Here is a 57,671-nt window from a genome sequence, read left to right as displayed (position 1 = left end):
CCACTGTGGAATCGTCCACTCGAGGCTGACCGGCCCCTTGAGCGCGGTCTTGGGCAGCTCGATCTGCACGCTCGTGCCGGTCGCCTTGATGTAGCCGATGTCGACGAGCCCGGCGAGCGCCGTCGTCCACAGCCGGGCGAGCGGTCCGCCGCCGGTGTCGAGGGCGAGATTGTCGGTGCCGTCGAACCAGCGCGGCGACATGACCCAGCTGTACTTATCGCCGAGGTCGCGGCGTTGCGGCTGCGGGTTGGTGTGCTGGTTCCACGGATGCCGGCGGTCGACCGGGTTGCCGAGCGGATCCTTGGTGACGAACATTTCCTGCCCGGTCCAGTCCTGATAGTACGAGGAGCCGAGCATGATGCGGATGCCGAGGTTGATGCGCACCAGGTCGGTGGTCACGAGCTTGCCGTCGACGACGACGCCGGGGGTGACGTACATCTTGCGTCCCCACTCGGTCATGTCCTTGTAGGCGAAGTTGCAGTACTCGGGATCCTGGAAGGCGCCCCAGCAGCCGAGCAGCGTGCGCCGCAGCCCGACCTGTTCGTAGCCGGGCAACGCCTCGTAGAAGAAGTCGAACAGGTCGTCGTGCATGGGCACGACCTTTTTCATGAACTCGACGTAGCGCATGAGGCGGGTGATGTAGTCCGTCATCAGTTGGATCGTCGCGACGGTCCCGACCCCGCCGGGATACAGCGTCGACGGATGCACGTGGCGGCCCTCCATGAGGCAGAACATTTCGCGCGTGGAACGGCTCACCTGCAGCGCCTCGCGGTAGAACTCGCCCGTGAAGGGGTTGAGGCTGCGCATGATGTCGGCGATGGTGCGGTATCCGTGCTCACCCTCGTGCGGGGCGCGGGTGTTCTCGGCGAGCGCGAGCACCCCGGGGTTGGTCTCCTTCACCATCCTCTCGCAGTAGTCCACGCCGACCAGGTTCTCTTGAAAAATGTTGTGGTCGAACATGTACTCGGCCGCTTCGCCGAGGTTCACGATCCACTCGCCGAGGTTCGGCGGCTTGACCCCGTAGGCCATGTTCTGGGCGTAACACGAGCAGGTGGCGTGGTTGTCCCCGCAGATACCGCAGATGCGGCTCGTGATGAAGTGCGCGTCGCGCGGGTCCTTGCCCTTCATGAAGATCGAATAGCCGCGAAAGATCGACGAGGTGCTGTGGCACTCCACAACCTCTCGGTTCGCGAAGTCGATCTTCGTGTAGATGCCCAGGCTCCCCACGATGCGGGTGATGGGGTCCCAGTTCATCTCGACGAGGGAATCGTTCCCCCGCTCGGAGGGGGTTGCGGGAGTGGGCAATGTCGAGGTCATATCTGGCGCCTTTCGCGTGGCCAGGCCGGTATCGGTGTGGGGTGGGGACTACCAGGTGCGAACGGCGCCGGTGAGCAGTTTGCTGCCGGGCCGGCGCCAGCGGGGTTCTGTGTCGAGGGTGTTGCCGGTGATCTTTCGCAGCGCCCGAATCGTGGTGCCGTAGGGCATGATCGCCGTCGTCGACAGCTTGCCGCCGGGCGGTTCGTCCATGAAGGGCATGAACTTGTCGGGAAAGCCCGGCATGGTGCAGCCGATGCAGATGCCGCCCACGTTCGGGCAGCCCCCGATGCCGTTCATCCAGCCGCGCTTGGGCACGTTGCACTTGACGACGGGCCCCCAGCAGCCGAGCTTCACGATGCACTTGGGCGAACCGTATTCGGTCGCGAAGTCGCCCTGCTCGTAGTAGCCGGCCCGGTCACATCCTTCGTGTACGGTGTGGCCGAACAGCCAGGTCGGCCGCAGGTTGTCATCGAGCGGAATCATCGGCGCCTGCCCGGTGGCCTGGTACAGCAGATAGGTGATGGTCTCCGAGAGGTTATCCGGCTGGATCGGGCAGCCCGGCACGCACACCACCGGGATTCCCGCCTTGCTGGTCCAGCCGTAGCCGAGGTAGTCGGGCACTCCCATCGCGCCGGTCGGGTTACCGGCCATGGCGTGAATGCCGCCGTAGGTCGCGCAGGTTCCGGCGGCGATGATGGCGGTGGCCTTCGGGGCGAGGCGGTCGAGCCACTCGCTCGTGGTGATTGGCTGCCCGGTCTCGGGGTTGTTGCCGAAGCCGCTCCAGTAGCCGCCCTCGGCGTGCAGCTTTTCGTTCGGGATCGACCCCTCGACGATCAGCACGAAGGGTTCGAGCTCGCCGCGGTCGGCCTTGCGGAACCACTCCAGAAAGTCGTCGGCGCCGTGCTCGGGGCCGCACTCGAAGTCGATGAGGGGCCAGTGCATACTGATGTGCGGCAGGCCGGGAAGGGCGCCGAGGGCGATCTCTTCGATGCTCGGCTGGGTCGCCGCGGTGAGGGCGACCGAGTCGCCGTCGCAACTCAGTCCGGCGTTGATCCACAAGACGTGGATCAGGGCCTCTTCCGCGGGGGTCGGGTCAGTACGTTTGGTAGCTGTGTGGCTGGGCATCGGTGTCTCCTGGGGTTACGTCGCCTGAGTTCGTGCCGGGCGGGCGCGTCAGCCAGTCGTACCAACCGTCGAGGCCTGCGCCCGTGGTGGCGGATACGACCAGCACGTCAACATTCGGATTCAGCTGTCGAGCCTGGTTTGCGCAGCGCTCGACATCGAATTCAACGTAGGGAAGCAGGTCGCTCTTGTTGATCACCACAAGGTCGGCCGCCGAGAACATGTGCGGGTATTTGCGAGGTTTGTCGTCGCCCTCGGTGACCGACACGATGACGACCCTGGCGGCTTCGCCGAGGTCGAACAGGGCCGGGCAGACGAGATTGCCGACGTTTTCGATGAGCACCGTGCATCCCGGGTCGGGATCGAGGGCGCGCAGGGCGTGTTGGAGCATGTCGGCGTCAAGGTGGCAGCCGGCCCCGGTGTTGATCTGCACGACGGGCACACCGGTGGCCCGAATGCGGTCGGCGTCGATCGAGGTCTCCTGGTCGCCCTCGACGACGGCGAACGGCATCCGCTGTCCCCAATCGGCGAGGGTGCGCACGAGCAGGGTCGTCTTGCCCGATCCGGGTGAACTCATGACGTTGACGGCACGGATGTCGCGGCCATCGAGCCAGCCGCGGTTGCGGGCGGCGAGCAGATCGTTTCGGGCAAGCAGACTCTGCTCCAGCACGACCGTTTCGCTCGAGGTCGCGGTCGCGGCGTCGATCGCAGCCTCTGGAGTGTGGCTGTGCGGGTGGGAGTGTGAGCGGCCCTGGTCGTGCGGGTGGTCGTGCGGGTGCTCGTGGTTCGGGTTCGCAATGAGTTGCAGGCCGGGCAAAGGCACCCCGGCGACGCGTACTCCGGCCTCGTCGCTACAGCCACACGTTGAACACACCTGCTGTCGTCCCTTCTCTAGCCGACCGGCTGTCGGCTCTCTGCAGAAGCGGATGCAGAAGCGGATGCAGAAGCGGATGCAGAAGCGGATGCGACATCCACCGATACCAGATCGAGCTCGCGCCCGGCGGTCACCTGCACGTCGGCGCTGCCGCACGGGCAGAGCAGAAATTGGTCGGCCAACTCGGAATCAAGCCCGCAGCTGCGACAGCGGATGCGACCGACCGGCTGCTGCAATACGAGCCGGGCTCCTTCGAGCGGGGTTCCCGCCGCCGCGATGTCGAAGCTGAAGCGCAGGGCATCCGCCAGCACTCCCGAGAGCTGCCCGATTCGCAGGTGAACGCACGTGACCGATCGCTCGCCGGTACGGTCACGGATCGTGTCGACGAGGCTGGATGCAATCGACAACTCATGCACAATAGGCCACCTCGAAGAAACAATGTAGACCCAGGGTGCGGTCATCGCAATGCCTGATCTTCGGCGGCGGCGCCGTGGGTGCGGCAAGCCGTTGACAGCACCGGAGTTCGGGCGGATGCTGTGCGGAACCCGCGTTTTGTGCAACCACCGCGCCCAGCAGGAGGTCCGTGATGAGCAGTCCGGAACGCCCGCCGCCACCAGGTTCGGCAACGCTCAGCCGGCGTACGGTCCTGACCGGGTTCTTTCTCCTCGGCGGCACCATCGTGCTCGCGTCGTGCACGGATTCCTCGGCGACCTCGTCGATACCGAGCGGCCAGGCACGCCCGACTCCGATCGAGGTGACCGACAACCGCGGCACGGCCCTGACCTTCAGTCAGGCCGTGACCCGGGTCGTCACGATTCCGATGCCATCGGCCTCGCTCATCGTGGCCGTCGACCGGTCAGCGCAGCATCTGGTCGGCATGCACACTGCCTCCTGGGCCGCGATGAAAGACGGCATCCTGGGCCAGTTCTTTCCCGAACTGCTCACGGTTCCGCACGAGATCGCGACGAGTGATTTCACGCCCAACGTCGAGAGCATCCTCGAGCTGGAGCCCGATGTGGTGGTGCAGTGGAGCGACTCTCCCCTGATCGAACCGCTCGAGAACGCCGGCCTCACGGTCATCGGCCTCACCAACAACGGCACCCAGGACGACGTCGACTCCTGGACCCGCATCTTCGCGACCATGCTCGGTAAACCCGAACGTGCCACCGACATGAAGGCCCGCAGCGACGCCGCCCTCGCGCAGGCTCGGGTCGATGCCGCGGCCCGCACGGCGACGGGGCCGAGCATCCTCTATTTCAACCGCTTCGCCGAGGGCCTCAAGGTCGCCGGCGCGAACACCTACAACGATTTTTACATCAAGCTCGTCGGGGGCACCAACCCGGCAACGGGCGACACCCCCGCCCCCGGTACCGGCATGGTCGGCGTCGACGTTGAGCAGGTGTTGGCTTGGAATCCCGAGGTGATCCTGCTCGGCAACTTCGACGCTGCGATGCCCGACGACATCTACTCGAACCCGGTCTGGTCCGGAGTGCGCGCGGTCGCCAACCGGCGGGTGTACCGGGTTCCGCTCGGCGGCTACCGGTGGGACCCACCCGGTCAGGAGTCGCCGCTCATGTGGACCTGGCTGGCCGACATCGCCTTTCCATCCCTCGGCACGAGCGCCCTGCGCGCCCAGATCGCGGCCGACTACCCGTTTCTCTATGGCCACACACCCACCGAGGCCCAGGTCGACACGATGCTGTGGCTGGACGTGAACGACCGGTCGTCGAACTACCAGCAGTTCCATGCCGGGTGACAGCTGCCGGGTGACGGATGCCGAATAATTCAGTCCGGGTGACTCGTGCTGCCTGAGGCGCACCCCCGACAGGTTCACCGCCGTCGTGCACCACGCCGGACCCACGGCCCTGCCGGCAGCGCCGCGCCGACCCGCATCCGTACCCGGCTCCCGATACTGATCTCGTTCGGCGCCCTGCTGACCGTGTCGCTGCTCGCGCTCGCGCTTGGCCGGTTCGACGTGCCCGTCGGTCACGTCGCGCAGATCCTGGTCGGCGGCGACCTCGGTGCCGACACGATTGCTCCGACCGAGCGCAACGTCGTGCTTCTGGTGCGGATGCCCCGGGTACTGTTGGCCGCGCTGGTCGGCGGCGGTCTCGCCCTGGGCGGGGCCGCCCTGCAGGCCATCTTTCGCAACCCGCTCGTGAGCCCCGAGATTATCGGGGTCTCGGCCGGGGCATCCTTCGGCGGGGCCCTCGCGCTGCTGCTCGGGCTGGGCCCGGTTCTGCTCGTCGGCGGGTCGTTCGCCTGCGGTCTGCTCGCCCTCGCGCTGGTTTTTCTGATCACCTCGGGGCGGGGCGGTACACCGCTGCTGATGCTCGTGCTCGGCGGGGTCGTCACCGGGTCGTTCTTCTCCGCGCTCGTGGCCCTCGTCACCTACCTCGCCGACCCGTTCACGACCCTGCCGGCGATTGTCTTCTGGTTGCTCGGCAGCATCGCGGGGGCAACCCCCGGCCAGGTGCTCGTCGCGCTGGGTCCCATCCTGCTCGGAACGTTCGTCGTGCTCGCCCTGCGCTGGCGCATCAACGTGCTCTCGCTCGGCGACGACGATGCCGCCGCCCTCGGTCTGCGCCCCCGCCTGCTGCGCTGGGTCGTGCTGACGTCGGTCGCCCTGATCGTGGCCGGGGCGGTCGCCGTGAGCGGCGTGATCAGCTGGGTGGGACTCGTCATTCCGCACCTCGCCCGCATGTGGGTCGGCCCGGACAACCGAGTGCTGCTGCCGGTGTCCGTGTTGCTCGGCGGCGCCTTTCTCATCGTCGTCGACACCGTCGCCCGCTCGCTCACGGCCGGGGAGATTCCGCTCGGCGTGCTGACGGCGCTGATCGGGGCGCCGGTGTTCTTCGTGCTGCTGCGGCGGCACCGAGACCGGATCTGGGACAGTGCCTGACAGCGGGGGGCCTGACAGCGGGGGGCCTGACGGCGGCGTTACTGACGGCGGCGTTACTGACAGCGGCGTTTCTGACAGCGGCGGGCCGCTGCTCCAGCTGCGGCAGGTGGGGTTCGGCTACCCCGGCCGCCCCCTCGTGTTTCGGGACGTGAGCCTGCACCTGCCGGACGGATCGATCACGGCGGTGCTCGGCCCGAACGGCAGCGGCAAGACCACCCTGGTGCGCTGCGCCGCCGGGCTGCTGCCCGTGCATCGGGGCAGCGTGCATCGCCGAACGGCCGTCGGCTACGTGCCGCAGGCCCGCGGCTCCTCGTTTGCGTACCGGGCGTTCGACATGGTGCTGATGGGTCGGGCACGGCACGTGCAGGTGTTCCGAACGCCGGGGGCCGGGGATCGAGCGGCCGCACTGCTCGCGATGGAGCGGGTCGGCATCGCGGCCCTGCGCGATCGGTCGTTTTCGACGCTGAGCGGCGGCGAACAACAGCTCGTGCTGATCGCCCGCGCGGTGGCGGCCGAGACCAGCCTGCTCATTCTCGATGAGCCCTCGACCGGACTCGACCTGAAGAATCAGGTGCGGGTGTTGCGGCTGCTGCGTGAACTCGCGGCCGACGGCATGGGCCTGCTCCTGAGCACTCACGAACCCGATCACGCCCTGTACCTCGCCGATACGGTTGTGCTGCTGCACCCGGGCCAGGCGCAGGTGGGGCCGGCCGCGGAGCTGCTGACCGAGGTCAGCCTCTCCCGGCTGTACGGGGTGCGGGTGAGCGTCGTCGCCTACGTCGACTCACGGATCGGTTCGACCGACGGTTCCACTCATTCCTCGGCCAACGACTCGGCCCCGCGCAGCACCATCGTGACCCACTACGACGATTCCGCAACCGTACGACACGGCGAGGGAACAGCATGACCGGGGCCGAACGGTGGAGCCGGGTGCGGCGCGCCCTCACGCGTGGGGAATGGACGGCGCTCGCCGGCATGGCCGGCTTTGTGCTGCTGCTGCACGTACTCGGCTGGGGAGTTCTGTTCGCCCTCGTCGTGCCGCAGCGGTTCGACGTGGGTTCGGCCGGGCTCTTCGGGGTCGGAATCGGACTGACGGCCTACGCCCTGGGGTTGCGGCACGCCTTCGATGCCGACCATATCGCCGCGATCGACAACACCACGCGCAAGCTCATGAACGACGGCCGTCGCCCGCTGTCGGTGGGCTTCTGGTTCTCGCTCGGTCACTCGACGATCGTCTTTGTGCTGTGCGGCCTGCTGGCGGCGGGCATCCGTGGCCTGGCCGGGCAGGTGCAATCGGACTCGTCGGCGCTGCAATCGATTCTCGGTCTGGTCGGAACGACCGTCTCCGGGGCCTTTCTGTACCTCATCGGTATCATCAACCTCGTCATTCTGCTGAGCATCGTGCGGGTCTTTCGTCGCATGCGGCGCGGGGACTTTGACGAAGCCGCACTCGACGAGCAGCTCGCGAACCGCGGTTTCATTAACCGCTTCTTCGCTCGTGCGACGCGGGTCGTGACACGACCCTGGCAGATGTATCCGATCGGGCTGCTGTTCGGTCTGGGCTTTGATACCGCGACCGAGGTCAGCCTGCTGATCCTGGCCGGCGGGGCGGCCGCCTTCGCGCTGCCCTGGTACGCCATTCTGACCCTGCCGATTCTGTTCGCGGCGGGCATGAGCCTGCTGGACTCCCTCGACGGCATCTTCATGAACTATGCCTACGGCTGGGCCTTCACCACGCCCGTGCGCAAGGTCTACTACAACCTCGTGATTACCGCCCTGTCGGTCGCGGTGGCCCTCGTGATCGGATCGATCGAGCTCCTGTCCGTGCTCGTCGACCGGGCGGGCATCGTGTCTGGCCCGCTCTATCTGATCGGCGGCCTCGATCTCGAGAACGTGGGCTACGTCATCGTCGCCATCGCACTGCTCGCCTGGGTCATCGCCTTCGCCGGCTGGCGATTCGGCCACGTCGAAGAGCGCTGGTCGGCCGCGGTCCGGCCCACGGCGCCGACTGACACCGACTGATACCGAGTGACACTGACCGACGTCAGGGCCACGTTGTCGGGTCAGCGCGCGAGATCCGCGAGCAGTCCGGGCAGCATGAGTTCTTCATCAACGGCCAGTGCGACGGATGCCATGGCCTCAGCCAGGTCGGCGTCCCACGGTGTCTCCACGCTCGCGGCGCTGACGCCCGGCAGCACGAGCAACGGCGGCAGCCCGCTCAGCTCGGCACAGGCCGCTGAATAGTCCGCGGCGGCGAAGCGCCACGGCGTCCAGGCCACGCGCTCGCCGAGTGCCCGGGCCACACCGATGCCGCTCCAGTCGAAGTCACCGTGAAAGCGCAGGGTTGCTCCGCCGGCGACGAGGGCCTCGAGCAGCAGGATCGCCGCGGCACCGGGCTGACCGTTCAGGCAGACCAGCGGTGCCGAATCCGGCCCCAGTGCGTCGGCCGCGGCCGCGACCACGGCCGGGTTCTCGCAGACGAAGACGACGGACGGCACGATCCCGATCCCGTCGGCGAGCAGCTGTCGCAGGGTGAGAACGACCGGCTGTCCGGCGTCACCGAGTGCCGCGAGGGCGCGAGCGGTCGGTGACTCGACGCCACCCGGCAGCCCCAGCACGAGCACGCTCGACGAGAGCTCGTCGAGCACAACCCCCACCGATTGCCAGGCTTCCCGGCGCCAGCGCGCGGACTCGGCCGAGGCATCCGTCGGCGCTGAGTTCGACGGCGCAGCGCTCGACGGCGCAGCGTTCGACGGCGCAGCGTTCGACGGCGCAGCGCTCGACGGCGCAGTACTCGACGGCGCAGCGTTCGACGGCGCAGTGGGCGACGATGCGGCCGAGCTGGCGCCCGCGAGAGCCGCGCCCAGCGCGCTCGCGAGGCCGACCGCGAGAGCACCCAGCTGGGTGTGCGCGTCGAGGGCGTGAGCGTCATGCACGGTGCGGGCCGCGAAACCGCCGAGCGACTCCCCACTCGTCGGCAGGGCCGCGGCCACCGTCGCGAGCTGAGCGGCGAGCGCCTGTGCCGCGGCCGCGGTCGGAGCCGCGCGGCGCAGGGCGCCGGTGCGAATCACGCGATCGGCCCAGCCGGAGAGTTCGGGCCGGCCGAGACGCCGCAGGGTGTTCGCTGCGGCCTGCCAGGCGTCACGTTCCCCGGCCCGCTCCACCGGGTCGACGACCGTGCCGGTGAGGGCGACGACGGCAGCGGCGAGTCCGGCCGGCCAGGTGCCCGACCGGCGCAGCACGTCATCGAGGGTGTCGAGCGAGACGGATGCCGAGGTGCCGGCCCGCACGGGCCGGTTGAGCAGACGTGCGACCGCGGCCCGCTCCCCGGCCGAGGACTGGGGTTTGGTGACCGTGCCGGTCAGTTGGCCGGTGCTTTCGAGCCGCGTGCGCATGCGGGCCAGCAGCCACGCGAGGTCGGGCGTGCCGAGCGTGCGGCGCAGAATATCGAGGTCGGCAGCGTTGATCGGGGTCACCCCTCCTGTTTATCAGGTTCGGCGGGAACGGGCAGGGGGCGCGCGAGCACGGGACCTACTTCGTGGGCGCCTGTGCCGCGGTCTTGGCGGCATTCCTGGCCGCGTTCCTGGCCGCGTTTTTCGGCGGCAGCAGGGTGTTGGCCTCTTCGAGGGACATGCCGTTGGTCTCGGGCACCTTGGTCATCACGAACCAGAACGACAGGGCCGCGAAGAGCGCGTACATCGCATAGGTGAGCGGCAGCGACGCATCCGACATGGGCGGGAACGTCACCGTGATCAGAAAGTTGGCGATCCACTGGGCTGCGGCCGCGAGTCCGAGTGCCTTGGCACGAATCGTGTTCGGGAACATCTCGCCCAGCAGCACCCAGACGACCGGGCCCCACGAGGCGCCGAAGGAGATCACGAACACGTTGGCGGCGACGAGGGCGATCGGGCCCCAGGCGCCGGGCAGGCTGAGTTCTCCGGCGACCGTGATCGACTGGCTGAAGGCGATGGCCATCGTGGCCAGCGACGCCGTCATGCCGACGGAACCGAAGAGCAGAATGGGGCGGCGACCGACGCGGTCGACGAGGGCAATCGCGATGAGGGTGACGAGAATATTGGTGACCGAGGTCGCGACCGAGATGGCGTGGGAGTCGCGTTCCTGGAACCCGACGGCCTCCCAGAGAGTCGTCGAGTAATAGAAGATCACGTTGATGCCCACGAACTGCTGGAACACCGAGAGGGTGATGCCGACCCAGACGATGGGCTTGAGGCCGAAGCTCGAGCCGCGCAGCGACCCGGTGGTCTTGGCGCGGCGATCGCCCTCGATCGAGGCGCGCATGTCGCGAATCTCCCGGTCGACGTCGCCGCCGGGCCAGACCTTGTTGAACACGGCGCGGGCATCCGCTTCCCGATCCTTGAGTACGAGGAACCGCGGGGATTCGGGCAGCAGAAAGGCGATGACGCCGTAGATGACGGCCGGCACGGCGCCGATCAGAAACATCCAGCGCCAGGCCTCGAGGCCGAACCAGAATTCGGCATCCGCTCCGCCGGCGTTGTCGGACAGCGTCGCATTGCTGAGCAACGCGGTGAAGATACCGATCGTGATCGCGAGCTGCTGCAGCGACCCGAGTCGCCCGCGCATGTTGCGCGGGGATATCTCGGCGATGTAGGCCGGGGCGACGACGGATGCGAGACCGATCCCGATTCCGCCCAGCACCCGCCACACGATCAGGTCGACGACACCGAAGGCGAAGCCCGAGCCGAGCGACGACAGCAGAAAGACCGCGGCGCCGATGATCATCACGGGGATGCGGCCGTAGCGGTCGGCGATGCGCCCGCCGAAGAAGGCACCCAGGGCGGCGCCGAGGAGCGCGCAGGCCACGGCGAACCCGGTCAGGGCGGCGTTGAGGCCGAACTCCTGCTGAATGGCGTTCACGGCGCCGTTGACCACGCTCGAGTCGAAGCCGAAGAGAAAACCACCGAAGGCACCGGCGATCGCGAGCGCGATGACCTTGCGGTTCGTTGAGGGTGTGAGCGTTTTCTGCGCCGAAGCGGCCGTCTTCGTGGGCGGTGTGGTCGAGTCGTGTGTCATTGCGATACCTCGGTTCGTGAAAAATGCAACCTGCCGAGCCTACGCCCGAAGGGGGGTATGCAGAGAATTGCCCCCCGCGCAACCCCTACACCGGGGTGAACGACGCCCGCTAGGCTGCGGTGTTCGCGAACCCCGCTGGTGTTGGTTGCAAGGAGCGTCATGAAGCTGATCCCGTCAAAATTGTTGGGCCGCAGACGTCTGGATTCTTCGCTGCTGCCACCGGGACAGTCCGTGTCCGACACACTGCCGGTGGTGTCTGCGGGGCCGATCCCGAGCATCCGTCGTCAGGACTGGGAATTTCTCATTCGCACCGAGCGTCATCGGGACCATCGCTGGGATTGGGCGCAGTTGCAGGCCCTGCCGCAGGAAGACGTGAGCGTTGACGTTCACTGCGTGAGCGGATGGTCGCAGCTCGGAACGCGCTGGCGCGGCGTCTCGCTCGACACGCTGCTCGACACCGTGACCACCCGCACCGAGTTTGCCATGGTGCACTCGTACGGCGGCTACACGACCAACCTGTCGCTGGCCGATCTGCGCGGCGGCAAGGCCTGGATCGCGCACCGGCTCGACGACGACGAGCTGACCCCGGAGCATGGCGGCCCGGCCCGGCTGATCGTGCCGCACCTGTACTTCTGGAAGAGCGCCAAGTGGGTACACGGACTCGAGCTGATGCGCCGCGACGAGCCCGGTTTCTGGGAGCTCAATGGCTACCACATGCGCGGCGACCCCTGGCAGGAGGAGCGCTACTGGTGACAGCGGCGTGTGATTGCACCGATGGGGCGCGTTCTCGGGCCGGTCGGGGCCGCGGGTGAGTCAGGCGGTGAGCCAGCGGCCACCGACACGCTTGGTGAGCGTTGAGGTACGCGGCTCGGCGAGGCTTGCGGTCACCGCGAGCACGTGGTCGGCGACCTGCTCGGCGACCTCACGGTCTTCTGCGGTGAAACGCACGATGAGGCGGGCCGAGCCGGCGACCACGCTCAGGTCGCTGGCCTCAACCGTGGTGAGGGTGCCCGCGGCCGCAGCTGCCGCGGGCAGCACCACAGCGGGCGCGACTCCCGGGTGCAGCGCTCCGACGGCGATGGTCACGCGAAACGAAGGCATCTGCCCAGCGTAGGCGGGCCGGCTCACAGCTCGGCCCATCTTCCGGCGCTGCGCATCTCACACTTCGGCCATTTGCCATAGCCATCACCGGGCGGGCGGCGTACCGTCGAGGGAGCATCCGCTGATGAGAGGAGCTACGTTGTGAACAGCGCAGATCGAGTGTTTTCGGACCGTGTCGGTAAGCCGCAACCCGAGGCAGAATTCGACCCGTTTCCCGAGCCAGCGGCCCCGCCGGCAGTGCCGCTCAGCGTTGACATCGAAGACGCGAAAAGACATCTGGCCCTGCTCGTGAAACGGTCGGAGAGCGGCGAGGAGATCATTCTGACGCGGCGCGGGCATCCGGTCGCCCAGATCGTGGCAATCAATCTCTGACGGCCGGGGATCGGGCCGGGGCTCAGGCCGGGGCAAATCCCAGCCGGGCCGCGTTACTCTCCTGTCATGAGCAGGTTTGCAGACAGCTGGCGTTCCCACCTGCTGACGACGCTGTCGGGCAAGCACGACGGCCGACCGGCGTGGGTCGGCAAGATCGAACTCGGCGACGACCTCGGCTTTTTTGGCCCGGATTCGGCCTCCTGGGCGGTGCATGGCGGCATGGCGACGATGGTCGCCGGCATCCGGGCGCTGCTCATGCAGACGCTGCACCCGGGTGCAATGGCCGGCGTGCACGACTGGTCCCGGTACCACGAAGACCCGTTGGGCCGGCTGTCGGGCACGATCCAGTGGCTCGTCACCGTGACGTTCGCCGATACCGCCCTTGCCGAGCTGGAATCGTCGCGGGTCGCGCGGTTCCACGACCGGGTCGCGGGCACCTACCTCGACGCGCAGGGCGTGGAAAAGCCCTACCGGGCCGGCGACCCTGAGCTGCTGTCGTGGGTGCACGTGGTCTTCACCGATGCCTTTCTAGCGTGCGAAACAGTGTGGGGATCGCCGATTCCTGGCGGTGCCGACCAGTATGTGCGCGAGTGGACGAAGGCCGGTGAACTCGTGGGCGTGCCCAACCCGCCGCGCTCCGAACGCGAGTTGCGGGCGCAGTTGGAGGACTTCCGAGCGGCCGGCGTACTGAAGAGCGATGAACGCGTCGCCGAGGCCGTGCGTTTCATTCGCAATCCCCCGCTGCGCCGCTCAATGATTCCGTTCTATCGCATCATGTTCGCCGGAGCCGTCGCGTCACTCCCGGCCGAATACCGACGGATGCTCGGGCTGCGCAAGCCCAGCTGGCCCGCCATCTGGGCGACGGGCGTGGTGCTGAATCTGGTGCGCGGCCTGCTCGGCAGTTCCTCGTCGTCGGAGGACGCCGCCCGGACGCGCATTGCGCGCCTCGACGCTGCTGCTGCTGCTGCTGCTGCTGCTGCTGCTGCTGCAAACTAGGTCGGATTGGCGAAGTGTCACAGATGGCCCCTTCGACACCCTCGAGAGGCTTCGCGGGGCGTTCTGTGACATCTCGCCCGCCCCGTGTTGTTGTCGGCTCTCTCGCTGTCTACCCGTCGGAGACGTTCAGCGCTCGGGCGTGAAGAAGACGGCCACGGCCGCGGACAGCGCCGCCGGGTCGTTGACGTGGCAGAGCTCACGGGCCGAGTGCATCGACAGCAGCGGCACTCCCACGTCGACGGTGCGAATTCCGAGGCGGGTTGCGGTGAGCGGGCCGATCGTCGAGCCGCACGGCACCGTGTTGTTCGAGACGAACTCCTGATAGGTCACCCCGGCCCGCGCGCAGGTGCGGGCGAAGAGGGCCGCGCCCGTGGCATCCGTCGCGTAGCGCTGATTCGCGTTGATCTTCAGCAGCGGGCCACCGCCGAGAACGGGCAGGTTTGCCGGGTCGTGGCGCTCGGGATAGTTGGGGTGCACGGCGTGACCGGCGTCGGCGCTCAGGCACCAGGACTCGGCGTAGGCCCGCAGGCGGTCGGTCACCGTCGCGCCGAGGCCCGCACCGATGCGGGTGAGAACGTCATCGAGCAGGGGTCCGGCCGCGCCCGACCGGGAGGCGGAGCCGATCTCCTCATGGTCGAAGGCGGCGAGCACGCTGATGGCGGGGGCAGCGGATGCCTCTCCCCCGACACCGTCACCGTCACCGTCACCGTCACCCTCACCCGGGAACGCCGCGTCGCCGGCCAGAATGAGGGCGAGCAGCCCGGCGTGCACCGAGGTGAGGTTGTCCATGCGTCCGGCCGCGAACAGCTCCCCGCCGAGGCCGAAGGTCGCCGGGGGTGCGGTGTCGGCCGTGAGCAGGTCGTACCCCGCAATATCGCTGCCGTCCAGGCCGGCGAGTCCGGCGAGGTGCCCGATGAGGTCGGCCTGGGTCACATCGCCCACTCCGAAGACGGGGGTGAGGTGGCGCTGGCGGTCGAGGGTCAGGCCGTTGTTGACCTCGCGGTCGAGGTGAACGGCCAGCTGCGGAATGCGCAGGAACGGCCCGGTGCGCACGAGGTGCTCGGTGCCGTCATGGGTGACGAGGCGGCCGGCGAGTTCGAGCTCACGGTCGAGCCAGGAGTTGAGCAACGGCCCGCCGTAGACCTCGACCCCGGCCTGGAGCCATCCGTGTGAACCGATCGTGGGTTTGGGCTTGAGCTTGAAACCGGGCGAATCGGTGTGTGCGCCGAGAATGCGAAACGGGGTCGTCGGCCCGGCACCGACGGGCTGCACCCAGGCAATCAGGGCACCGTCACGCACGATGTAGTGGCGTCCCGGCTGTTCCGGCCACGCGTCGCGCTCCGCGAGTCGGGTGAAGCCGGCCAGATCAAGACGGCGGGCCGCCTCCGCGACTGCGTGATACGACGACGGTGATTCGTAAATGAACCGGGCGAAATCGTCAATGTAGCTGGGGGTGGCGTCCATGGTCCCATCCAACCACCTGAACGACGGATAGCCCCGGCAGCGCACCCTGCCGACCCAGGCTCGGTCGTTTAGGCTGGACCAGACGACTCGAGGGGGACCCATGACCGACACACCCGCGCCGCGCGCGCATCCGCCCGGCTGGTACGCCGACCCGATGGGCTCGCCCCGGCAGCGCTGGTGGGACGGCACCCGCTGGACCGATGACCTGCACGATCCCGCCCTCGAGGTTTACGGTGTAACCGCGCCCGCCGTGATCGGCCCGAACACGGCCGTTTACAACCCGCTGATCTGGGCGATCACGCTGCTGCCCCTGCTCGTGCTGTACACGGCATCATCCGTCGACGTGACGGCACAGCTGGAGCTCGTGATGGCGGGGAGCACCGCACCTCCCACCTCCGAAGAGGTCACCAATAGCTTCGTGTCCTTCGGCGTGTATGCCGCGTCGGTCGCTCTGGCCCTCTTCGACCGGCGCCGCCTGCTGAAGGATGGCGTGACCAAGCCGTTCCACTGGGCCTGGGCGTTCCTGTCCGCCGGCATCTACGTCATCGGTCGGTCGGTGATCGTACGGCGCCGTGTCGGCCGCGGCATCGCCCCGGCCTGGGTGTGGGCTGCGATCTTCGTCGTCTCGGTGATCGCGAGCGTCTCCCAGATGACCGACGCCGTGAACACGCTGTTCCCGAACGGAAGCATTCCGACGTAGCGGCGGCACCCAGGCTGGCACCGAGACAGCTGCCGGGAGGGCTTAGGCCGGCACGATCGCCGGCACCTCGACCTTGAGGGCGGCCCGCGCGAAGGCGGCGCCACCCACGGTGACGGTTTCGGTGCGGCCGAATCCGTGACGGGCACCCTCGAAGACACCGAGCCGCGTCAATAACCGCCATTTGGGGGCAATCAACTCATCGGCCGCGTCCTCCCCTGACATTCCGGATTCGGCGGAGACCACCCAGCCGAGCGAGCCGAGCCCGCGCCCCAGCACCTCGAGATACTCCGAACGGCTATCGAGCGTGCGGGTGGCGACGTAGAGCAGCAGCAGTCGAGTGGCATCGCTCACACCGGGGGTGCGACTGTGGTGGATCGTCGCCGCGAGGTAACGCCACAGCTCGCGCGGCGATTCGACGAGGGTCCGACCGCGCACGGTCAGCAACAGTGTGCCCTTGCTCACCCGCAGCAGACCGACGTCGCGCAGATGGGCGCGCAGCTCACCCAGCGGGCGGATGTGCACCTCGCGGTTGACCTCGATGGGCCAGCCCCAATCCAGCTGAGTCGACGCTTCAATCACCACGGCCGGCGGCAGGTGCCCGGCCTTCGTCAAACGGATGCCGTCGGTTCCGACCCGACGCAGGATCCACTGCACGGGAACGAGCATTCTCACCATGGCACGCTCGTTCAGCAGGATCGGGTCACTCACTCGCGCCTGCCCGACCAACTGCCGAAAACCCGGAACCAAATCGGGGAGCATTCGAGTCTCAAACTCCTGGATCACGTTCACCCTCAAAGCCTACCGAGGGAACCTGCCCGCGTGCGCCTGAAACGCTGAGCCCCGCCCCGGTTCGCAGTCGGACCGCATGGTGGCGCTGGCGCCTGCGCAGCGGCGCCGGTTGTCGAGCTGAACGAGACGCACACGCAGCTCCGCGCTGTCGGAGTCGAGTGGAAGTGTCGGTGGTATCTGGCACGCTGGAGGAATGACCGACACCCGCGCATCCGCTCTCGAAATTCTGCGAACCCTGGTCGGCAACGACGCAGCCGACTTTCACGAGGGTCAGTACGAGGCCATCGAGACGCTCGTCGATCAGCGGCGGCGCGCGCTCGTCGTGCAACGCACCGGGTGGGGCAAATCCGCGGTGTACTTTGTGGCCACGCTGCTGTTGCGCCGTCAGGGCGCGGGGCCGACCATTCTGGTGTCGCCGCTGCTCGCGCTGATGCGCGACCAGGTCGCCGCGGCCGCCCGAGCCGGGGTGCGGGCCGTGTCGATCAACTCCGCGAACCCGCACGAATGGGCCGACGTGATGCGGGCGCTGCAGGCCGACGAGGTCGACGTGCTGCTGGTCAGCCCCGAACGCCTCAACAACCCGAGTTTCCGCGACGAGCAGCTGCCCGCCCTGATCAGCCGGGTTGGGCTGCTGGTCGTTGATGAGGCGCACTGCATCTCCGACTGGGGCCATGATTTTCGCCCCGACTACCGCCGACTGCGCGACCTCATCGCGCAGATGCCGGCCGGCGTGCCCGTTCTTGCGACGACCGCGACGGCGAACAGCCGGGTGGTGACGGATGTCGCGGAGCAGGTCGGGCGGGTCGCCCCTGGCGCTTCGACCCACACCGGCGCCGGCGGAACCGCCGAGGTCGTGACCATTCGCGGGCCGCTCGCCCGCTCCTCGCTGCGGCTCGGCGTGCTGCGACTGCCGGGCTCGCGGGCCCGACTGTCGTGGCTGCTCAGCCACCTCGCCGAGCTGCCTGGCAGCGGCATCATCTACACCCTCACCGTGTCCGCGGCCGAAGACACCGCCCGGCTGTTACGGGAGGCCGGCCATGAGGTGCGTGCCTACACCGGCCAGACCGACACCACCGAGCGGGAAGAGAGCGAGGGCATGCTCAAGCGCAACGAGGTCAAGGCCCTCGTGGCCACGAGCGCCCTCGGCATGGGCTTCGATAAGCCCGATCTCGGCTTTGTGCTTCATCTGGGGGCGCCCTCCTCCCCCGTTGCCTACTACCAGCAGGTCGGTCGCGCCGGCCGCGCCACCGAGAACGCCGACGTTCTGCTGCTGCCCGGCATCGAAGACGAAGACATCTGGCAGTACTTCGCGACCTCGTCGATGCCGAGCCAGAACAAGGCCGAATCGGTGCTCAACGCCCTCAGCGAGGCGGGCGCGGCGCTGTCCACCCCGGCGCTCGAGGCCCGCGTCGACCTGCGCCGTTCGCCACTCGAACTGCTGCTCAAGGTGCTCGACGTTGACGGCGCGGTGCAGCGGGTGAAGGGCGGCTGGGTTGCCACCGGGCAGCCCTGGGTCTACGACGCCGAACGCTACGAGCGCATCGCGGCGGCCCGGCAGAGTGAACAGCAGGCCATGCTTCAGTTCGAACGCACGAGCGCCTGTCGCATGGAATTTCTGCAGCGCGCCCTCGACGACGACACCGCCGTTGCCTGCGGCCGCTGCGACAACTGCACGTCTCCCTGGTACCCGGTCGACGTGCACGACGATGCCGCCGCTGCAGCAGCGGCGGCCCTCGACCGCGCCGGCGTCACGATCGAACCGCGGGCGCAGTGGCCCACCGGCGTGGCGAGCCTCGGCGTGAACGTGAAGGGCAATATCGCCGTCACCGAGCGTCTCGCTCCGGGCCGAGCCCTCGCCCGGCTCACCGACCTCGGCTGGGGCGGCCCGTTGCGCGAGGTCTTCGCTGCGGGGGCGGCGGATGCCCCGGCCAGCCAGGCCATGACGGCCGCCTGCATTCGCGTGCTCGCCGACTGGAAGTGGGAGGAACGACCGGCGGCCGTGGTGGCCATGCCGAGCCGCGCGCATCCGTTGCTCATCGATTCGGTGGCCCAGGCGCTGGCGCAGGTCGGCCGGTTGCCATTCCTCGGCACCCTCGACGCGGTCAATGGCGGGCCGACCGGAACGAGCGGCGGCAACAGCGCCTACCGACTGGCGGCAGTGTGGGAGCGCTTCGCGGTTGGCGACGATCTGGCCGCAGCGCTGACGACGGCCGCACCCGACGGCTTCGCGGGCCGGCCCGTGCTGCTGATCGACGACGTGGCCGACAGCCGGTGGACCCTCACCGTGGCCGGACGGGCCCTGCGCCGAGCGGGTGCGGGTGCGGTGCTCCCCTTCACACTGGCCGTGCGCGCCTAGAGCTGCGGAATATTCACGACGCTGTCCGCCTTGTTACGCTAGGGAGTTGCCATTCGGCGATTTCGGCGCACACACGCACTCGCATCCACTCTTGGTAAGGCCAGCACCCATGAAGTTGAACAGCAGAATCGTCTCGGCAGCACTCCTCACCGCGGTAACCGTCGCCCTCACCGGATGCTCCGCCACCGGCGGCGACTCGGCTGGCACCGACGATTCGCTCAGCAGCGTGCTGGATTCCGGGGTTCTGACCGTCGGCACCGAGGGCACCTACCGCCCCTTCTCGTACCACGAAGACGGCTCGGGCGACCTGACCGGCTATGACGTGGACGTCGTCGAAGCCGTGGCCGCCGAGCTCGGCGTCGAGGTCAGCTTCGAAGAGACCCAGTGGGACGGCATCTTCGGGGGACTCACGTCCGGTCGCTTCGATGTGATCGCCAACCAGGTCTCGATCACCCCCGAGCGCGTCGATTCCTACGCGTTTTCCACGCCCTACACCTACTCGACCGGCGTGATCGTCGTTCCCGAGGCCAACACCTCGATCACCTCCTTCGCAAGCCTCGATGGTCTGACCACCGCGCAGTCGCTCACGAGCAACTGGTACACCCTCGCGACCGAGAGTGGCGCGACCGTCGAAGCAGTCGATGGCTGGGCGCAGTCCGTGGCGCTCGTCGAAGAGGGCCGCGTTGACGCGACCGTCAACGACAAGCTCACCTTTCTCGACTACCAGAAGCAGACCGGAGCCGACGGCCTGAAGGTCGCCGCCGAGACGACCGATCGTTCCGAGAGTGCCTTCGCCTTCGCGCTCGGCAGCGACGCTCTCGCCGCCGCGATCAGCGACGCGCTCGCCACCCTCGCCGCCGACGGCACCCTCGCCGAGATCAGCGACACCTATTTCGGTGCGGACGTCAGCCAGTAGCTCGACGTGGGCATCCGCTCACGACCCTGACCAAGAACCGGGACCCGAAGAACTGATGAATCGCGCATGAATGAATCCAGCTCCGAGCTGTTTTTCAGTTCCATCGGCCCCCTGGTGCAGGGGGCGATCACCGGCACGATCCCGCTCGCGTTGGCATCCTTCGCCATCGGGCTCGTGCTGGCGCTCGCCCTCGCGCTCATGCGCCTGTCCCGGCGGCGCTGGATCTCGTCCATCGCGCGCGTCTACATCTCAATCGTGCGCGGCACCCCCCTGTTGGTGCAGCTCTATGTCATCTTCTACGGCCTGCCCTCACTGGGCATCGTGCTCGACTACTGGCCGAGCGCCATCATTGCCTTCTCCATCAACGTCGGTGGCTACGCGGCCGAGGTCATCCGCGCTGCGATCCTGTCGGTACCCAAGGGTCAGTGGGAGGCGGCCTACATGGTCGGTATGTCCCGCAGCCGCACGCTCAGCCGCATCATTTTGCCGCAGGCCGCGCGGGTGTCGGTACCGCCGCTGTCCAACACCTTCATCAGCCTGGTCAAGGACACCTCGCTCGCGTCCTTGGTGCTCGTGACCGAACTGTTCCGCGAGGCCGAGCAGATCGCCGCCTTCAGCCAGGAATTCATGCTGATCTACCTTGAGGCTGCCCTCGTGTACTGGGTCATCTGCCTGGTGCTCTCGACCGGACAGGGTTTTCTCGAAAAGCGATTGGACCGCTATGTCGCCCGTTGACCCGCCCGTAACCCCGCCCGTGTTCCTGCCTGCAACGCCGCCGACGGATGCCGCCGCCCTGCTCACCGTGCGCGGCCTGCAGAAGAGCTTCGGCACAACCCGGGTGCTCGAATCGATCGACCTGACCGTGAACCGCGGCACCGTTCTCGCCCTGATCGGGCCCTCGGGTTCGGGAAAGACCACGATTCTGCGCTGCCTCAACGGTCTGGACCTCGCCGACGGCGGCACAATCGATGTGGCCGACTACCCCACCGTGAGCTTCGACGCCGTCCCCGGCAAGAAACAACTCACGACACTGCGCGACCGCTCCGCCATGGTCTTTCAGCACTACAACCTCTTTCCGCACAAAACCGTGCTCGAGAACGTCATCGAAGGCCCGGTCATCGTGCAGAAGCGCAACCGGGCCGAGGTCACCGCCGAGGCTCTCGCCTTGCTCGACCGGGTCGGCCTCACCGAGAAAAAAGACAGCTACCCCTTCGAACTCTCCGGCGGTCAGCAGCAGCGGGTCGGCATCGTGCGTGCCCTCGCACTGCGCCCGCAACTGCTGCTCTTCGATGAGCCCACCTCGGCGCTCGACCCTGAACTCGTCGGCGACGTGCTGCGGCTGATCAAGGAGCTCGCCACCGAGGGCTGGACCATGGTCATCGTGACCCACGAACTCGAATTTGCACGCGAGGTCGCAACCGAGATCGCGTTCGTCGACGGCGGCCTGATCGTCGAGCACGGCGCCCCGAAGGAGGTGCTGCGCAACCCCCGAGAGGACCGCACCCGGCAGTTTCTGCACCGGCTGCTCTTTCCCTTCTAAACCACCAGCGGAAGAGACGGGAACGGGCGTAAAATAGGCCGAGGAAAGGTCTGGAGCCATGGTTCACCTCCAATTTCCTCTGCGCACCGGCCGTCTCACGGCAACCGTGATTGTCGCGGCCGCCGTGCTGCTCGTGGCAGCCTGTGCGGGTTCCGGTCCGTTGGCAGCGCCGCCGACCTCACCTGCACCCACCGCCACGCCAACACCAACACCCAGCGAAACGCCCACGGCTGATCCCACGCCGACACCCACGTCCGATCCCGCATTCATCACGATCCTGCGACCGGAGGACAGCGCAACGGTGCGGATACCCATAGCGTTCGACGGAACGTCGAACACCTTCGAGGCCGCGCTCACGGTCGACGCGGTGAACGAGGCAGGCGATCAGCTCTGCGTGCGTCATCTCACGGCGACCTCCGGCAGTGGGACTCCCGGCACCTGGCAGACCCTGCTCGCCTTCGCCCCAGAGAGCGAGAGCGCCCGCCCAATCATTCTGCGGGCCTACGAGCTCAGCCCGAAAGATGGGTCGCGCATCAATCTCGTCGAGCGCCCGGTGACGCTGTCCCCCACTCGCCCGGCGATCACCTTGACGAGCCCGGCATGCGGCGATACGGTCGCCGCCGGCGGCGTACTCAGCGTGTCGGGTGTCGCCACGGTCTTCGAAGCGCAACTCACCGTGGAACTGCGCGACGCCCGCGGAACCGTCGTTTTCACCCGATACCTGATGACCGAGGAAGGCGGGGTGGAATCACTGTTCGGCGAGTTCGTGACCCTCCCGAGCGGGTTGACTGCCGGATTTTACGACCTCGTGGCCTTCAACACCAGCATGAAAGACGGCAGCGTGCAGAACGAATTCGCCGTACAGATCACCGTGCAGTCGTAGGTGCACCGCGCAGTCCTGATCTCGCACAGGGAGCCCGCAGAGTTGGGGTAATCGTCAGGTCGGGGTTACCGTGCGTTCACCTCGTCGGCGGAGGCTGTGGGCATGACTCTCCTGAGCGTGCCCGGCACCTACAACGTGCGCGCAATCGGCGACATCGGCTCGCCATGGTTGCTGCGGGCGGCGACCCTGGATGCGATCACCGAGGCGGGGGCATCCGTTCTGGCACGCCTGAAGGTCGCTCTCGTGCTTGACCTGCGCGACGGCGGCGAGCGCGGAGAGGTGCAGCACCCGATTCCGGTGCGCCACCTGCCAATCTTCGAGGCCGCGGATGCGCCGCCGCACGTGCAGCCGCTGACCGGAACGCTCGAGGAAATCTACGAGACGCTCATCTACACCCGGGCGGTGCAGCTCACCCGAGCCGTTGCGGTCATCGCCGATGCGACCGGCCCGGTTCTCGTGCACTGCGCGGCCGGCAAGGACCGGACGGGCCTCGTCGTGGCTCTCACCCTGCTGGCCGCCGGAGCCGACCCCGACGATGTCATTGCCGACTATGCGCTCTCGACCACCGAGGTGCGGCTCTTTCGCCGGGAGTTGGCCGATGCAGCGCTGCGCGAGCTGCCGTTGACCGAGGAAGAATACGAGGCGGCGCTCAGCCTGCACCTTGACAGCCCGGCCGATGCCCTGCGGCATGTGCTGGCCGTGCTCGCCCGTTTCGGCGGGGTGCAGGCGTACCTCGTGCGCGCGGGACTCACGGTCGACCAGTTTCACGCTCTGCGCGATCGCTTCGCTGCCTGCCTCGGCCCGCAGCCGACCTAAAACACCACGCGAGAGCGGGCGGGGCAGGGTCAGTCGGCGGGGCAGGGTCAGTCGGCGGGGCAGGGTCAGTCGGCGGGGCCAGCGATCAGCGTGACGGATGCGGTGTGGCTGGCTCCCGCGGCATCGGTCCAGCTGACGGCGACCGCGTCACCGACGTCGTAGCCGTGCAGCACGGCGGACAGGCTCGACGACGTGACGGCGAGTGCGTCCACGGCGGTGATGGTGTCACCGGCGACGAGGCCGGCCGCGGCCGCCGGCGTACCCTCGATCACGGCCTGGAGCAGCGCCGAACCATCGGTCGTGGTGGCGCCGACAGCGACGCCGAGAAACGCCGGGTAGCCGATGGTGACGGTGTCGGTCTCGACGCCCGATTCGATGGCGGCGACGGTCTCGAGGGCGTTCTCGATCGTGATCGCGTAGCCGGTCACGTTCGCGGTGCCCGACGATGCCGCGGTGTTGATGCCGATGACCTCGCCGTCGGCATCGAGCAGCGGACCGCCGGAGTCCCCGGACTCGATCTGCGCATTGATCTCGATGAGTTCGCTGAGCGTTTCGGCGTTGGAACCGTCGGAATTCTGTGCCGTGATGGTCTCGTCGAGCGACGTGACCGCGCCAGCGGCCGCGGTGAGCTCACCGGTGCCGCCGGCGTTGCCGACGCCCGTCACGGCATCCCCGACTGCCACAGCAGAGGTGGTGTCGAGGTCTGCGGGGGTGAGGCCGAAGGCATCCGTCAGTTGCAGCACGGCGATATCGGCGCTCGAGTCGGTGCCGACGACCTCGGCCGGGTACGTCTCACCGGTCGTCGCGACCGTGACCGAAATGCTCGTTGAACCCTCAATGACGTGATTATTGGTGAGGATCAGCCCGTCGCTGCTGAGCACAACGCCCGTGCCGGCCGCGGCCGAGCTCTCATAGTCGAGTTCGGTCTCGATGAGCACGATGCCGACCGATTGTGCGTCACTGGCCGCGGTCGACTCGAGCGTGCTCGCCGAGGAACCGGTCGAGGATCCCGGCCCGAAACCGGTCGCCGCGCCGGGACCTGCGCCGCCCGGGGCGGAGAAGCCGTCCGGCGGGCCGTCGGCGCCGCTTCCCTCGGTGCCGGTGGCCCCCTCGGTCGTTCCGGGGTAGTCGCCGGTGACGGATGTCGTGCTCAGGTCACTGCCGGCGCTCGACGCTCCGGCCTGGCCGAGGGCATAGCCGATGCCGCTCGATCCCACGATGAGCGCCGCAGCGACACCGACCGCGGCGGCGGTGCGGGTACGCCAGAACGCACGCCTCGCGACCACCGGTGCCGGGGATGCGCCCCACGACGGGTTCAGACCGGTCGTTCCATCAGCGGCTGCTTCGTAGACCACAACGTAGGGTGCGGCCGCGGCGGCTGCCGCGATCTGGTCGGGCGAACGGTCGTCATGCGTGGTCATTGCTCTGCCTTTCACTCAGGTCAACGGCCCCAGCCGTCGTCTCTGATACAGAGCAAACTGCATCCGGCTATGGGGTTCCTATGACCCAGATGGGTGTCAGGCGTGAGAAAAACGGCGCGGGCTGGCAACCGTGTCGTCTTCGGCCCGCTCGAGCAGGTACCGCGTGACGGTCGCCCAGTCCGGAAAGTCCGGTGTCAGAAACTGGATCAGTTCGCCCTCGAACCGGTCGGCACCGATTGCCGAACGGTCGTCGACGAGAAATTCCCCGCGGTTCAGGTGCTTGTGATGCGACAGGATGAGGCGCTGGTAGGCGGGGGTACCCTCTTCGGCCCCCAGATACTCGTGGACCCACTCAAGTTTGTTCTGCCACGCACTCGCGTTGCCCCACGGCGCCGTGGACAGAATGTACGTGTCGAACGATCGGGACAGGGTACAGAAGGCCTCGATCGCGCCGGGCAGAGGCTCCATGCGGGCGTAAATTCCGGGCGCCTCGTCGAGGCGCTTCTCATAGCGGCAGTACTCCGCGTTGGTCAGCCGATCGATGCCCGACTGCACATTCACAAGCGCATTGTCGAGGTCGATGTACAGGATCTTTTGGGTCATGCGGGGCTCCCATCGGCCGCACACATCCTCGTACACAGCCATCCGATCGTGGCAGTCCGCGGGCTCCGTGGCAATCCCCAATTTCACCGTTTTCGCACCGGTTCGCTCAGCCCGACAGCCGTCGACTCGCCGCTCAATCGGCGCCATTCGCTCGGGGATGCGCCAAAACGTTGGCGAAAGAGTCGGGTGAACAGCGACGGGCTGCCGAACCCCCACCGCTCGGCGATCAACGCGACGGCAACGGCGGGTTCGCCCGGACCGCCAAGATCGCTGCGGGCTCGCTCGAGTCGACGCTGCTGAATCAGCCGGTGCACGGTCACCGGCTCGGTCTCGAAGGCCTTGTGCAGCGCCCGCAGGGAGATCAGGTGAGCGGTCGCAATCGCTCCCGGCGACAATTCGGGGTCACGCAGATGCGCGTCGATGTAGTCTCTGACCCGGTGCACGAGCGTGACATGCAGCAGATCGTTTGAGGGGCAGAGCGCGAGTTGCTCGGTCGCGGCGATGCGAACCAGGTCGACAATCGCCTCCGCGATCAGCGTGCCAGCCCGCACGTTCAGCGTTCCGGCGACCCGCGCGAGCTGGGCGATCGCGGCCGCGGCGACGGATGCCCCGCCGGGCGGCGCATCCGTCACCGCCAGCCCGATCGGCGTGCGGCAGAGCGCCGCCAGATCGGTGTCAGACAGCCCCAGACGCCGCTTGGGCGCTTCGAACAGCGAGCTCAGATGCGGGCCGGGATAGCTGAGCACGCAGGGCCGCGACGCATCGAAGATGAGCAGATGTCCCGCCGGGACCACGGTGATCTGGCCGGCCTGAAACAGTTCAAGACAGCCGATGTGCTGAACGTGCACGTCGACCAGATCGCAGCCGGTCGGCTCGGCGCCGGCAACGACCTCGGGTTGCAGCGATTCGAGGCGACCGATCACGAAGCGCTCGAAGCCGTTCTGCTGCCCGAGCTCATACCGGTACTGATCGAGACGGCGGATGAGCACAACCATGGCGTTATCGTACTCACCTCGCCGCGAACCGGCCAGTGGTCGCTGCACGCACGGGAGGTGGCCGATCCGTGCCGGTGCCTGCCGATTCGACCGTTATTCCGCGACGATGAGAGCTAGCCGAGCCATTTGCTGATCGTGATGGGACTCTGATGACCGCCAACCCCCGCAACATCGCCCTCGAACCGGCCGCGCAGGCCTTCGCCGAGGCGACCGACGAGCGTCCGTACCTGCACGAGCTCCCGCCCAATGACGGCCGTCGTGCCGTCGACGAGGTGCAGTCCAGCCACATTCACAAGCCCGACATCGACGAGGACTGGGTGGGGATCGCCGGCGGACCCACCGGTCTGGTCAATGCCCGCATCGTTCGGCCCGTGGGCAGCACGGGCACTCTGCCGGTGATCCTGTACCTGCACGGCGCCGGTTGGGTGTTCGGTGACGCCCACACCCATGACCGTCTGGTGCGGGACCTCGCGATAGGAGCGAACGCTGCGGTGGTCTTTCCCGAGTACGACCGCGCGCCCGAAGCCAAGTACCCCATCGCCCTCGAGCAGTGCTACGCGGTCGCCCAGTGGATCATGCGGGACGGAGCCGACCAGAATCTGGATGGTTCACGTCTCGCCGTGGCCGGGGACTCGGTGGGCGGCAACCTGGCGATCGCCCTCACGCTGCTCGCGAAGGAACGCGGGGACGTGCACTTCGTGCAGCAGGTCGAGTTTTACCCGGTGACCAACGCGAAGTTCGACACGGAGTCCTACAAGCTCTTCGCCAAGGGATACTTTCTGAGCCTCGCCGCGATGAAGTGGTTCTGGGATCAATACACGACGAACGAGAAGGACCGCGCCCAGATCACAGCGAGTCCGCTGCGCGCCACCACCGAGCAGTTGCGCGGCCTGCCCCCGGCACTCATCATCACGAGCGAGGCCGACGTACTGCGCGACGAGGGTGAGGCCTTCGCCGCCAAACTGCGCACGGCCGGGGTCGCGGTCACCGCCGTGCGCTACACCGGGATTCTGCACGACTTCGTGATGCTCAATCAGCTGCACGACACGCAGGCGGCCCGTGCCGCCGTCACCCAGGCCGCCATGACGCTCAAGGCAGCACTGCACGCCCCGGCGTGATCCAGAAACCCGCCCGCCGCGACACCGGGCGATCCCTTAGCACTGTGTCCCTTAGCTCTGTGTCCCTGAGCTCTGGGCCTCGACTTCGCTGTAGCCCTGGTCAGTGACGACGATGCTCAGTCGGGCGGGGATCTGCTCCTTCATCGACTCGACGTGGCTGATCAGCCCAATCGTGCGCCCGCCGGCGCGCAGCGTGTCGAGAGTACCCATCGCCGTTTCCAGGGTTTCGCTGTCGAGGGACCCAAAGCCCTCATCGACGAACAGGGTGTCGAGCGTGATTCCGCCGGCCTGGTTGGTGACCACCTCGGCGAGGCCCAGCGCCAGGGCGAGCGAGGCCAGAAAAGTCTCGCCACCCGACAGGGACTGGGTCGCCCGCGCCCGACCGGTGTGCTCGTCGCGAATCGCGAGCCCGAGCCCCGACTGCGCGCCTCGAAACTCCGCCGCATCGTCGTGCTCCAGGGTGTAGCGACCGCTCGTCATCGTGCGCAGCCGCTGGTTGGCCGCCGCAACGATCTCCTCGAGCTGGGCAGCGAGCACGAAGCTTTCCAGGCGCATCCTCTTGGTGTTGGGTTCGTCGCCGTGTACGACGTCGGCGAGACCGCGAACCTGCTTCTGTTCCACGAGCAGGGCAGCGGATGCCGTGAAATGGCGGCGAACATCCGTCACCACCGTCGAGAGCTGGCCCGCACGCTCCGCGACCGAACTGTGCCCGGTGAGGGCATCGTCACGCGCGACGCTGGCCTCGCGCAGCAACAGGTCGGCGGGTTCCCGGTTCACGGGCTCGAGGGGCAGCCCGATCAGGTCGGGTTCGGCGAGGGTGGCCTGCGCGGCGGCGAGAGCGTCATCGTGAACGCGCACGAGTGCCTGCCGACGGGTAATTTCGGCCGCGGTCAGGCGCGCCGTGCCCACCTCGTCCGCACGATCGAAGTGCTCCTCGAGAAGCTGTGCGGCGAGGGCACCGCGAACGGTCGTGTCGGCGTCGGCGCGCTCCCTCGCCTGTTCGAGGGCGTCCACCAGCCGGCGGCTGAGGTCGCGCTGGTGCTCCAGATGGGCGACCTGATCACCGATGCTCGCGAAGTCGCCGCGGTGCACGGCCACGCGGGCGGCGATCGTCTGCCGATGGCTGAGGCGCTCGGTGTGGGCACTGGCGGCCGCATCCCGACTGGCACGGGTGTCGACGAGCCCGGCAGCTGCCACGGCCAATTCGCTGCGCAGTCCCTTCACCGAATCGGCGAGACTCCCGGTTCGGGCGGCGGCGGCCCTGGCCGTGCTCTGGGCGTCTGTCGTGGTCTGCACCTCGACGGTCAGCTGCGTCACGCTGCGGTCGCCGGCCCGCGCCCGTGCGGTCGCCAGTCGGGTACCGATCGTCTGCACCGTGTCGTGCGCGTCGGCGAGGTCGTGCTGCCGCGCGGTCATCGCGAGCCGGGCCGCGTCGAGGTCGATTTCGGTGACCGGGTCGGGCACACCGTTCGACGGATGCGGATGCTCGGCCGCCCCACACACTGAACACGGTTGCCCCGGTACCAGTCGGCTCGCGAGTTCGGAGGAAAACCCGGCGAACCGGGCGGCCAACAGCGCCTCGTAGCGGGCCGCGGAGGCGGTGTTGGCGGCACTGGCCGCGGTCTCCCCCTGTTGCGCGACGCGCAGCTGGTCGGTGCACTCCGCGACGACGGTGGCGGCCGCGAGCGACGCTTCGGCCCGGTCGCGATCGGCGGTCGCGTCGCCCTCACGCGCCGCCAGCAGGGTCATGTCGGCGAGATCGGTCTCGGCGAGAGTGATCTGCTCTGGCAGCGCGTCGATACGGGATTGGGCGTCGGCCAGCTCGGTCGCGGCGGAGTGCACCCGCGCCGCCAGATCGGTGATCTCGGAGTCGAGTGCGGGCAGGCGCCGCTCGTCACCGAGGGCATCATCGAGGGTGCCGAGGCGGCCGAGCAGCGCGTCGAGCAGACCGCGCACGACCGTCACGGTGACGGCGTCGGCGTTTGCATCGGTGTCGGCGTTGGCGTCGGCGTCGGTGAGCGCGAGATCGCACCAGCGGGCGCGGGCATCCGCTTCGGCGGTGAGAGCGGCGGCGAGATCGATGGCCGACTGCTCGGCCGCGCGCACCTGTGGCCAGACGCGGGCGGCGCGAGCGGCCCTCTGCAACACGAGACGCTGCGCGTCGATCGCCGCGCGCGCCTCGTCGAGTGCACCGAGCCGGGCGCTCGCGGCATCGCGGCGCTGCTGGCGGCGAGCGACGTCATCGACCTGTTTCTGGCCGGCCACCGCGGTCAGCAGGGCCAGGGCCGCCCGATCGGACTGCTCAGCGGCCGCGGCCAGTTCGCTTCGCAGCGCGGTCAGCGCAGCGTCAAACCAATCGAGGTCTGGCGTCGGCGGCGCAGCATCAAGCCGCAGCTGGATGGCAGCGGATGCCGCCCGTTCCTCGATGCTGCGCACGACGTCGGCGAGCTGCCCGTCGACTAACTTTCGGCGCACGATCAACGCGGATTCGAGTTGTTCGAATCGCGCTGTTCCGAACAGGGTACGCAACACCGTGCGGCGATCCTCGGTCTTGGCGAGCAAGAACTTCTGGAATCGGTTCTGGGCGAGCAGGATCACCTGCAGAAACTGGTCGACCTTGAGCGGCAGGATGCGGCTGAGTTCGTTGCCGACGTCGACCGGTCGGGCGGCCACACCGATGAAGTCGTCTCCCTGCCGTACCTCGAGCACGGCGTCGGGCTGCGAGATCGTGGTTCCGCCGCCGCGCTTCTTCGGCCTCGGATACCGCGGCGTGCGGTACACCCGGTATTGCTGCCCACCGACGCTGAAGACAAGCTCAACGAAGGTCGGGTCGTCGGGTGCGCAGTGGTCGCTGCGCAACGACAGTTCACCGCCGTCGAAACGCGGAACCTGCGCGTAGAGGGCAAAACAGATGGCGTCGAGGATGCTCGATTTGCCGGCCCCGGTCTTGCCCGTGATCAGGAAGATGCCATCGTCGTCGAATTTCTCGAAGTCGATGAGCTGTTCGTTCTTGTAGGGTCCGAAGCCCGCGAGGCGCAGGCGCAGAATCTTCATGACCGCACCCCCTGCGCGGTCGACGGCGCGCTATGCTGCTCAGTCGCGCCGTGCTGCTCGGTCGTGCTGTTCTGCTCGGTCGTGCTGTTCTGCTCATTCGTGCTGTTCTGCTGCTGCAGAATTTCGGTGATCAGGGCGGCCTCGAACTCTGTGGGCCCGACACCATTGCGCACGTATTCGAGAAAACCAGCCACAATGTCCGGGTCGGACTTCGCCCTCACCCGTTCCCGGTAGGTCGAGGCCTCGGGGTCCACCACCACGCTGGGTCGGTGCTCGAGCGCCACGCAGAACGGAAACCGCTCATGCAACTGCCGCATGCCGTCGAGCGGGCGCACCCGATCGGTGAGCACGGCCTTCACCCAGTCGCCCTCATTGCGTCGAAGGCTCGGGTCGCCCAGGAGTTCGTCGAGGGTGCCGGTGATCTGGCTCAGGCGCCGCGGAACGGGCAGGTCGACCCACTCAACGTCGGCATCGGCCCCGACGGCGCCGAGCTCGACGAGCCAGGCACCCCGCGGCTTGCCGGCCTCCGAGAATGAGTAGTGCAGCGGAGCCCCGCAGTAACGCACCCGGTTGCTGAGCGTGGCGCGGCCGTGGATGTGGCCGAGGGCAACGTAGTCGGGACCATCGAACACGCTCGTCGAGACGACGTCGAGGCCACCGGCGGTGATGTCCCGCTCGACCTCGCTGGCCTCGGTCGCCGGCGCACTACCGGCCGCGAAGCAATGGGCAAGCACGACGCTGCGCCCACCGCGCGCGGCCGCATCGGCCCGCACCCCCCGCATGACAAAGCCGAGCACCTGCTCGTGGGTCTTCAGTTCTTCCTCAGGGTGATGATGGCGAATGATGACCGGCTCCAGGTACGGAATGCCGTAGAAGTGAACGGGCCCGTGGGCATCCGTCACCGTGACCGGCTCGAGGTATTCGTCGTGCCGGGTGATGATGTGGATGCCTGCCAGCCGCGCCCACTCGGCCTGAAAGCCGAGTCGGGCGGCGGAGTCGTGGTTGCCGCTCGTCATCACGACAATGGCGCCGGCAGCCTTGAGCTGTCGCAGCACGGTCGTCAGAACACCGAGGCTGTCTCTGGAGGGCATCGCCGAGTCGAAGATGTCGCCGGCGACGACGACCACGTCGACGCCGCGGTCACGCACGACCTCGACGAGTGCGGTCAGTACCGTGCCGAGATGTTCGAGGGTGGGGTGGGTATGAAAGGTGCGCCCGATGTGCCAGTCCGAGGTATGCAGAATCTTCATGCCTCCCACGCTAACGGCCCCCTCCGACACTGCCCGCCGCCCACCCCGGACGCGGTTCAGCGCTTCACAAATATTCTTTGTTTATCTGTGTTTGCTCTTGCATGTAAAGATGAACGAAGCTACAGTCAGTGCTACAAGCCGGATTCACCCCCGTTCAGCTCCGTTTCATCCCGTGTTCACCACATCCACTCACAGTCGCAGTCACTCACAGTCGAGGAGGCATCATGTTCGCCGAAGAACGTCAGCTGTTGATCGCCGAACTCGTCACCGAGTGGGGCCGCGTCACGGTGAATGACCTCGCCGCTCGCTTCAACGTCACGCCCGAGACCGTGCGCCGCGACCTCTCCACCCTCGAAGACAACCGTCAGCTGCGCCGGGTACACGGCGGCGCCGTCGCCACCGACCGGCAGAGCCTGTCGGAGCCCAGCCTCGAGGTGCGCCAGACCCAGCGTCTCGATGAGAAGTCCCGCATCGCTGCGGCCGCCCTGGCCATGATGCCGCTCGGTCGCACCGGCTCCGTGGTGCTCGACGCCGGCACCACCACCGAGCGCCTCGCCGATCTGCTCTGCGACTGGGTTCCTGCCCCCGGAGCCGACCCGTTGCTCGTGATCACCAACGCCATCCCGATCGCGTACAAGCTGTCGGGAACGGATGCCGTGCAGCTGCATATTCTGGGCGGTCGCGTGCGCGGGCTCACGCGGGCCATTGTGGGTCGCACGACCATCGAGCAGCTCGATGCACTGCGGCCCGATATCGCCTTCATCGGCGCCAACGGCGTGCATCCCGACTTCGGTTTCAGCACCCCCGACTCCGTCGAAGCGGCCGTGAAGACCGCGATCGTGCGCTCGGCCCGCCGTGTTGTGGCGCTGGCCGATTCATCCAAGCTCGGCGAGGAGACACTCGTGCGTTTCGCGACGCTCGGGGAGATCGACACCCTCATCACCGATGCCGCCCCCCATCCGGAACTCGCCGCAGCCCTCGCCGCGGCCGACGTAGAGGTCGTGATCGCGTGATCGTAACGCTTACCCCCAACCCGAGCCTGGATCGCACGATCGCCCTGCCCGGCGCTCTCGCCCGTGGCGAGGTACAGCGGGCCGTCTCGGCGCACCAGGAACCCGGCGGCAAGGGCGTCAACATCTGCCGTGCCCTCGAGGTCTCCGGGGTGCGCAGCCTGGCCATACTTCCCGGCGACCCCGAGGACCCGGTGTTGCTCGCGCTCACCGCTCAGGGTGTTCCCCACCTCGGCCTGCCGATCGGTGCGGCGCTGCGCAGCAACGTCGCGATCACCGAGCCCGACGGCACCACGACGAAGGTCAATGAGCCGGGCCCGGCACTGACAGCGCAGCAGCAGCACGACCTCGTCGACCTCGTGCTCAGCCAGGCCGAGGGTGCGCGCTGGGTCGTGCTCGCCGGATCCCTGCCGCCGGGCGTGCCGGCATCGTTCTATGCCGACGTCACCCGCGCGCTGCGCACCCGCTACGGAACGGCCGCGCCGCGCGTGGCGATCGATTCCTCGGGGGCGCCGCTCGCCGCATCCGTCGCCGCCGGCCCCGACCTGCTCAAGCCCAATGCCGACGAACTCGCCGAGCTGACCGGCATCTCCAACCCCGACAGCCTCGAAGCCGACCCACAGCTCGCCGCGGCCGCCGCACAGACCCTGATCGCCGCCGGTGTCGGCGCCGTGCTCGCGACCCTCGGTTCGAAGGGCGCGCTGCTCGTGACGAGCGAGGGCTACTGGCTCGCCACGACCCCGCCGATGGTGGCGGTCAGCACTGTCGGCGCCGGCGACTCGGCCCTCGCCGGATTTCTGCTCAGCAGCAACGCCGGGGCATCCCCCGCCGACTGCCTGCGTCAGGCCGCCGCGCACGGCGCCGCCGCCGCCGCTCTGCCCGGTTCCACCGTGCCGGCCCTCGAACAGACCGATCCCGACGCCGTCACCGTGACCGCTTTTTCCGTCACTCCCGATTCCCTCACCCCTGCAGTACCGAATGAAGTCGTCACCGTGGCGGCGTATCCCACCCATCCAAAGGAGGATGACCAGTGAGTGCACTGATTACCCCGGAGCTTGTCGCTCTGGACAGCAACCTCGGTCTCGAGCCGTCGACCGTGATTCGACACCTCGTCGAGCTCGTTGTCGCTAGTGGCCGGGCCACCGAGGTCGACGGGCTGTTGAAAGACGCCCTCGCCCGTGAAGCCAAGACCTCGACCGGCATCCCCGGTGGCCTCGCGATCCCGCACTGCCGCTCCACCGCCGTGACTCAGCCGACCCTGGCTTTTGCACGACTGGCGAGCCCGGTCGATTTCGGATCGAAAGACGGCCCCGCCGACCTCGTCTTCTTCATTGCCGCCCCCGATGGCGCCGACCAGGAGCACCTGAAGCTTCTCGCGAAGCTCGCGCGCTCCCTGATGAAGAAAGACTTCACCGCGTCCCTGCGTTCGGCCGGATCCGCCGCCGAAATCGTGCAGCTCGTCGGCGCCGTCGTGACGCCCGTTCCGGTTGCCGCCGGTGGCGTGCCCGCCGCGGAAACCGGAACCGGCACCGGCACCTCCGCCGGCGCACACACCGCCATCAAGCGCCTCGTGGCCGTCACCGCCTGCCCCACCGGCATCGCCCACACCTACATGGCAGCGGATGCCCTCGTCGCCGCCGCGAAAGAGGCCGGCGTCGACCTGCAGGTCGAAACCCAGGGCTCGGCCGGCGCCACGCCGCTCGCCTCGTCGATCATCGCCGCCGCCGATGCCGTCATCTTCGCCGTCGACGTCGACGTGCGCGGCCGTGAACGGTTCGCCGGCCTGCCCGTGATCAGTTCCCCGGTCAAGCGCGGCATCGACGAACCCGCGAAGATGATCCAGGAGGCGCTCGCCGCCTCCGAAAACCCGAATGCACGCCGGGTCGCCGGCGGCACCGGTGCCGTGGCCGACGACTCGACCGAGGCCAACGAGCACTTCGGCCAAAAGGTCAAGCGCGCCCTGCTCACCGGTGTCAGCTACATGATCCCGTTCGTCGCCGGCGGAGGGCTGCTCATCGCCCTCGGCTTTCTGCTCGGTGGCTACCAGATCACCGAGGTTGCCGATGACGTGGTCATCAACAACAGCTTCGGCAACCTGCCCGAGGGCGGCCTGCTGGCCTACCTGGGCGCGGTCTTCTTCAAGATCGGTGCCCTGTCGATGGGCTTCCTGGTTCCGGCTCTCGCCGGCTACATCGCCTTCGCGATCGCCGACCGCCCCGGTATCGCCCCCGGCTTCGTCGCCGGCGCGGTCGCCGGCTTCATGGACGCCGGCTTCCTCGGCGGAATCGTCGGTGGTCTGCTCGCCGGTGTCGTGGCCGCGAGCATCGGTCGGCTGAGCGTTCCGCGCTGGCTGCGCAGCCTGATGCCCGTCGTCATCATCCCGCTCGTCGCGTCGATCGTGGCCTCCGGAGCGATGTTCTTCGTGCTCGGCGGTCCCATCGCGCTGCTGACACTCGGCCTGAGCGACTTCCTCAACGGCCTCACCGGTGCCTCCGCCATCGTGCTGGGTATCATCCTGGGCCTCATGATGGCCTTCGACCTCGGTGGCCCGCTGAACAAGGTCGCCTACGCCTTCGCCGTCGCCGGCCTCGGCGCGGCAACCGTCGCCAATCAGGCGCCGTGGCAGATCATGGCCGCGGTCATGGCCGCCGGCATGGTGCCGCCGCTCGCGATGGCCCTCGCCACGGTGATCAACAAGAAGCTGTTCACCATCGCCGAGCGTGAGAACGGCAAGGCGGCCTGGCTGCTCGGCGCGTCCTTCATCACCGAGGGTGCCATCCCGTTCGCCGCCGCCGATGTGTTCCGCGTCATCCCGGCCAGCATGCTCGGTGCAGCCGTCACCGGTGGCCTGTCGATGATGTGGGGTGTCACGAGCAAGGCGCCGCACGGTGGCGTGTTCGTGTTCTTCGCGATCGACAACTTCCTGCTGTTCGTGCTGTCGATCGTCATCGGTACCGTCATCTCGGCCTTCGCCGTGGTCGGCCTGAAGCGCTACGTTGTGCGCAAGCCGAAGGTTGACGAGGCCGCACTGGCCACCGCCTAACCTTGAGTCAGGCCGCGGCCTCGGGATGGGGCCGCGGCCCCGCCCCGAGGCCGCGCTGACGCGGGTAGTATCCAGCACAATCCAGCAGTTCACCAGCCAGCAGTTCACCAGCCAGCAGTTCACCGGCCAGCAGTTCACAGAACTCAGCAGTATTGCGAAGAATCGAGGATGTTCCGTGCCCACCGTTTCAGAACAGACGAAGTCCACCGAGGCGCAGCCCGCGGGGAATAAGCACGAACCGTCCTCGACGCGGTCCTACTCCGGTGTGGGCGTCACCCCCGGACGAATCATCGGCGTCATCCGCCAGATGCCCTCCCCCGTCAGCGAACCCACACCCGGCGAACAGCTCAGCGGCACGACCGCCGACGACGCCATCGCAGCGCTGCGCACCGCGTCGAAGGCCGTGCACGCCGAGCTCAAGAACCGGGCAGAGGGCGCGAAGGGTGCTAGCAAGGCCGTTCTCGAGGCCACCGCGCTGATGGCCGCCGACCCGCTGCTCATCAAAGGCGGCATCAAGCTCATCAACAACGCCGGCCTCACACCGGAACGCGCGATCTGGGAGGCGGGAGCATCCGTCGCCGAAATGCTCCACAACCTGGGCGGCTACATGGCCGAACGGGCCGCCGATGTGCTCGACGTGCGGGCACGGATCGTGGCGGAGCTGCGCGGCATGCCCGCCCCCGGTATCCCCCTCTCGGACACCCCCTTCATTCTGGTCGGCGAGGACCTCGCGCCGGCCGACACCGCCACGCTCGACCCGTCGATCGTGCTCGCCCTCGTCACGTCGAGCGGCGGCCCGCAGTCGCACACGGCGATCATCGCCCGTGCCCTCGGCTTGCCAGCCATCGTCGCCGCGGCCGGGGTCGAAACCCTCGCCGACGGCACCGAGATCTATGTCGACGGCGCCGCCGGCACCATCACCCTGAACCCGGGCGCCACCGAGCGCGCCGCCGCCGCCGCGTGGACGACCACGAGCGCCGTGCTCTCGGTCTTCGACGGTAACGGTCGCCTCAAAGACGGCCACCTCGTGCCGCTGCTCGCCAACGTGGGCGGCGCGAAGGATGCCGTCAAGGCCGCCGCCGCGAACGCCCAGGGCGTGGGACTGCTGCGCACCGAGTTCTGCTTTCTCGGCCGCGACACCGAACCCACCATCGACGAACAGGTCGAGGCCTACCGCGGCGTCTTCGACGCCTTCCCCGGTAAGAAGGTCGTCGTGCGCACCCTCGACGCCGGCGCCGACAAGCCGCTGCCCTTTCTGACGGATGCCACCGAGCCCAACCCAGCCCTCGGCGTGCGCGGGTACCGCACCGACTTCACCTCGCCGGGAGTGCTCGAACGCCAGCTTCAGGCCATTGCACTGGCCGCTGAGGGCACCGAGGCGCTGGTCTGGGTGATGGCCCCGATGATCTCCACGACCGATGAGGCCGAGCACTTCGCCGGCCTGTGCGCCGCCGCGGGCCTCCAGATTCCCGGCGTGATGGTCGAGGTTCCCTCGGCGGCGATCATGTCCGCGAGCATCCTCACGCACGTGGAGTTCGTGAGCCTCGGCACCAACGACCTTACGCAGTACGCCATGGCGGCCGACCGTCAGCTCGGCCCGCTCGCGGCTCTGAACACGCCGTGGCAGCCGGCCGTGCTGCAGCTGATCCGCCTCACCGCGGCCGGCAGCGAGGCCGAAGGCCACCACAAGCCAGTGGGTGTGTGCGGCGAGGCCGCGGCCGACCCCGCCCTCGCCGTGGTGCTCGTGGGAATCGGTGTCACGACCCTGTCGATGACGGCCCGGTCGCTGAGCGCCGTCGCCGCCGTGCTCGCGAGCGTCACCCTCGCCGAGGCCCGCGAGATCGCCGCGCTGGCCCTCACCGCTCCGACGGCGACCGAAGCCAAGGAACGCGTGCGTGCGGCCCTGCCCATTCTCGCCGAGCTCGGTCTGTAGCCTCGTTCTACACGGCAACAATCTCGCTGTGCCCCTATTCGCTTCATCCCCGACCCAGGAGGACCCATGTCCGAACGTAAAGTAACCATCGCCAGCCGTGTTGGCCTGCATGCCCGCCCCGCCGGAATCTTCGCGGAGGCCGTCGCCGAGCTGCCCATCGAGGTCACCATCGCGATGGAAGACGAGCCGGCCGAAGACGCCATGGACGCGTCGAGCATCCTCTCGCTGATGAGCCTGGGCGCCGCCCACGGCGACGTCGTCGTGCTGCGTGCCGAGGGCGAGGGCGCCGATGAGGCGCTCGACGCCCTCGTGAAGATTCTCGAAACCGACCTCGACGCCGAGTAGCCCACCTCTCGTTCAGGAGCGTCGTTCAGGACCGCGCCCCAAACGGGTGGGCGCTACGGCCGTTACCGTAGCGGTCGCCCGTTCGGGGCGCGCTCGCGCCGGGCCCGGGCGAGCTGAAGCGTCACTCGGTGAGGGTGATGAACGCGCTCAGCTGCGTGAGGCCCTCGACACTCGTCGGCAGGGTGTCGGTGATCGCGGGCGAGTACACCAGAAAAGCGGCCCACTGGGCGCGCGAGATAGCCACGTTCAGCCGGTTCGCGAGCAGCAGGAATTCGAGTCCACGCGGCACCTCTTCGGCCGAACTCGCCGCGAGTGACACGATCGCGACCATCGCCTCCTTGCCCTGAAATTTATCGACCGTGCCCACGGGGACCCCGTCGAAGCCGGCCGCCCGCAGGTGCTGCCGCAGCAGCTCGACCTGGGCGTTGTATGGCGCCACGACGATCACGTTGTCGGCCCGTAGCGGCTCGGTCACTTCGGCGGATGTCCAGGGTCGGCCAAGCACACCGCGCACGATCTGCACGACCGCGGCCGCTTCTTCGGCCGACGACGTGGAGTTGCCACTGTGCACGACGGGAACCGCGTGCAGTCCCGGAACGACACCGTCGAGGCTGCGCGTGGAGGCATGGGAGCGCAGCTGACCGTCGTAGGACAGGGCGGAGACGGGCGCGCAGACATCCGGGTGCATGCGCCAGCTCGTGGCGAGAAAGTACCCGAACTCGGGCGGCAGCACCCGGTGGCCGGCACTGAGCCAGCCGAGGGCGGACTCGTCGACGGGCTCGGGATGCGTGCCCTGACTGACCTGCGGCAGCTGTTGCGGGTCGCCGAGCAGCAGCAGGCGACGAGTGGCGACGGCCGCCGCGATCGTGCTCGCGAGGGAGAACTGCCCGGCCTCGTCGATCACGAGCAGGTCGAGCGAGCCGCGCGCAATACGGTTGGTGTTGCTGAAGTCCCAGGCCGTGCCGCCCACCACGAAACCGCCGGCCTGGTGAGTGAAACGCGCGAAGGTCTTGGTGTCGAGAGCGGTCCACGGCACGGGCTTCTTCTCGTCGCCGCCCTTGGCCTTCTTGCCGACGCGCTCGGGCCCCAGCCCCAGCTCGGCCCCGGCCATGATCACCGCGCGCAGCATGTTTTCTACGGCGGCGTGGCTCTGCGCGACGACCCCGATGTTCCAGCCGTGGTTCACGACGAGGTCGGCGATCACCCGCGACCCAACGTAGGTTTTGCCGGTTCCGGGCGGTCCCTGCACGGCCAGGTACGAGTCACCGAGCGCCAGCAGGGTGTCGCGAATGGCGCTCTGCACATTGTCGTCGATGACCGCTGTCAGTGCTGCCGTGCCTGCGGGCCCGACGCGGGGCGGGCAGCGCCGCAGAATATCGAAGGCTGCGGTGGGGAGGTTCTGCGGCTGGGCGTCGAGCACGGCACGGCCCCACTCGGCGATTGCGTCTACCTGAGTTCCGGCCGGCGGCGGGGTGCCGGGCGTGAGCGCCATCGGCACGGCGTCATGGTTTGGCGCCCCGCGTTCGAGTTGCTCTTCGATGAGGTACACCGAGTCGTCGATCACGTCGACGACGGTCGCCTTGTTGTGCGCGGTGCGGGCGCCCGGGGTGCGACTGCCGGTGATCGGCGGGTACGGTAGCCCGTAGACCAGAAACGGCTGGGATCCGATCTTGAGCGAGCTGCCGGGCGCAAGCGTACCGGTGATGCGCAACACTCGTCGGTCAAGCAGCTGGCGCCCCTCCCGGTGCCACCCCACATCGACCGTGGCGGAGTCGATCACGAGCACGTCGCGGGTATCGGCCCAGTCTTCTACCGGGCTCGCGAGGCGGTTGAAGTGGTCCCACCAGAATGATTTCTGTTCTCGGCGGTGATAGTCGATGGCGGCGGATGCGAGCGCGAGAGCGGTCTGGTCATTCGTGCGTTCGAGGCGGGGCACGGTGGCGAGCAACGCTTCGAGCTCGAGGTAGACCGGATCGGGCTCGCGCACAATCGGGGCGAGGTCGAGTTCGGTGCTTGCCGGCAGGCTCGTCACGGGGTTTTCGGCGGCGCGGACGAGCAGCCAGTCCCTCAGCCGCAGGGTGGACCGGCAGTCGTAGGCGTTGTAGCGGGCGATGTCGCCGAGAACCTCGGCGGCGGCATCCGCTTGCCCGGAAGCAGCCAGGGTGCTGGCGCGGGCGTACTCGGCGATGGAGTCGGCGGCGTTGGCGACCCCCTCGCGCTCGTCGGCGCCCATGTAGAGCGGCTCGAGTTTCTTGAGGGAGTAGCTGCGGCTGCCGATGCGCAGTCCCTGCCGAACGACGGGGTATAGGTCGACCAGTACGTTGTCGCGCAGCAGGTCGTCGACGGCCTCTTCGCCCACGCCGTGGCGGGCGGCGAGCATCAGCAGGTGGGTGCGCTCGTAGGGTGCGTAGTGGTAGATGTGCAGGTTGGGGTAACGTGCCCGCCGCTCGGCCACATAGGCGAGAAAGTCGATCAGGGCCTGGCGTTCCTCGGCGTGGGTGTGCGCCCAGAAGGGGCGAAAAGTGTCGTCTTCTTCGACGAGCCCGAAGAGATAGTCGAGCCCCCAGACGGTCGCGGAATCGGGGGTGTCGGCCCCCTCCTGGTACAGCGGATCGCCCTCGAAGTCGAAGAAGATGTCCCCGGCGTCGGGCTCCGGCAACGCGGCGAGAGCCTCGGGCTGAATGACGCGCCACCCCGGTCGGCCTGCCGGGGAAGCGACCTGCAGCGCGGCCTGCTGACTGAGCGTGGCGAGGGTCACGGCGCTGATTCCGGGCACCACGCCGGTCGTGTCAGCGAGTTGTTCGATCGTGACAACCCCGGCCGCGCGCAGCCGCAGGCGCTGACTGAGCCTCAGGTTCGCAACGAGCAGCACGTCGCGGTGCTGCTGCACCTGTTCTTCACAGAGCGCGCACCGACCACAGGCGGCGTACCGCAGGTCGCCCCATGGCGTGGCGGTGTCCTCGGCGAGGCGCTCGTCGATCAGGCGCTCCAGCCGTGCCCGGCGGGTGCGGTAAACGGGAAAGATGTCCCGTAACCGGTGCGTGCTGGTGCGCCCGTCACCAAGCACGAGGTGCACGTTTTCACCCGTACTGACACCGATCTTCTGCAGCTGCTCGCTGTACGCCGCGAGCTGCAGCAGGGCCGTGATCTTGGCCCGGCGCGCCAGCTTCGTGTCGTAGACCTCGTAGATCGGGTTCTCGCCCGGCTTCGACGAGCGGATGATGAAGTCGGCGTACCCGAGAAAGCGCCCGTCGAAGAAGGCCGCCTGAAACACCACGTCGGCCCCGGCCCGCAGCGCCGCCTCACTCTGCGCGGCAGCGGTGGCGATCTCACTGATGGTGGGGCGCTCGATTTCGACCACATTGTGGCTGCCGCGCAGCCGCTCGAGCATGCGGTGCTCGTGCACGTCGCCGAGCACGGCGGTACGTTGCAGCATGGCGTCGGCGGGTTCGGCGGTGGCCGGGATACGCCCGAGCTTTGCGTCAAGGCGACGCATGGAGGCCCATTCGCAGGTGGCGGCAGCGCTCAGGTCGCTCGCGGAGTAGACGACCGTTGTGGGATCGAGCAGAAACACGGGGCCTCCTGAGGCGTGGGGTCTTCGGACCTCTCGAGGCTAACGGAGACCTCCGACATCCGCTTTCGTCTCGGCCAGGCCAGACAGCGCCCCGAGGGCCTATCGCCCAACCCCATCGTTGTGTATCGTTAAGCTATCGTTGAGTATCGTTCGCGGTTCATCCAGAGTTCTACATGCCGAGGAGGCAATCATGGGTAATTCATTCCCCACAAGCGGGTTCGGCGGCGGCTCGAGCTTCGGAGCCGGCAACATCGACGGCATCTGGCAGGCCGTCGAGCAGTTCCGTTCCAGGTTCGAGAAGCAGACGGGCACCCGCGCCGGTCGCGGCGAAGTACGCGCGGCGGTGCTGGCCCTGCTGGCCGAGCAGCCGATGCACGGCTACCAGATCATCCACGAAATCGAAGAGCGCAGTGCCGGCAGCTGGAAGCCCAGCGCTGGCTCGGTCTACCCAACCCTGCAGCTGCTGGCCGACGAGGGTCTCATCAGCGCCGAAGAGTCCAACGGTCGCAAGATCTATTCCCTGACCGAGGAGGGTCGCGAAGCCGTCACCGACGCCGACACGACCGCTCCGTGGGCATCCGCGGATTCCTCCGCCGGCCACGGTTTCGCAGCGTTGCCCAAGTCGGGCGTCGAGCTCGCCCAGGCGGCCGCTCAGGTGGGTCGAACCGGCACCCCCGAGCAGATCAAGCAGGCCGTCACCGTACTCGACGACGCTCGTCGTCGGCTGTACTCGATTCTCGCCCAGGACTGACGGGGTGCCATCGGCTCGTCGAGGCAGCAACGACTCAGAATCGGGCGCGGGCAATATGCGCGCCCGATACCGCCGCATCCTGCGATTTGCCAGCTGGTATCTCGCCGTCACGTGGTGGTTCGAGCTGTTCCTGCCCCGAATCGGGCTGATCAAGGTCGCCGAGCGCACCCGCACGAAGCGCATGCGACGCTTCGCACGGGGTTTCCACGTGCTGGCGGCCGACCTTGGCGGGCTGATGATCAAGGTCGGGCAGTTCATGTCGTCACGTCTCGACGTGCTTCCGCCCGAGATTACCGCCGAGCTTGAGGGGCTCCAGGACGAAGTCGCGCCCGTGTCGTTCGCCGCCATTCGCGCGGCCGTCGAGGACGAGCTGGGCATGCCACTTGAGCGAGCGTACGCACTCGTCGACGAGACTCCGGTTGCCGCCGCGTCGCTCGGGCAGGCGCATCGAGCCAGACTCACCCCGCGCGACGCCGCCGACACCGGGCTCGACGAGGTCATCATCAAGGTGCAGCGACCGGGCATCGATGAGATCATCGACGTCGATCTGGCAGCCCTGCGCAAGGTGGGCGGCTGGCTCAGCCACGTCAAGCTCGTCTCCAACCGGGTCGACATGCCGGCGCTCGTCGAGGAGTTCGCACTCACGAGCCTCGAGGAGATTGACTACCTGCATGAGGCCGCCAGCTCCGAGCGTTTCGCGGCTGCCTTTCCGGACGACGATCGCGTCAGCGTGCCCGTCGTCGTCTGGGAGCGCACCACCCGCCGCGTGCTCACGCTGGAGGACGTGTCGGCGATCAAGATCACCGACGTGGACGCCCTGGTCGCGGCGGGCATCGACCCGGCGGAGGTGGCCCCCGTCTTCGCTGCGGTCATGTTTGACCAGATGTTCACCAAGGGCTTCTTTCACGCCGATCCTCATCCCGGAAACATCTTCGTCACTCCGGTCACCGACGGGTCCGATACGGCCGCGGAGCGTGGGTGGAAACTCACCTTCATCGACTTCGGCATGATGGGCGAGGTGCCCACCAGCACGCGCACCGGGCTGCGCAAAATGCTCATCGCCGCCGCCTCGCGAGATGGGCGCGGTCTGGTCAATGCCATGAACGACGTTGGTGTGCTGCTTCCCTCAGCGGAGACGACCGAGCTTGAGCGGGCAATGACCACGCTGTTCGCACGCTTCGGTGGCATGGGTTTCGCCGAGCTGCGCGAGGTGGACCCGCGGGAGTTCCGCGACTTCGCCGTGCAGTTCGGCGATGTCGTGCGTTCGCTGCCGTTTCAGCTGCCTGAAAACTTTCTGCTCATCATCAGAGCGATGTCGCTCACCTCCGGGGTGGCCAGCGCCCTCAATCCCGCGTTCAATCTCTGGGATTCCGTCGAGCCGTATGCGGCGCAGCTGCTGCGTGACGAGAGCGGCAACCTGGTGCAGGACCTCGCAAAGCAAGCCATGGAGACGGCCGGAATCGTCTTTCGTCTGCCGAAACGAGTCGATGAGCTCATCACCCGATTCGAGAACGGCTCCGTAGCGGTCACCAATCCGGGCCTGGAGAAGCGCGTCGCCCGGCTCGAGCGCACCATTCGACAGGCGGTGTCGGCGCTCGTATTCGGCGCACTGCTGATCGCCGGCGTGCTTCTGAGAGCGGATGACGCGGTGCTCGGAACCGTGCTGATGGTCGCCTCGGTCGCACCTTTACTGGCGGCACTGTTACCTGGTCGCCGCGGCCTCTGATCGTTATTCCTCCGCCGTGGCCGGGGTGTTTGCACACTAGAGTGTCAACATACCTAACTTGGTTACCCATTGTGTTGCACCAATGATGATGAGAAGGAACCCACCGTGACTGAACACCAGAATTACCTCGGAAACGTTGACAGCACCCCCGATGAGACCGAGCACACGATTCAGGACTGGACCGACCTCGGCCAGGAAATGTGGTCGTACCTCACCGGCAAGGGCGCCGCGATCAACTACAGCTTCATCGACATGCACGTCGAGGTTCCCCGCGACATCGGCCCCGACGCACCCCGCGCGACCTGGAAGCTCAACGGCACGCTGCGTGTCACCACGAGCGACGCCGACAGCGCCGGCTCCGACCCGCACCGCGCGTAGTCGTGTCCCCCGCCACGACCTCGACCGTGCACTTGCACGTCGACCTGGCCTTCTCGCTGTCGGAACCTGCCCTGGAACCCGCCTCGGCTGACTCCCCGGCAGCGGCGACGCCGGATACCCTGACCGGAACGATCACCGCCGACGGCACCGAGGTCACGGTCTTCACGAGCGACCCCGCACTTCTCGCGCAGGGTCGCTCTATGGACCTCGGTCAGGTACGCGGAATCGCCGATGAGCTCGCCAGGCAGGGCCTTACCGTGGCGCTGACCGGTCCCTCGGGACTGATCGCCAAAATCGGCGCCGTTGACGCGCCCCTGCTGCAGCGCCTGGTGACGAAGTCGCCGAATATCACGCTGGGGTCAGCATCCGCTCTGGCCCCGATGCTCAATCTGGCCCCGATGCTGCTCGGTCGCAACCGTGCGGCGACGCGGGCGGTTGCGGTGTCCCTGCCCCCGTCGACGCTGTTTCCGCTCGTACCGACACTGGATCGCAAGAATCGGCGTCGAGTCACGACGACCCACTACACGCCGGGAAGCGGGCGCCCGCGCCTGATCTTCGTGGTCGGATCACAGAACTGGGACGGCAAGCCGCCACGGGAGTTCGATCTGCTGCCGACGACCACGACGATCGGTTCGGCCGCCGAGGCGAGCCTGCAGCTCGGCGGGCTGAAGTCGTTCCACGCCGAAATTCGTCACGACGAGAACGACGAGTACGTGCTGTATCCGCTCGGTGACGTGTCGGGCAATGTGCGGGAATCCGACGACGACGGGTTCGCGCGCGGCCGGGGCCAGATTCTGCGCACCGGTGCCCGGATCGAGATGGGACCGTGGCGGATGGCGTATTTCCGGGAGGAGTTCGCCGACCACGGCCGCCCCTTCGGCGGGCGGGTCGGCGGCGAACTAGCGGTTCAGAAACCCCAGCCACCGCGCCGCAGTATGGGCTCGTAGCCGGCTCTACTGGAAGGAGTTCAGCCAGACGGCGCGGGTACCGGATTCGCCGATCGCCACGACGGCAACCGTTGAAGCCACGGCGACCAGAATGACAAGGACCGCAATCACCACGGTGAGTGCGGTCCTTGTCTGTGCACCGCGCAGCACACCGGACCACCGCGCCTCAGGCGTCACGACAAACCGGTGCCAGCCCCACTGCACGGTGGCCAGCGCGAACAGAGCGATCGCCCAGGGCAGCAGGGTGCGGGCCAGATCCATGTGTGTCCCGAGCAGCGGGGTCGCCGCCACGCGCTGGGCCAGCCATTCCCCGGCCTCGACCGTGAGCGGCACCAGCACCAGCGCGACGAGGGCCAGAACCGGCGCGACGATGCCGATGCGGCGCCGGGCGGCCGGCCACACGGCGGCGAGCACCGCCGCAAGCGCGGCGACCGGCACGAGAACGACGACGCCGTGCACGAACAGAACATGCAACGGCAGGCCGTTGAACTGCCAGTCAATATCCACTCAGCGAGCGTACCCGGCCGGCCTCGGCTTTTCCCTGTTGACGACGCCGAACGCCCCTCACCGCCACCACGTTCCCGTACCATTCGACGGAGTTTCACCCGGATTCGACCGATTTCACGCGGTAACAGACCTTTTCGGCGTCAGATTCCGTCGAATGGTACGCGGCCGGGGCGCGGCGGCGGTGCGGGCACTGTGTTGAAACCGGGCCCCGTGTTGGAACCGGGCCCCGTGTTGGAACCGGGCCCGGGGTTGCTCACCCGGCATCAGAACGTGTGGACCAGCCCGAGTCCGTGTCGTTCGGCACGGCGCCGATACGCGGGCTCAGAGTTTGCGGCCGAGGCGCCCGATGTGTCTGACGGATGCGCCCAGGTCGAGCGCGGCACCGTCGTTTTCGCCCTCGGCGCGGCCCGCCAGCACGCCGTAGACGAAGGTACCCTCGCCGGCGGCGTGTGCACGGGCGGCCGTCTCGGCCAGGTACTGGCTGAAATGCAGGTCGTCGCGGTGGGCACCGAGTGCTTTCTCGAGGTCTTTCGCGGCGCTCGCCAGGCGACGGTACTTCTTGCCCCCGCCGGCCCCGGCCGCGACCGCCTCCGCGGCGTGCCGCAGCCTCAGTGCGGCCTGGCCCACCTCGTGCAGGGCGGCCGGCACGGTGTCGGAGCTCGCGAACGCCGACTGGGCGCCGTGGCCGGCCGGCGACTCGGCGGCGGCTGCGGTGCGGGCGGCGAGGGCGACATCCGTTCGTTCGCGCAGGTGTTTTATGCCGCGTCCGAGGGACTTCGTGACCTCGCGGGCAGCGGTCTCATAGGTCTCCGGCGTCACGGCGGGGTGCAGCAGAAAGACGTCGAGCCGGTCGAGCAGCCCGAAGTACTGCCTACTCGTCAGCACCCGTCGCAGTGCGTCGTGCGCGGCCACATAGCCCTCGCGGGTTTCGGTGAGCAGCCGGGCCTCCGCGGTCTCGTCGGCAAGCGGCGGGGCGAGCTGCTCGAGTCGTTTCGCCACCCGGCGGGCACGCACCTCGGCGTCATTCGCGGCCACGAGTGCCGCGCCCACCACGGCCAGATCGGCCCTCAGTGCCTCGACCAGGTCAGCATCGAAGAGTCGCCGGTAGACCGAGAGCACGCTCTGCAGTCGTCCGACCGTGATGCTCATGGTGTGCACGCTCTTCGGCTCATCGGCCCGGGCACGCGGGTCGACCTCGAGCAGCCGCTCCCCCAGCATCCGCAGCGTGGCGACGACGGATGCCGCGCTTCCGGCGTGCGGTTCGGCCCGCTTGGTCGGCCGCTTCGACGGCGAGGTCAGCTCGGCGAGCGCGTCGGCGCCGAGCGCCCTGGCGATCTTGGCCACACTCGTCGACGGCTGCGCCCCGGCCGTGAGCAGCGCGGCCTCGATGGAATCGAGCAGAAGCGTGCGCTGCTTGCGGGTGTCGGGGGCGGCCGAGAAGAGTTCGACCTCCCACTCGCGCCACTTGCGAAAGACGCCGCCGCGCATGTCGGAGGCCGACACGTCATCGTCGGCGAGCTCGGCGACCGCGTCACCCGCCTCGTTCAGCAGCAGAACGGTGGTGCGAATGGTCGTGATGCGGGCGAGCGGGGTCAGCGGCCGGTCGCGCACGATCGTGCGGATCGGGTCGAGAACGCGGGCAGGCACATCCGTCGCCGCGTGCCCGCCACCGACCTCGTGGCCGTTGCTGTCATCGCGATCGAGCAGATCGTGTGCGTCGGGCTCGAGCGGCCACTGCAGCTCGGTGCGTCCCTCGCGCGCGGGCAGTTTGATATGCCAGCCCGCGTCACCGCCGCCCTCGCGGCGACGCAGAATGATGCGGTTCTGGGCGAGGTTCATGGCATCGGTGTCGAAGTAGACGGCCGTGAGCGTGATCGTGCCGGGAAACTCGAGGGCCGCGATGCCGGCGATCTGCAGCAGGTCGGGCAGCCGCAGCTGGCGATCCACGTCATATTTGCGTTCGATCTCGGTCATCGTGGTCGCCGATCGCGTTCCCCTGGAAGTCATGGCGCCAGTCAAGCAGATTGGCGGGCGCCGCGGGAGATGTGAGCCCGGTTGGGGCCACGCACACCTCCCGCGGAGCGGATGTCCGCGGCTCAGACCGCGGTCACCCCGCGTTCCCCCGTGCGCACCCGCACAATCTCGCTGACCTCGGTGGCCCAGACCTTGCCGTCGCCGATCTTGCCGGTGTACGCGGCATCGACGATGATCTGGATCGTCGCGTCGGCTTCGTCCTCGGTCACGACGACGTCGATGCGCACCTTGGGCCGAAACGCGATGTTGTATTCGGCCCCGCGGTAGATCTCCGAGTGCCCCTTCTGGGCGCCGTAGCCGCTGACCTCGGTGACGGTGAGGCCGTTGACGTGTCTGGCGGACAGCGCTTCGTGCACGGCGTCGAGGCGGTGCGGCTGAATGATGGCGGTGATGAGTTTCATGGTGCTGTCCTAACGGTGGTGGGGTCGCGGGTGGAATGGTGCTCGCGGGCCGTCAGGCCCGTTCCGAAACGTAGGCCGTTTCGGCGTGCAGCGTCACGTCAAGACCGGCGTACTCGTCTTCTTCGGTGACGCGCAGGCCGATGGTCTTGTTCAGGCCCCAGGCGATGGCGTAGGTCATGACGAAGGAGTACGTGCAGGTGACGGTGATCGCGACGAGCTCCCGCCAGACGATGTCGAGGTTGCCGCCGAAGAGGATACCCGTGATGCCGGCGGGGGCGGCCGAGTCGGCGAAGAGCACCACGCAGATGACGCCGACCACGCCGCCGACACCGTGCACGGCGAAGGCATCAAGGGTGTCGTCGATGCCGAGCTTGGTCTTCCAGGTCAGAGCGAGGCAGACCACGGCTCCGGCGGCGAGGCCCACGAGCAGGGCGCCGATCGGGTCGACCGCGTCGGCCGAGGGGGTGATGCCCACGAGTCCGGCGATGGCACCGGATGCCATACCGAGCGTCGTTGCCTTGCCGTTGCGGATTCTTTCCACCAGGCAGAACCCGATGATGCCGGCCGAACCGGCGAGCAGGGAGGTGAGCACGACGTATTGGGCGAGAAAGTTCGCGCCCGCGGCAGAGCCGCCGTTGAAGCCGTACCAGCCGAACCAGAGAATTCCGGCGCCGAGCACGACCATCGGCAGGTTGTGCGGGCGGTGTGCGGCGGACTTGCGTTTGCCGAGCACCATCGCGAGGGCGAGGGCGGCAACGCCGGCGTTCATGTGCACCGCGGTGCCGCCGGCGAAGTCGTGCAGTTCGATCACGTTGCGTAGCCAGCCGCCGACATAGCCGGATTCCGGGTCGCTGAAGGTGAACACCTGGTGGGCCAGCGGAAAGTACACGAGGGTGAGCCAGAGCGCTGAGAACGCAATCCAGGCGCCGAACTTCATGCGACCGGCGGCGCCGCTGGCGACGATCGCGATGGTGATCGCGGCGAACAGGATGAAGAAGGCCGCCCAGTAGAGGCCCTCGGCCCCGCCGGTCTCCAGGTCGGTGACGAAGGTCTGCAGGCCGAAGAATTCGAGGGGATCCCCGATGATGCCGAGGCCGCCCCATGAGTTGCCGGAAACCATGCTGTAGCCGTAGAGAACGTAGAGAACGCTCGTGACGGCGAGGGAGCTCATGACCATCATGAGCATATTGAGAATGTTCTTGGTGCCGAGCATGCCGCCGTAGAACATGGCGAGTCCGGGAAACATGAGTGAGACCAGTGCGAATGCGGCGAGGAGCCAGGCGAGATCGGCTGCGGGCATTGTGTCAACTCCAGGGTGTCAAGGTGCAGGGGTGTGAAAGTGCAGGGGGTGAACGGGGTGGGATTTAGGAGCGGAGCCAGGCGGCGGCATCCGCTTGATGGCCAAGAAAGCCCTTGTAGGCGGCCATGTCCTCCGGCAATTCGGCGAGCACCTGTGCGAGCTGGTCACGCCAGACGGGTACGGTCTTGATCTCGGCGAGGGAGGCCATGAAGGTGCGAATGCAGAAGGTGATGGCGCCCGACATTGGCAGCCGCACGAAGTGTTCGAGTTCGATGCGTAGCTGCAGCTGGCCGAAGTCGCGTCGCTGCACGAGCTGCGGCAGGTCGTCGGTCCACTCGGGAAACTCTTCGAGGCTGATGTCGAGTTTGCGGGAGCCGGAGGCGGAGAGGGTCCAGTTGGCCCGGCGGTAGAGCTTGTCGGCCGGCAGCTGCATCAGGAACTGCTCGGCGCGGCTCGTCATGCCCTCGCCGGTCATGCGCGGCACCGGGCCGTGGATCTCGCGAAAGTTCATGCCGACGTCGAAGGTGACCGACCAGGCGGCGGCGAAGGTGACGAGTCCGGCGTCGAAGAAGAGCTGGCCGTCGCGCTCCTTGACGAGCAGCAGATCGTCGGGTACCTCGCGGCCGAGAAAGGTCAGCGGGTCGAGTCCGAGGCTCCCGAGGTCGCCGAGCACGAAATGCTGGTCGGTGCCGAGTACGTCGTTTTGCCAGTGGAAGTGGACGCCGTCAGGGTCTTCGTCAAGGTGCATGATGCCCGGGTACGACACGGCGAGGTCACGCAGATAGTAGAGCAGCAGGTCCCAGCAGGCGGGCATCATGCCGGTGAGGATCTGCGCCCGCCCCGGATCGGCGTCGAGGATGCGGCGGCGTTCGGCCATGATGACCGGGTAGTCGGCCCCGCCGAGATCGACGAGGTGGCTGCCCCACTGCCCGGCCGCGGTGGTGCGGGTGGTGCGGCCGGGTTCGACGTTGACCGAGTAGCGAAAGGCAGTGAGGTCGTCGGGAAACGGCCACGGCAGGCCGGCGAGGTGATCGGCGGTGGTCTCGGCCGCGGCCAGCTCGAGTGCGGGGGCCAGCTCGGGGGCGGGGGCCAGCTCGTCGGGGGCGGGGGTCAGCGTGTTCTGGATCACTAGAGGTCGACCTCGATTTCGTCGCCGCGCGAGACGCAGCAGAGCATGGATGTGTGGGCGGATTTTTCCTGTTCGGAGAGCACGTAGTCGCGGTGTTCGATGCTGCCCGAGCGCACCGGAATACGGCACTCGCCACAGACGCCCCTGCGGCAGAGGTTCGCGACCGGCACGCCGTGTTCGAGCAGGGCGTCGAGCAGGCTGACTCCGGCCGGTACCTCGAGGCGCGCGCCGGTCGAGGCGATCGTCGCGGTGAAGGGCAGGCCCGGCTGCTGTGGCGGCACCTCGAAGCGTTCGGAGTGCAGTCGTTCCGCGGGCCAGCCGGCCTCCTGTCCGAGGCTCAGGTAGGTGTCGAGCAGCGAGACCGGACCGCAGGCGTAGGCGTGCGTGCCCATGGGCTGGGCGGCGAGCCGGTCGCGAAGCAGTGCCGCGGCATCCGTCTGATTGTGCGCCTCGAAGAGGGTGATGGCGCCCGAGTCGGCGAGTTCGCGCAGGTCGTCGACATGGGCGCCATGGCCGGTGCGGTAAACGTAGACGACCTCGGCCGGTCGGCCCCAGCGAGCCGCGGCCCTGGCGTGGGAGAGAATCGGAGTGACGCCGATGCCGCCGGCCACGAGCAGCGACCGGCGAGCCGTCGTGCGGGGCGCGAACAGGGAGCGCGGCCCCTCGACCATGACCGTCGACCCGACGTGCAGGGTGTCGTGCAGCCAAGCTGACCCGCCCGACGCGGCCGGGTCGCCCGGTTCGCGGCGCAGCACCGAAATGCCGTAGCTGAGGGGGTTCACGCCGTCTCCGACGAGTGAATAGGTGTTGCGCACCGCGCCGGCGGTCACGATCAGGTGGCTGCCGGGTTCGTACGAGACCAGCCGACCGCCGGCCGGATCGGCACACTCGAAGTGCGTGATGGTCTCGGTGAGGCGTGTGACGGCGATGACGGCGAGCTGCCGCAGGCGGGTTTCCGACGACGGATGCGCGTGCACCGACGGCGACTCGACCGCCAGCAGGTTCATGCCGCCACGGCCAGTTCGTGCGAGAGCGCCGGTGCCACCATCGACGCGAGAAAACTACCGCGCACCTCGGAGCTGTGGGCGTGGATCTCGACCAGGCGCTCGCAGCCGGGACAGGTCACCGCGCTGCCCGGGTTGCCCACAACCCGGCTGGTCTGCCGGCAGTGCGCGCAGAACAGGGGAAGATCCCGGGTGTGCGTGACCCGGCAGCGAAGTTCGGGCGGCAGCACTCCGGAAGAGCGGGCCAGAGCCAGGGCCTGCAGCACGTCGTACCGGCCGCCGACAATGTAGACGCGGGCACCGACGCGGCTGGCGCTGAGCGCGTCGGCAAGGGCGGCTGACTGCGGAGCGCCAAACTCGGCGAAATGCAGCATGGTCGTCGGCGCGAGGCCCTGCGCCTGGCCGAACACGGCACGGGCGGTGGCGGCTTCGGCCTCGCCTCCGACGCCGATGATGAGGTGCGATGCGGCAGACCGGTCGAGATCTGCACTGGGCCACTGCGGAAGACTGCGGGCCGGCGGATAAACGATGAGTGTCATGCAACTATGTTCACTGCTATTCAACGATTTCGTGTTTCACCGGTGTAAATTCGGGGTTGCAATCACCGGCCACCACCCCCGTTCGAGTAGAAACCGGATTGAATCGAGGGGATTTAACACGGTGGAAACCTGCGAAGAGTTTCCTGAGAGTAATTCTTGGTTACGCAAGTTCAACAACTTCCTGAAGGAGACCATCCCATGACACTCGACACCACTACCGCCGAATTGAACGGCACCCTCACCAAGGCCGGATCCATCCACAAGGTCGAAAACGCCTTCCTCAACCTGCCGAGCATGAATATCCTGGGCTCCGAGGGATTCATCGGTGACGCCCTGTCCAACCCGGAGGGTGCCGCCATCAGCTCGGGCTTCTTCGAGCTCAAGGCCTCTGCACCCCTGGTCTACGAGTACACCTATGACGAAATGAAGGTCGTCGTCGAGGGCGAATTCATCCTCACCGATCAGGCCACCGGCGAGGTCACCCGCGCCAAGGCCAGGGACGTGCTCTTCTTCCCGAAGGGCACGACGGTCAAATTCGAGACGGATGACTACGCCCTCGGCTTCTACGTCGGCGCCCGTACCTTCGCCCCCTAACCATGACGACCTCCTTCACGAGCGTTCCGCGGGCCACCCCGGGGGCTCTGCTTGCCACGGCCCGCGAAATTCTCGTGGTGTCGTTCGGCGACGATGGCCGCGCGGCCGCACTGAACACGTGGCCGCGCGGCTCGCACCTCGCCGCGCGGTGGTGCGAGTTCGCGGCCGCCCGGGCGGACAGCGCGGCCCTCACCCGACTGCGCACCATGCTCGCGACCTCCACGGTGGGCTTTCGCCTGCTGCTCGCGGGCCCCGAAACGGATGTCTACCTCGCCAGGGCGACCGCGCTGGACTGCGGCGCCCTCGATGAGGAGCTCACCCTCGTGGTCACCTCGCACGCTCGTCGCCAGGTGCTGTGTGCCCACTGCAAGACCCTGACCGAGACCACCGAACCGATCGGAGGCACCGTGCCCTGTACCGGCTGCGACGCTCTCATGCTGATCTACCACCACTACTCTCGGCGCACCGCGTCATATCTGGGCTTCATGGTCAACGCCGAAGAGCTCTCGTGAGCGCCGTACTCGCCGACACTGTGCCGCCGCTCGTGTCGACTCCCCCGATCCCGAACGCACTGAGCCTCACCCTGACGAGCGTCGTCGACCTCACGTCGCAGATCCGGGCCTTCACGCTGCGCGCACCGAACGGCGCGGTGCTGCCAGAATTCGTGCCGGGCAGCCACATTCTGGTGCGCTGCGGTGAGCGCACGAACGCCTATTCCCTGACCGGCAGCGGGGTGCATCCGCTGGAGTACACGATCTCGGTGCTGCGACTGCCGGGAGGTGCGGGCGGCTCGACCGCTCTGCACGCCCTGCCGCTCGGTACCACCGTTCAGGTTTCCCGGCCCCGCAGCGCGTTTGCTCCCGTTGCCACAGCGAAGCACCACCTGTTGATCGCGGCCGGCATCGGCATCACGCCGATGCTCTCGCACCTCGCGGCCGCCCGGGACTGGAACCGCTCGGTGTCGCTGCTGTACTCCTACCGGCCCGGCACCGCGGCACACCTCGACGAGGCACGAGGGTTCGGCATCGACGACCTCGTCGAGAGCACCACCCGCGAACAGTTTCGCCGCACCCTGGAGCAACGCCTGCGCAGCCAGCCGGTCGGCACACACCTCTATATCTGTGGCCCGCAGGGCTTCACGGATGCCGTACTGCTCGCGGCCGCCGAGGCCGGCTGGCCCGACAAACGCGTGCACTACGAGCTGTTCGGGGCCGCCACCCTCGACCCGGGCGCCCCCTTCACCGTGCGCCTGGCCCGCAGCGCCCGCAGCGTGCCGGTCGCCGCCGGGCAGTCCCTGCTCGAGGCCCTCGAAGCGGTCGGAACTGCCGTGCTCAACCTGTGCCGCCGCGGAATCTGCGGAGAGTGCGCCCTTCCGGTGCTCGCCGGAAAGCCCCAGCACCGGGACCTCTACCTCAGCCCCGAGGGCAAGGCCGCCAACGACACCATGATGTGCTGCGTGAGTCGCGGCCACGAGAACGAACTGGAGCTCGACCTGTGACCCTCTCGCCCCCTGCCCACACGACTGCAAGCGCCGCATCAGCGCCCGCACCCTCCGCGCCGGCACCCCCCGCGCCGGCGGTACCGATTGCGGCGCGCGCCGTGACGCTGCCTTTTCCGTTTCCGGCGGACCAGTACCGGTACGGCACCAATGTCGAGGCGGCCCCGAAGTTTGTGGCCACCGAGGCCGGCGGCTGGGGCGCCCGAGTGCTCGACATCGACGCCGACTACGCGAGCGAACTCGCCGAACGCGCCCGAATTGTGCAGCGCGACCCGAGCCGATGCCAGACCCTCGAACATATGCGCCCTGCAGTATGGGACACGATCACGACACTGCTGCCCATTCTCGCCACGGAATATCCCGATCTGATGGCGTACACCCGCGACGGACGGCACTGCACCTGGCGCAACGACCTGCTCGGCCTGAGCCTCGAGTTCACGGTCGGTGACGATTCCTCGCTCGGCGTCGACCCGCTCGAATTCATCAGCGGCCAGATTCAGGACGACATCGCCATTCTCGACGAACGTGAAGGAGCGCTCTGGCTCGATGCCGGCGTTGTGACCTTCGCCGCCGACTGGTGCCTCGGCTTCGACGTGGGCATGCGCTTCGCCGAGATTCACGGGCCGGTGCCGCGGGTGCACGGGGAACGCATCGTGAGCCGGGCCGAACAGTTTTTGATGCACCTGCAGCCGGGCGAGACGTTTCGCCGCACCAACTGGAGCATGACCGTGGACCGGCGCCTCGACACGAGCACCGACGTCTATCCGGAGTGGGGTCGTGATCGTCGCCTGATCGAGGATGACCCCAACTTCGCCGATCGGATGCATCTGCGGGTGGAGGTGCAGCACCTGATTCGGCTGCCGACATCCGGTGCCATTCTCTTTCTCGTGCGCACCTACCTGATCTCCCTCGCGGAGATCGCCACCGTGCCGGCCTGGCGCGAACGGGTTGGGCGGGTTCTCGAGGAGCTGCCGGAGGACATGGCCGAGTACAAGGGCCTCACCCGGTTTCGACACCAGGCCGCCGACTGGCTGCTCGCCCCCTGAGCCGTACTTTTTCCGCGAGTGAGCAGTCGTGGTGACTGGCCGCCGGTCGCCGGGCCTCCGGACTCGCGCGTGGCATCCGCCCGCGGAGCCCGACTGACGCTCCACCGCGACGGCATGGGGCCTTTTCTGGCTTCTCGTGAACGAGACGCCAAAAATGGCCCCTTGGGCGGCCTGGCCAGAGGGCGAGAAGCCAAAAATGGCCCCTTGAAACCGGTTCAAGGGGCCATTTTTGGCTTCTCGCGGAATGTAAATGCCTGACATGGGGCGTTTTCTGGCTTCTCGTGAACGAGAAGCCAGAAACGGCCCCTTGGGCGGTCTACGGGGCGGTGATCGCGAGGAAGCTGATCGGCAGGGAGATGAGTTTGAGGGGGCCGTGGGGGCCCTCGCCGTCGAGCAGCAGGGAATCTCCGGGATGCATGGTGTACTCGTAGGCGCCGTGGCCGTAGACCATGATTCCGCTGAGCATGTAGAGAAATTCGGTGCCCGGATGCTGGAACAGCGGAAAGATATCGGAGGCGTCGGTGAGCGTGACCAGGGTCGGTTCGATCGCATCGGAGCGGCCCTTGAGCGTGCCCAGAACCCGATATTCGTGGCCGTGCTGGGTGCCGCTGCGCACGCTCAGACTGCCCTCGCCGCTCTTGGTGAACGTCGCGTCGCGGTCGGTGTCGGCGCCACGGAACAGGGCAGTGACCGGCACGTTCAGGCCTTCGGCGAGGCGCTGCAGGGTGGTCAGGGAGCACGAGGTGCTCGCGCTCTCGACCTTGCTGATCATCGCCTTCGACAGGCCCGTGCGCACCGCGAGATCGGCCGCGGAGAGCCCGACCTCTGCGCGGTAGTACCGCACCTGAGTGGCGATGACGCGCTCGAGGGCACCGGGTAGAGGCTTGGACTCCGCGATGTCTGACACCCTCCGATCTTAGGCGACAGTCCCCTGATCGGTCGGGACGAGCAGGGCCTGCAGCGCGTCGGCGAGCGCCGCGGCGCCGGCCTCGGCATCGCTGTCTTCGACGTATTCCTCTGGCGAATGTGAGATGCCGGAGGGGTTGCGCACGAACAGCATGGCGGTCGACACGAACCCGCTCAGAATGGCCGCGTCGTGGCCGGCGCCGGTGTCGAGCACCGGGGCTCCCGGCAACACCACGGCGAGCCGGTCGCGCAGCGCCGGGTCGAAGTGCACGGTGGCGCTGAGCGATTCCTCGGTGAGCGTGACCGTGCAGCCCTCTTCGGCGGCGATCAGCTCGGCTCCGGCGTAGATCTCGGCGACGACGGATGCCGTCACCGCGTCATCCATGTGCCGCGCGTCAAGCCACAGGTCGACCCGGCTGGCGATGACATTGGTGCCGCCGGGTACCGGCTGCAGGCGGCCGACAGTGGCACGTGCCTGCGGGTGGGCTCGAGCGGTGTCGCGCACGAGCACGACCAGTCGCGCCGCGGCCACCATGGGGTCTTTACGGTCCGCCATGAGAGTGGTGCCGGCGTGGTTGCCCTCCCCCGACACGCTCAGCCGCCAACGCCCGTGGCCGAGCACGGCGCTGCCGATGCCCACGCTCTGCTGCGCATCGATGAGGCCGCGGCCCTGCTCGACGTGCAGCTCGACGAAGGTGCCGAGGCGGGCGACCGACTCGGGGTCGGTGCCGACGAAGCGGGGGTCGAGGCCGTTGCGGGCGGCGACCTCGGCGAAGGTGTCGCCGTTCAGGTCGGTGAGAGACCGGGCCCGATCAGGGTCGATCGTACCGGTGAGCAGTCGGGAGCCGAGGCAGGCGACTCCGAAGCGGGAGCCCTCCTCCTCGGGAAACACGGCGAGCGCGAAGGGGCAGAGCGGGCGCACCCCGCGGGCACGCAGCAGGTCGACGGCGACGAGCGCCGAGGCGACGCCGAGCGGCCCATCGAAGGCGCCGCCGCCCGGCACCGAGTCGAGGTGGCTTCCCGTGACGACGGCCTTCGCCGCTGCAGCATCCACGCCCGTGCCCTCGGGCCACCACGCCCAAATCACGCCGTTGCGGTCGGTGTCGACCCGCAGACCGCGCTTGGCGGCCTGGGCGAGATACCACGCCCGCAGATCGTGTTCGGCGGTCGAAAACACCGGCCGCGAGTAGCCGCCACGCACGCGATCGGCGCCGATCGCGGCGATCTCGGCGAGCAGCCCGGTCACGGTATCGCCGGTCACGGTGACGCCGGAGCGCGGCGTGCCGGCGGGGGCCGCAGCATCCGCCCGGCCGGTCGTGGTCACGCGTCGCCCCGGCCGGCGGCGGCGAGCGCGGCAACCCGGAA

General features: G+C 68.0%; 52 protein-coding genes (1 of these 52 running past the window's edge). 28 read left to right on the top strand and 24 right to left on the bottom strand.

Annotated elements, in window-relative coordinates:
- The 4 genes from E3T55_RS02785 to E3T55_RS02770 all read right to left on the bottom strand — a co-directional run.
- A protein-coding gene (locus E3T55_RS02785; RefSeq protein WP_134518048.1) for a nickel-dependent hydrogenase large subunit crosses the window boundary here: on the bottom strand, positions 1–1,317 show its 5' portion. Its footprint begins 480 nt before the window's first position; only the first 1,317 of its 1,797 coding nucleotides appear in the window; the start codon lies at positions 1,315–1,317; its stop codon lies beyond the left edge, outside the window.
- A gap of 48 nt (positions 1,318–1,365) precedes the next feature.
- Entirely contained in the window at positions 1,366–2,442 is a 1,077-nt protein-coding gene (locus E3T55_RS02780) for an NADH-quinone oxidoreductase subunit B family protein (RefSeq protein WP_134518047.1), read from the bottom strand.
- Positions 2,411–3,262: a hydrogenase nickel incorporation protein HypB gene (hypB, locus tag E3T55_RS02775; protein ID WP_241992815.1), complete on the bottom strand. Its 852-nt coding sequence runs from the start codon at positions 3,260–3,262 to the stop codon at positions 2,411–2,413. The genes E3T55_RS02780 and hypB overlap by 32 nt, the downstream gene beginning before the upstream one ends.
- Positions 3,263–3,330: 68 nt before the next feature.
- A complete protein-coding gene (locus E3T55_RS02770; RefSeq protein ID WP_241992814.1) occupies positions 3,331–3,720 on the bottom strand; it encodes a hydrogenase maturation nickel metallochaperone HypA/HybF in 390 nt (129 codons plus the stop codon).
- A gap of 179 nt (positions 3,721–3,899) precedes the next feature.
- Here E3T55_RS02770 and E3T55_RS02765 point away from each other — a divergent pair, with 179 nt between their 5' ends.
- The 4 genes from E3T55_RS02765 (at position 3,900) to nicT (ending at position 8,237) form a co-directional block, all read left to right on the top strand.
- Positions 3,900–5,069, top strand: coding sequence for an ABC transporter substrate-binding protein (locus E3T55_RS02765; protein WP_134518044.1), 1,170 nt, complete (start codon positions 3,900–3,902; stop codon positions 5,067–5,069).
- Between the two features lie 45 nt (positions 5,070–5,114).
- On the top strand, positions 5,115–6,215 hold the full coding sequence (locus E3T55_RS02760) for a FecCD family ABC transporter permease (RefSeq protein ID WP_241992813.1): 1,101 nt from the start codon (positions 5,115–5,117) through the stop codon (positions 6,213–6,215).
- 106 nt (positions 6,216–6,321) lie between these two features.
- Positions 6,322–7,122, top strand: coding sequence for an ABC transporter ATP-binding protein (locus E3T55_RS02755; RefSeq protein ID WP_241992812.1), 801 nt, complete (start codon positions 6,322–6,324; stop codon positions 7,120–7,122).
- The gene (gene nicT, locus E3T55_RS02750) at positions 7,119–8,237 is read left to right on the top strand and encodes a Nickel transporter NicT (protein WP_198418498.1); all 1,119 of its coding nucleotides are present in this window, start codon (positions 7,119–7,121) and stop codon (positions 8,235–8,237) included. Before E3T55_RS02755 ends, nicT begins: the two co-directional genes overlap by 4 nt.
- A gap of 41 nt (positions 8,238–8,278) precedes the next feature.
- On the opposite strand, the gene E3T55_RS02745 is transcribed toward nicT, so the two are convergent.
- Together E3T55_RS02745 and E3T55_RS02740 are read right to left on the bottom strand one after the other, a co-directional pair.
- Positions 8,279–9,691, bottom strand: a complete 1,413-nt coding sequence (locus tag E3T55_RS02745) for a TIGR02679 family protein (protein ID WP_134518043.1) — start codon at positions 9,689–9,691, stop codon at positions 8,279–8,281.
- A gap of 55 nt (positions 9,692–9,746) precedes the next feature.
- Entirely contained in the window at positions 9,747–11,267 is a 1,521-nt protein-coding gene (locus E3T55_RS02740) for a sugar porter family MFS transporter (RefSeq protein WP_134518042.1), read from the bottom strand.
- Between the two features lie 159 nt (positions 11,268–11,426).
- Between E3T55_RS02740 and E3T55_RS02735 the strand changes: the two genes are divergently transcribed.
- On the top strand, positions 11,427–12,020 hold the full coding sequence (locus tag E3T55_RS02735; protein ID WP_134518041.1) for a molybdopterin-dependent oxidoreductase: 594 nt from the start codon (positions 11,427–11,429) through the stop codon (positions 12,018–12,020).
- Positions 12,021–12,080: 60 nt separating this feature from the next.
- Here the strand turns inward: E3T55_RS02735 and E3T55_RS02730 are convergent, their stop codons facing one another.
- Positions 12,081–12,368: a hypothetical protein gene (locus E3T55_RS02730; RefSeq protein WP_134518040.1), complete on the bottom strand. Its 288-nt coding sequence runs from the start codon at positions 12,366–12,368 to the stop codon at positions 12,081–12,083.
- Positions 12,369–12,509: 141 nt separating this feature from the next.
- Between E3T55_RS02730 and E3T55_RS20535 the strand changes: the two genes are divergently transcribed.
- Both E3T55_RS20535 and E3T55_RS02720 read left to right on the top strand, forming a co-directional pair.
- Positions 12,510–12,740: a type II toxin-antitoxin system Phd/YefM family antitoxin gene (locus E3T55_RS20535; RefSeq protein WP_198418497.1), complete on the top strand. Its 231-nt coding sequence runs from the start codon at positions 12,510–12,512 to the stop codon at positions 12,738–12,740.
- A gap of 66 nt (positions 12,741–12,806) precedes the next feature.
- On the top strand, positions 12,807–13,736 hold the full coding sequence (locus E3T55_RS02720) for an oxygenase MpaB family protein (RefSeq protein WP_134518039.1): 930 nt from the start codon (positions 12,807–12,809) through the stop codon (positions 13,734–13,736).
- A gap of 126 nt (positions 13,737–13,862) precedes the next feature.
- On the opposite strand, the gene E3T55_RS02715 is transcribed toward E3T55_RS02720, so the two are convergent.
- Entirely contained in the window at positions 13,863–15,200 is a 1,338-nt protein-coding gene (locus E3T55_RS02715) for a M18 family aminopeptidase (RefSeq protein WP_134518038.1), read from the bottom strand.
- Positions 15,201–15,300: 100 nt separating this feature from the next.
- Between E3T55_RS02715 and E3T55_RS02710 the strand changes: the two genes are divergently transcribed.
- Positions 15,301–15,900: a DUF2510 domain-containing protein gene (locus tag E3T55_RS02710; protein WP_134518037.1), complete on the top strand. Its 600-nt coding sequence runs from the start codon at positions 15,301–15,303 to the stop codon at positions 15,898–15,900.
- Positions 15,901–15,942: 42 nt separating this feature from the next.
- Here the strand turns inward: E3T55_RS02710 and E3T55_RS02705 are convergent, their stop codons facing one another.
- Complete coding sequence (locus tag E3T55_RS02705; RefSeq protein ID WP_134518036.1) at positions 15,943–16,608, bottom strand: hypothetical protein; 666 nt, start codon at positions 16,606–16,608, stop codon at positions 15,943–15,945.
- A gap of 274 nt (positions 16,609–16,882) precedes the next feature.
- On the opposite strand from E3T55_RS02705, the gene E3T55_RS02700 reads away from it, so the two are divergent.
- The 6 genes from E3T55_RS02700 (at position 16,883) to E3T55_RS02675 (ending at position 23,200) form a co-directional block, all read left to right on the top strand.
- A complete protein-coding gene (locus E3T55_RS02700; protein ID WP_134518035.1) occupies positions 16,883–19,045 on the top strand; it encodes a RecQ family ATP-dependent DNA helicase in 2,163 nt (720 codons plus the stop codon).
- 109 nt (positions 19,046–19,154) lie between these two features.
- Positions 19,155–19,961: an amino acid ABC transporter substrate-binding protein gene (locus E3T55_RS02695; protein ID WP_134518034.1), complete on the top strand. Its 807-nt coding sequence runs from the start codon at positions 19,155–19,157 to the stop codon at positions 19,959–19,961.
- A 66-nt stretch (positions 19,962–20,027) separates the two neighbouring features.
- Positions 20,028–20,696: an amino acid ABC transporter permease gene (locus E3T55_RS02690; RefSeq protein ID WP_134518033.1), complete on the top strand. Its 669-nt coding sequence runs from the start codon at positions 20,028–20,030 to the stop codon at positions 20,694–20,696.
- The gene (locus E3T55_RS02685) at positions 20,683–21,501 is read left to right on the top strand and encodes an amino acid ABC transporter ATP-binding protein (protein ID WP_134518032.1); all 819 of its coding nucleotides are present in this window, start codon (positions 20,683–20,685) and stop codon (positions 21,499–21,501) included. Before E3T55_RS02690 ends, E3T55_RS02685 begins: the two co-directional genes overlap by 14 nt.
- 58 nt (positions 21,502–21,559) lie before the next feature.
- Entirely contained in the window at positions 21,560–22,384 is an 825-nt protein-coding gene (locus E3T55_RS02680) for a Gmad2 immunoglobulin-like domain-containing protein (RefSeq protein WP_134518031.1), read from the top strand.
- A gap of 102 nt (positions 22,385–22,486) precedes the next feature.
- Positions 22,487–23,200, top strand: coding sequence for a tyrosine-protein phosphatase (locus tag E3T55_RS02675; RefSeq protein ID WP_134518030.1), 714 nt, complete (start codon positions 22,487–22,489; stop codon positions 23,198–23,200).
- Positions 23,201–23,265: 65 nt separating this feature from the next.
- Here the strand turns inward: E3T55_RS02675 and E3T55_RS02670 are convergent, their stop codons facing one another.
- The 3 genes from E3T55_RS02670 to E3T55_RS02660 form a co-directional block, all read right to left on the bottom strand.
- Positions 23,266–24,621 (bottom strand): S1C family serine protease, encoded by a 1,356-nt coding sequence (locus E3T55_RS02670; RefSeq protein WP_134518029.1) that lies wholly within the window; start codon positions 24,619–24,621, stop codon positions 23,266–23,268.
- A 96-nt stretch (positions 24,622–24,717) separates the two neighbouring features.
- Complete coding sequence (locus E3T55_RS02665) at positions 24,718–25,224, bottom strand: 5' nucleotidase, NT5C type (protein WP_134518028.1); 507 nt, start codon at positions 25,222–25,224, stop codon at positions 24,718–24,720.
- 83 nt (positions 25,225–25,307) lie between these two features.
- Positions 25,308–26,219, bottom strand: a complete 912-nt coding sequence (locus tag E3T55_RS02660) for a helix-turn-helix domain-containing protein (protein ID WP_134518027.1) — start codon at positions 26,217–26,219, stop codon at positions 25,308–25,310.
- Positions 26,220–26,368: 149 nt separating this feature from the next.
- On the opposite strand from E3T55_RS02660, the gene E3T55_RS02655 reads away from it, so the two are divergent.
- On the top strand, positions 26,369–27,337 hold the full coding sequence (locus E3T55_RS02655; RefSeq protein ID WP_134518026.1) for an alpha/beta hydrolase: 969 nt from the start codon (positions 26,369–26,371) through the stop codon (positions 27,335–27,337).
- Positions 27,338–27,388: 51 nt separating this feature from the next.
- On the opposite strand, the gene E3T55_RS02650 is transcribed toward E3T55_RS02655, so the two are convergent.
- Complete coding sequence (locus E3T55_RS02650; RefSeq protein ID WP_134518025.1) at positions 27,389–30,391, bottom strand: AAA family ATPase; 3,003 nt, start codon at positions 30,389–30,391, stop codon at positions 27,389–27,391.
- Entirely contained in the window at positions 30,388–31,641 is a 1,254-nt protein-coding gene (locus tag E3T55_RS02645; RefSeq protein ID WP_134518024.1) for an exonuclease SbcCD subunit D, read from the bottom strand. The genes E3T55_RS02650 and E3T55_RS02645 overlap by 4 nt, the downstream gene beginning before the upstream one ends.
- Before the next feature lie 224 nt (positions 31,642–31,865).
- On the opposite strand from E3T55_RS02645, the gene E3T55_RS02640 reads away from it, so the two are divergent.
- From E3T55_RS02640 to E3T55_RS02620, 5 genes are all read left to right on the top strand, one after another.
- Complete coding sequence (locus E3T55_RS02640) at positions 31,866–32,654, top strand: DeoR/GlpR family DNA-binding transcription regulator (protein ID WP_134518023.1); 789 nt, start codon at positions 31,866–31,868, stop codon at positions 32,652–32,654.
- Positions 32,651–33,685 carry a 1-phosphofructokinase family hexose kinase gene (locus E3T55_RS02635; protein WP_134518022.1) on the top strand — a complete coding sequence of 345 codons (1,035 nt, stop codon included), beginning with the start codon at positions 32,651–32,653 and terminating at the stop codon, positions 33,683–33,685. The genes E3T55_RS02640 and E3T55_RS02635 overlap by 4 nt, the downstream gene beginning before the upstream one ends.
- Positions 33,682–35,694, top strand: coding sequence for a PTS fructose transporter subunit IIABC (locus E3T55_RS02630; RefSeq protein ID WP_134518021.1), 2,013 nt, complete (start codon positions 33,682–33,684; stop codon positions 35,692–35,694). Before E3T55_RS02635 ends, E3T55_RS02630 begins: the two co-directional genes overlap by 4 nt.
- A 265-nt stretch (positions 35,695–35,959) precedes the next feature.
- A complete protein-coding gene (ptsP, locus tag E3T55_RS02625; protein WP_255455373.1) occupies positions 35,960–37,627 on the top strand; it encodes a phosphoenolpyruvate--protein phosphotransferase in 1,668 nt (555 codons plus the stop codon).
- 66 nt (positions 37,628–37,693) lie between these two features.
- Complete coding sequence (locus E3T55_RS02620) at positions 37,694–37,972, top strand: HPr family phosphocarrier protein (RefSeq protein WP_134518019.1); 279 nt, start codon at positions 37,694–37,696, stop codon at positions 37,970–37,972.
- Between the two features lie 121 nt (positions 37,973–38,093).
- On the opposite strand, the gene E3T55_RS02615 is transcribed toward E3T55_RS02620, so the two are convergent.
- Positions 38,094–41,546: a TM0106 family RecB-like putative nuclease gene (locus E3T55_RS02615; protein ID WP_134518018.1), complete on the bottom strand. Its 3,453-nt coding sequence runs from the start codon at positions 41,544–41,546 to the stop codon at positions 38,094–38,096.
- A gap of 190 nt (positions 41,547–41,736) precedes the next feature.
- Between E3T55_RS02615 and E3T55_RS02610 the strand changes: the two genes are divergently transcribed.
- The 4 genes from E3T55_RS02610 (at position 41,737) to E3T55_RS02595 (ending at position 45,348) form a co-directional block, all read left to right on the top strand.
- Positions 41,737–42,297, top strand: coding sequence for a PadR family transcriptional regulator (locus E3T55_RS02610; RefSeq protein WP_134518017.1), 561 nt, complete (start codon positions 41,737–41,739; stop codon positions 42,295–42,297).
- Positions 42,298–42,352: 55 nt separating this feature from the next.
- Complete coding sequence (locus E3T55_RS02605; protein ID WP_134518016.1) at positions 42,353–44,023, top strand: ABC1 kinase family protein; 1,671 nt, start codon at positions 42,353–42,355, stop codon at positions 44,021–44,023.
- Between the two features lie 105 nt (positions 44,024–44,128).
- Complete coding sequence (locus tag E3T55_RS02600) at positions 44,129–44,401, top strand: hypothetical protein (RefSeq protein WP_134518015.1); 273 nt, start codon at positions 44,129–44,131, stop codon at positions 44,399–44,401.
- A gap of 2 nt (positions 44,402–44,403) precedes the next feature.
- On the top strand, positions 44,404–45,348 hold the full coding sequence (locus tag E3T55_RS02595) for an FHA domain-containing protein (RefSeq protein WP_241992811.1): 945 nt from the start codon (positions 44,404–44,406) through the stop codon (positions 45,346–45,348).
- A gap of 6 nt (positions 45,349–45,354) precedes the next feature.
- On the opposite strand, the gene E3T55_RS02590 is transcribed toward E3T55_RS02595, so the two are convergent.
- From E3T55_RS02590 to E3T55_RS02560, 7 genes are all read right to left on the bottom strand, one after another.
- On the bottom strand, positions 45,355–45,855 hold the full coding sequence (locus tag E3T55_RS02590) for a hypothetical protein (RefSeq protein ID WP_241992810.1): 501 nt from the start codon (positions 45,853–45,855) through the stop codon (positions 45,355–45,357).
- A gap of 321 nt (positions 45,856–46,176) precedes the next feature.
- Positions 46,177–47,862, bottom strand: a complete 1,686-nt coding sequence (locus E3T55_RS02585) for a CYTH and CHAD domain-containing protein (RefSeq protein ID WP_134518014.1) — start codon at positions 47,860–47,862, stop codon at positions 46,177–46,179.
- A gap of 89 nt (positions 47,863–47,951) precedes the next feature.
- A complete protein-coding gene (locus E3T55_RS02580) occupies positions 47,952–48,290 on the bottom strand; it encodes a P-II family nitrogen regulator (protein ID WP_134518013.1) in 339 nt (112 codons plus the stop codon).
- A gap of 52 nt (positions 48,291–48,342) precedes the next feature.
- Entirely contained in the window at positions 48,343–49,590 is a 1,248-nt protein-coding gene (locus E3T55_RS02575) for an ammonium transporter (protein ID WP_134518012.1), read from the bottom strand.
- A 64-nt stretch (positions 49,591–49,654) separates the two neighbouring features.
- Positions 49,655–50,719, bottom strand: a complete 1,065-nt coding sequence (locus E3T55_RS02570) for a heme-dependent oxidative N-demethylase family protein (RefSeq protein ID WP_241992809.1) — start codon at positions 50,717–50,719, stop codon at positions 49,655–49,657.
- Positions 50,719–51,726: a PDR/VanB family oxidoreductase gene (locus E3T55_RS02565; RefSeq protein ID WP_134518011.1), complete on the bottom strand. Its 1,008-nt coding sequence runs from the start codon at positions 51,724–51,726 to the stop codon at positions 50,719–50,721. The genes E3T55_RS02570 and E3T55_RS02565 overlap by 1 nt, the downstream gene beginning before the upstream one ends.
- Positions 51,723–52,262, bottom strand: coding sequence for a dimethylamine monooxygenase subunit DmmA family protein (locus E3T55_RS02560; protein WP_134518010.1), 540 nt, complete (start codon positions 52,260–52,262; stop codon positions 51,723–51,725). The genes E3T55_RS02565 and E3T55_RS02560 overlap by 4 nt, the downstream gene beginning before the upstream one ends.
- A 198-nt stretch (positions 52,263–52,460) precedes the next feature.
- On the opposite strand from E3T55_RS02560, the gene E3T55_RS02555 reads away from it, so the two are divergent.
- The 4 genes from E3T55_RS02555 to E3T55_RS02540 all read left to right on the top strand — a co-directional run bounded on the left by E3T55_RS02555 (position 52,461) and on the right by E3T55_RS02540 (position 55,400).
- Complete coding sequence (locus E3T55_RS02555) at positions 52,461–52,856, top strand: cupin domain-containing protein (protein ID WP_134518009.1); 396 nt, start codon at positions 52,461–52,463, stop codon at positions 52,854–52,856.
- Positions 52,857–52,858: 2 nt separating this feature from the next.
- Positions 52,859–53,368 (top strand): dimethylamine monooxygenase subunit DmmA family protein, encoded by a 510-nt coding sequence (locus tag E3T55_RS02550; RefSeq protein ID WP_134518008.1) that lies wholly within the window; start codon positions 52,859–52,861, stop codon positions 53,366–53,368.
- Positions 53,365–54,354, top strand: a complete 990-nt coding sequence (locus E3T55_RS02545; protein ID WP_241992808.1) for a PDR/VanB family oxidoreductase — start codon at positions 53,365–53,367, stop codon at positions 54,352–54,354. Before E3T55_RS02550 ends, E3T55_RS02545 begins: the two co-directional genes overlap by 4 nt.
- 101 nt (positions 54,355–54,455) lie before the next feature.
- Positions 54,456–55,400 carry a heme-dependent oxidative N-demethylase family protein gene (locus E3T55_RS02540; RefSeq protein ID WP_241992807.1) on the top strand — a complete coding sequence of 315 codons (945 nt, stop codon included), beginning with the start codon at positions 54,456–54,458 and terminating at the stop codon, positions 55,398–55,400.
- A gap of 316 nt (positions 55,401–55,716) precedes the next feature.
- Here the strand turns inward: E3T55_RS02540 and E3T55_RS02535 are convergent, their stop codons facing one another.
- Positions 55,717–56,307 (bottom strand): helix-turn-helix domain-containing protein, encoded by a 591-nt coding sequence (locus tag E3T55_RS02535; protein ID WP_134518007.1) that lies wholly within the window; start codon positions 56,305–56,307, stop codon positions 55,717–55,719.
- Positions 56,308–56,316: 9 nt separating this feature from the next.
- Positions 56,317–57,567: an allantoate amidohydrolase gene (locus E3T55_RS02530; protein WP_134518062.1), complete on the bottom strand. Its 1,251-nt coding sequence runs from the start codon at positions 57,565–57,567 to the stop codon at positions 56,317–56,319.
- Positions 57,568–57,671: the final 104 nt, after the last annotated feature.

The sequence above is a fragment of the Cryobacterium frigoriphilum genome, assembly GCF_004403305.1.
In the GTDB taxonomy this organism is placed as follows: domain Bacteria; phylum Actinomycetota; class Actinomycetes; order Actinomycetales; family Microbacteriaceae; genus Cryobacterium; species Cryobacterium frigoriphilum.
The sequence above is the reverse complement of the archived record's forward strand: the minus strand, read 5'-3'. Positions and strand labels throughout refer to the sequence as shown.

Bases quoted from the DNA above. Each gene is read 5' to 3' on its own strand.
- E3T55_RS02780 (WP_134518047.1), bottom strand. From the start codon at position 2,442: ATGCCCAGCCACACAGCTACCAAACGTACTGACCCGACCCCCGCGGAA.
- E3T55_RS02765 (WP_134518044.1), top strand. From the start codon at position 3,900: ATGAGCAGTCCGGAACGCCCGCCGCCACCAGGTTCGGCAACGCTCAGC.
- nicT (WP_198418498.1), top strand. From the start codon at position 7,119: ATGACCGGGGCCGAACGGTGGAGCCGGGTGCGGCGCGCCCTCACGCGT.
- E3T55_RS02740 (WP_134518042.1), bottom strand. From the start codon at position 11,267: ATGACACACGACTCGACCACACCGCCCACGAAGACGGCCGCTTCGGCG.
- E3T55_RS02735 (WP_134518041.1), top strand. From the start codon at position 11,427: ATGAAGCTGATCCCGTCAAAATTGTTGGGCCGCAGACGTCTGGATTCT.
- E3T55_RS02730 (WP_134518040.1), bottom strand. From the start codon at position 12,368: ATGCCTTCGTTTCGCGTGACCATCGCCGTCGGAGCGCTGCACCCGGGA.
- E3T55_RS02720 (WP_134518039.1), top strand. From the start codon at position 12,807: ATGAGCAGGTTTGCAGACAGCTGGCGTTCCCACCTGCTGACGACGCTG.
- E3T55_RS02715 (WP_134518038.1), bottom strand. From the start codon at position 15,200: ATGGACGCCACCCCCAGCTACATTGACGATTTCGCCCGGTTCATTTAC.
- E3T55_RS02710 (WP_134518037.1), top strand. From the start codon at position 15,301: ATGACCGACACACCCGCGCCGCGCGCGCATCCGCCCGGCTGGTACGCC.
- E3T55_RS02700 (WP_134518035.1), top strand. From the start codon at position 16,883: ATGACCGACACCCGCGCATCCGCTCTCGAAATTCTGCGAACCCTGGTC.
- E3T55_RS02695 (WP_134518034.1), top strand. From the start codon at position 19,155: ATGAAGTTGAACAGCAGAATCGTCTCGGCAGCACTCCTCACCGCGGTA.
- E3T55_RS02690 (WP_134518033.1), top strand. From the start codon at position 20,028: ATGAATGAATCCAGCTCCGAGCTGTTTTTCAGTTCCATCGGCCCCCTG.
- E3T55_RS02685 (WP_134518032.1), top strand. From the start codon at position 20,683: ATGTCGCCCGTTGACCCGCCCGTAACCCCGCCCGTGTTCCTGCCTGCA.
- E3T55_RS02680 (WP_134518031.1), top strand. From the start codon at position 21,560: ATGGTTCACCTCCAATTTCCTCTGCGCACCGGCCGTCTCACGGCAACC.
- E3T55_RS02675 (WP_134518030.1), top strand. From the start codon at position 22,487: ATGACTCTCCTGAGCGTGCCCGGCACCTACAACGTGCGCGCAATCGGC.
- E3T55_RS02670 (WP_134518029.1), bottom strand. From the start codon at position 24,621: ATGACCACGCATGACGACCGTTCGCCCGACCAGATCGCGGCAGCCGCC.
- E3T55_RS02665 (WP_134518028.1), bottom strand. From the start codon at position 25,224: ATGACCCAAAAGATCCTGTACATCGACCTCGACAATGCGCTTGTGAAT.
- E3T55_RS02660 (WP_134518027.1), bottom strand. From the start codon at position 26,219: ATGGTTGTGCTCATCCGCCGTCTCGATCAGTACCGGTATGAGCTCGGG.
- E3T55_RS02655 (WP_134518026.1), top strand. From the start codon at position 26,369: ATGACCGCCAACCCCCGCAACATCGCCCTCGAACCGGCCGCGCAGGCC.
- E3T55_RS02650 (WP_134518025.1), bottom strand. From the start codon at position 30,391: ATGAAGATTCTGCGCCTGCGCCTCGCGGGCTTCGGACCCTACAAGAAC.
- E3T55_RS02645 (WP_134518024.1), bottom strand. From the start codon at position 31,641: ATGAAGATTCTGCATACCTCGGACTGGCACATCGGGCGCACCTTTCAT.
- E3T55_RS02640 (WP_134518023.1), top strand. From the start codon at position 31,866: ATGTTCGCCGAAGAACGTCAGCTGTTGATCGCCGAACTCGTCACCGAG.
- E3T55_RS02620 (WP_134518019.1), top strand. From the start codon at position 37,694: ATGTCCGAACGTAAAGTAACCATCGCCAGCCGTGTTGGCCTGCATGCC.
- E3T55_RS02610 (WP_134518017.1), top strand. From the start codon at position 41,737: ATGGGTAATTCATTCCCCACAAGCGGGTTCGGCGGCGGCTCGAGCTTC.
- E3T55_RS02605 (WP_134518016.1), top strand. From the start codon at position 42,353: ATGCGCGCCCGATACCGCCGCATCCTGCGATTTGCCAGCTGGTATCTC.
- E3T55_RS02585 (WP_134518014.1), bottom strand. From the start codon at position 47,862: ATGACTTCCAGGGGAACGCGATCGGCGACCACGATGACCGAGATCGAA.
- E3T55_RS02580 (WP_134518013.1), bottom strand. From the start codon at position 48,290: ATGAAACTCATCACCGCCATCATTCAGCCGCACCGCCTCGACGCCGTG.
- E3T55_RS02575 (WP_134518012.1), bottom strand. From the start codon at position 49,590: ATGCCCGCAGCCGATCTCGCCTGGCTCCTCGCCGCATTCGCACTGGTC.
- E3T55_RS02565 (WP_134518011.1), bottom strand. From the start codon at position 51,726: ATGAACCTGCTGGCGGTCGAGTCGCCGTCGGTGCACGCGCATCCGTCG.
- E3T55_RS02560 (WP_134518010.1), bottom strand. From the start codon at position 52,262: ATGACACTCATCGTTTATCCGCCGGCCCGCAGTCTTCCGCAGTGGCCC.
- E3T55_RS02555 (WP_134518009.1), top strand. From the start codon at position 52,461: ATGACACTCGACACCACTACCGCCGAATTGAACGGCACCCTCACCAAG.
- E3T55_RS02550 (WP_134518008.1), top strand. From the start codon at position 52,859: ATGACGACCTCCTTCACGAGCGTTCCGCGGGCCACCCCGGGGGCTCTG.